The sequence below is a fragment of the Prescottella subtropica genome (assembly GCF_005434945.1).
GTDB lineage: Bacteria > Actinomycetota > Actinomycetes > Mycobacteriales > Mycobacteriaceae > Prescottella > Prescottella subtropica.
Genome location: NZ_SKCH01000004.1, coordinates 57,672 through 115,342, shown reverse-complemented (window position 1 = coordinate 115,342; position 57,671 = coordinate 57,672). Strand labels below are relative to the sequence as shown.

At 69.1% G+C, this 57,671-nt stretch carries 38 protein-coding genes and 1 tRNA gene (2 of these 39 cut by a window edge); 20 read left to right on the top strand and 19 right to left on the bottom strand.

Annotation, left to right across the window (positions count from 1 at the left end; all coding sequences use genetic code 11):
- Nucleotides 1–995: the 5' portion of a dipeptidyl-peptidase 5 gene (locus tag E0497_RS06355; protein ID WP_137723946.1), read on the bottom strand. 949 nt of this gene lie to the left of the window's left edge; only the first 995 of its 1,944 coding nucleotides appear in the window; it begins with the start codon at nucleotides 993–995; the stop codon falls past the left edge of the window.
- A 31-nt stretch (nucleotides 996–1,026) separates the two neighbouring features.
- Here E0497_RS06355 and E0497_RS06350 point away from each other — a divergent pair, with 31 nt between their 5' ends.
- The 4 genes from E0497_RS06350 to E0497_RS06335 all read left to right on the top strand — a co-directional run bounded on the left by E0497_RS06350 (nucleotide 1,027) and on the right by E0497_RS06335 (nucleotide 4,599).
- A complete protein-coding gene (locus E0497_RS06350; protein WP_137723945.1) occupies nucleotides 1,027–1,446 on the top strand; it encodes a TIGR03668 family PPOX class F420-dependent oxidoreductase in 420 nt (139 codons plus the stop codon).
- A gap of 133 nt (nucleotides 1,447–1,579) precedes the next feature.
- Entirely contained in the window at nucleotides 1,580–1,765 is a 186-nt protein-coding gene (locus tag E0497_RS06345) for a hypothetical protein (protein WP_137723944.1), read from the top strand.
- A 79-nt stretch (nucleotides 1,766–1,844) separates the two neighbouring features.
- Nucleotides 1,845–3,107, top strand: coding sequence for a pyridoxal phosphate-dependent aminotransferase (locus tag E0497_RS06340; protein WP_137723943.1), 1,263 nt, complete (start codon nucleotides 1,845–1,847; stop codon nucleotides 3,105–3,107).
- Between the two features lie 205 nt (nucleotides 3,108–3,312).
- Nucleotides 3,313–4,599, top strand: a complete 1,287-nt coding sequence (locus E0497_RS06335; protein ID WP_137723942.1) for a YibE/F family protein — start codon at nucleotides 3,313–3,315, stop codon at nucleotides 4,597–4,599.
- On the opposite strand, the gene E0497_RS06330 is transcribed toward E0497_RS06335, so the two are convergent.
- Entirely contained in the window at nucleotides 4,584–5,372 is a 789-nt protein-coding gene (locus E0497_RS06330) for a DUF7159 family protein (protein ID WP_479681063.1), read from the bottom strand. The genes E0497_RS06335 and E0497_RS06330 overlap by 16 nt on opposite strands.
- Before the next feature lie 81 nt (nucleotides 5,373–5,453).
- Here E0497_RS06330 and E0497_RS06325 point away from each other — a divergent pair, with 81 nt between their 5' ends.
- Nucleotides 5,454–6,002 (top strand): arsenate reductase/protein-tyrosine-phosphatase family protein, encoded by a 549-nt coding sequence (locus E0497_RS06325; RefSeq protein WP_137723940.1) that lies wholly within the window; start codon nucleotides 5,454–5,456, stop codon nucleotides 6,000–6,002.
- 343 nt (nucleotides 6,003–6,345) lie between these two features.
- Here the strand turns inward: E0497_RS06325 and E0497_RS06320 are convergent, their stop codons facing one another.
- Nucleotides 6,346–7,773, bottom strand: coding sequence for a tyrosine-protein kinase domain-containing protein (locus E0497_RS06320; RefSeq protein ID WP_137723939.1), 1,428 nt, complete (start codon nucleotides 7,771–7,773; stop codon nucleotides 6,346–6,348).
- A gap of 75 nt (nucleotides 7,774–7,848) precedes the next feature.
- The gene (locus E0497_RS06315) at nucleotides 7,849–26,349 is read right to left on the bottom strand and encodes an amino acid adenylation domain-containing protein (RefSeq protein WP_479681062.1); all 18,501 of its coding nucleotides are present in this window, start codon (nucleotides 26,347–26,349) and stop codon (nucleotides 7,849–7,851) included.
- Nucleotides 26,350–26,559: 210 nt separating this feature from the next.
- On the opposite strand from E0497_RS06315, the gene E0497_RS06310 reads away from it, so the two are divergent.
- The 3 genes from E0497_RS06310 to E0497_RS06300 all read left to right on the top strand — a co-directional run bounded on the left by E0497_RS06310 (nucleotide 26,560) and on the right by E0497_RS06300 (nucleotide 30,610).
- Nucleotides 26,560–28,347 carry a DUF4012 domain-containing protein gene (locus E0497_RS06310; protein WP_421958315.1) on the top strand — a complete coding sequence of 596 codons (1,788 nt, stop codon included), beginning with the start codon at nucleotides 26,560–26,562 and terminating at the stop codon, nucleotides 28,345–28,347.
- A 110-nt stretch (nucleotides 28,348–28,457) separates the two neighbouring features.
- Entirely contained in the window at nucleotides 28,458–29,735 is a 1,278-nt protein-coding gene (locus E0497_RS06305; protein WP_241665750.1) for an O-antigen ligase family protein, read from the top strand.
- Complete coding sequence (locus tag E0497_RS06300) at nucleotides 29,732–30,610, top strand: glycosyltransferase family 2 protein (RefSeq protein WP_137723936.1); 879 nt, start codon at nucleotides 29,732–29,734, stop codon at nucleotides 30,608–30,610. The genes E0497_RS06305 and E0497_RS06300 overlap by 4 nt, the downstream gene beginning before the upstream one ends.
- A gap of 10 nt (nucleotides 30,611–30,620) precedes the next feature.
- Here E0497_RS06300 and E0497_RS06295 read toward each other — a convergent pair whose 3' ends face one another.
- The 8 genes from E0497_RS06295 to dcd form a co-directional block, all read right to left on the bottom strand.
- Nucleotides 30,621–32,033, bottom strand: coding sequence for a lipopolysaccharide biosynthesis protein (locus tag E0497_RS06295; protein WP_241665749.1), 1,413 nt, complete (start codon nucleotides 32,031–32,033; stop codon nucleotides 30,621–30,623).
- A gap of 95 nt (nucleotides 32,034–32,128) precedes the next feature.
- On the bottom strand, nucleotides 32,129–33,226 hold the full coding sequence (locus E0497_RS06290; RefSeq protein WP_137723934.1) for a hypothetical protein: 1,098 nt from the start codon (nucleotides 33,224–33,226) through the stop codon (nucleotides 32,129–32,131).
- Complete coding sequence (locus E0497_RS06285) at nucleotides 33,220–34,296, bottom strand: polysaccharide pyruvyl transferase family protein (protein WP_137723933.1); 1,077 nt, start codon at nucleotides 34,294–34,296, stop codon at nucleotides 33,220–33,222. Before E0497_RS06285 ends, E0497_RS06290 begins: the two co-directional genes overlap by 7 nt.
- Nucleotides 34,293–35,324, bottom strand: coding sequence for a glycosyltransferase family 4 protein (locus E0497_RS06280; protein ID WP_137723932.1), 1,032 nt, complete (start codon nucleotides 35,322–35,324; stop codon nucleotides 34,293–34,295). Before E0497_RS06280 ends, E0497_RS06285 begins: the two co-directional genes overlap by 4 nt.
- Entirely contained in the window at nucleotides 35,321–36,382 is a 1,062-nt protein-coding gene (locus tag E0497_RS06275) for a glycosyltransferase (protein ID WP_241665747.1), read from the bottom strand. The genes E0497_RS06280 and E0497_RS06275 overlap by 4 nt, the downstream gene beginning before the upstream one ends.
- Nucleotides 36,379–37,704 carry a UDP-glucose dehydrogenase family protein gene (locus E0497_RS06270; protein WP_137723931.1) on the bottom strand — a complete coding sequence of 442 codons (1,326 nt, stop codon included), beginning with the start codon at nucleotides 37,702–37,704 and terminating at the stop codon, nucleotides 36,379–36,381. Before E0497_RS06270 ends, E0497_RS06275 begins: the two co-directional genes overlap by 4 nt.
- Before the next feature lie 97 nt (nucleotides 37,705–37,801).
- Entirely contained in the window at nucleotides 37,802–39,295 is a 1,494-nt protein-coding gene (locus tag E0497_RS06265) for a sugar transferase (RefSeq protein WP_137724078.1), read from the bottom strand.
- Between the two features lie 592 nt (nucleotides 39,296–39,887).
- Nucleotides 39,888–40,475 carry a dCTP deaminase gene (gene dcd / locus E0497_RS06260; RefSeq protein WP_137723930.1) on the bottom strand — a complete coding sequence of 196 codons (588 nt, stop codon included), beginning with the start codon at nucleotides 40,473–40,475 and terminating at the stop codon, nucleotides 39,888–39,890.
- A gap of 124 nt (nucleotides 40,476–40,599) precedes the next feature.
- On the opposite strand from dcd, the gene E0497_RS06255 reads away from it, so the two are divergent.
- From E0497_RS06255 to E0497_RS20600, 5 genes are all read left to right on the top strand, one after another.
- Nucleotides 40,600–40,670 (top strand) — tRNA-Gly (locus E0497_RS06255).
- A gap of 101 nt (nucleotides 40,671–40,771) precedes the next feature.
- Nucleotides 40,772–41,503 (top strand): MBL fold metallo-hydrolase, encoded by a 732-nt coding sequence (locus E0497_RS06250; protein WP_241665757.1) that lies wholly within the window; start codon nucleotides 40,772–40,774, stop codon nucleotides 41,501–41,503.
- A 58-nt stretch (nucleotides 41,504–41,561) separates the two neighbouring features.
- Nucleotides 41,562–41,783, top strand: a complete 222-nt coding sequence (locus E0497_RS06245) for a hypothetical protein (RefSeq protein ID WP_338325460.1) — start codon at nucleotides 41,562–41,564, stop codon at nucleotides 41,781–41,783.
- Between the two features lie 149 nt (nucleotides 41,784–41,932).
- On the top strand, nucleotides 41,933–42,235 hold the full coding sequence (locus E0497_RS06240) for a hypothetical protein (RefSeq protein WP_137723927.1): 303 nt from the start codon (nucleotides 41,933–41,935) through the stop codon (nucleotides 42,233–42,235).
- Nucleotides 42,236–42,283: 48 nt separating this feature from the next.
- Entirely contained in the window at nucleotides 42,284–42,457 is a 174-nt protein-coding gene (locus E0497_RS20600; protein WP_170312888.1) for a hypothetical protein, read from the top strand.
- Here E0497_RS20600 and E0497_RS06235 read toward each other — a convergent pair.
- The 3 genes from E0497_RS06235 to E0497_RS06225 are packed head-to-tail and all read right to left on the bottom strand — an operon-like array spanning nucleotide 42,446 to nucleotide 44,805.
- Nucleotides 42,446–43,735 carry a YhgE/Pip domain-containing protein gene (locus E0497_RS06235; RefSeq protein ID WP_137723926.1) on the bottom strand — a complete coding sequence of 430 codons (1,290 nt, stop codon included), beginning with the start codon at nucleotides 43,733–43,735 and terminating at the stop codon, nucleotides 42,446–42,448. The genes E0497_RS20600 and E0497_RS06235 overlap by 12 nt on opposite strands.
- 30 nt (nucleotides 43,736–43,765) lie before the next feature.
- Nucleotides 43,766–43,990: a hypothetical protein gene (locus E0497_RS06230; protein ID WP_137723925.1), complete on the bottom strand. Its 225-nt coding sequence runs from the start codon at nucleotides 43,988–43,990 to the stop codon at nucleotides 43,766–43,768.
- A 50-nt stretch (nucleotides 43,991–44,040) separates the two neighbouring features.
- On the bottom strand, nucleotides 44,041–44,805 hold the full coding sequence (locus E0497_RS06225) for an HNH endonuclease family protein (RefSeq protein WP_137723924.1): 765 nt from the start codon (nucleotides 44,803–44,805) through the stop codon (nucleotides 44,041–44,043).
- A gap of 146 nt (nucleotides 44,806–44,951) precedes the next feature.
- On the opposite strand from E0497_RS06225, the gene E0497_RS06220 reads away from it, so the two are divergent.
- The gene (locus E0497_RS06220; protein ID WP_137723923.1) at nucleotides 44,952–45,884 is read left to right on the top strand and encodes an aldo/keto reductase; all 933 of its coding nucleotides are present in this window, start codon (nucleotides 44,952–44,954) and stop codon (nucleotides 45,882–45,884) included.
- Between the two features lie 29 nt (nucleotides 45,885–45,913).
- Here E0497_RS06220 and E0497_RS06215 read toward each other — a convergent pair whose 3' ends face one another.
- Nucleotides 45,914–46,924 carry a beta-ketoacyl-ACP synthase III gene (locus E0497_RS06215; protein WP_137723922.1) on the bottom strand — a complete coding sequence of 337 codons (1,011 nt, stop codon included), beginning with the start codon at nucleotides 46,922–46,924 and terminating at the stop codon, nucleotides 45,914–45,916.
- A gap of 309 nt (nucleotides 46,925–47,233) precedes the next feature.
- Between E0497_RS06215 and E0497_RS06210 the strand changes: the two genes are divergently transcribed.
- The 4 genes from E0497_RS06210 to E0497_RS06195 all read left to right on the top strand — a co-directional run bounded on the left by E0497_RS06210 (nucleotide 47,234) and on the right by E0497_RS06195 (nucleotide 51,581).
- The gene (locus tag E0497_RS06210) at nucleotides 47,234–48,358 is read left to right on the top strand and encodes a DUF4185 domain-containing protein (RefSeq protein WP_137723921.1); all 1,125 of its coding nucleotides are present in this window, start codon (nucleotides 47,234–47,236) and stop codon (nucleotides 48,356–48,358) included.
- Nucleotides 48,359–48,413: 55 nt separating this feature from the next.
- The gene (locus tag E0497_RS06205; protein ID WP_241665746.1) at nucleotides 48,414–48,854 is read left to right on the top strand and encodes a nuclear transport factor 2 family protein; all 441 of its coding nucleotides are present in this window, start codon (nucleotides 48,414–48,416) and stop codon (nucleotides 48,852–48,854) included.
- 199 nt (nucleotides 48,855–49,053) lie between these two features.
- Complete coding sequence (locus tag E0497_RS06200) at nucleotides 49,054–49,671, top strand: class I SAM-dependent methyltransferase (RefSeq protein ID WP_137723920.1); 618 nt, start codon at nucleotides 49,054–49,056, stop codon at nucleotides 49,669–49,671.
- A gap of 74 nt (nucleotides 49,672–49,745) precedes the next feature.
- Nucleotides 49,746–51,581 (top strand): acyl-CoA dehydrogenase, encoded by a 1,836-nt coding sequence (locus tag E0497_RS06195; RefSeq protein ID WP_137723919.1) that lies wholly within the window; start codon nucleotides 49,746–49,748, stop codon nucleotides 51,579–51,581.
- Nucleotides 51,582–51,730: 149 nt separating this feature from the next.
- On the opposite strand, the gene E0497_RS06190 is transcribed toward E0497_RS06195, so the two are convergent.
- Both E0497_RS06190 and E0497_RS06185 read right to left on the bottom strand, forming a co-directional pair.
- The gene (locus E0497_RS06190) at nucleotides 51,731–53,686 is read right to left on the bottom strand and encodes a VanW family protein (protein ID WP_137723918.1); all 1,956 of its coding nucleotides are present in this window, start codon (nucleotides 53,684–53,686) and stop codon (nucleotides 51,731–51,733) included.
- Nucleotides 53,687–53,896: 210 nt separating this feature from the next.
- A complete protein-coding gene (locus E0497_RS06185; protein ID WP_137723917.1) occupies nucleotides 53,897–55,234 on the bottom strand; it encodes an acetyl-CoA C-acetyltransferase in 1,338 nt (445 codons plus the stop codon).
- 129 nt (nucleotides 55,235–55,363) lie between these two features.
- Here E0497_RS06185 and E0497_RS06180 point away from each other — a divergent pair, with 129 nt between their 5' ends.
- Nucleotides 55,364–56,710: a 3-oxoacyl-ACP reductase gene (locus tag E0497_RS06180; protein WP_137723916.1), complete on the top strand. Its 1,347-nt coding sequence runs from the start codon at nucleotides 55,364–55,366 to the stop codon at nucleotides 56,708–56,710.
- A complete protein-coding gene (locus tag E0497_RS06175; protein ID WP_137723915.1) occupies nucleotides 56,710–57,582 on the top strand; it encodes a MaoC/PaaZ C-terminal domain-containing protein in 873 nt (290 codons plus the stop codon). The genes E0497_RS06180 and E0497_RS06175 overlap by 1 nt, the downstream gene beginning before the upstream one ends.
- A gap of 61 nt (nucleotides 57,583–57,643) precedes the next feature.
- Here the strand turns inward: E0497_RS06175 and E0497_RS06170 are convergent, their stop codons facing one another.
- Nucleotides 57,644–57,671: the 3' portion of a MerR family transcriptional regulator gene (locus E0497_RS06170; protein WP_170312887.1), read on the bottom strand. Its footprint extends 272 nt past the window's final position; the window shows 28 of its 300 coding nt (coding positions 273–300); its start codon lies beyond the right edge, outside the window; its stop codon occupies nucleotides 57,644–57,646.

Sequence of the window (57,671 nt, the reverse complement as noted above, 5' to 3'; positions counted from 1 at the left end):
CCGTCGACGTCGCACACCTGCACCGACGACACACCGTCCAGTTCGACGTCGTCCAGTGCACCGGTCGCCGGGTCGAGGATCGCGAGGGTGTCGGTGCCGACGGTGCGGACGGTGAGCAGGCGGCCGTCGCCGAGGGGGACGTGCCAGCGGGCGCCGAGCTGCCACAGCGGTCCGCCGAAGTCGGCGTCCACAGCCACCAGGGGCGAAAGACCTCCGTCCAGAGCTACCCGGTACAGGTTCCACCAGCCGCTGCGGTCGCTGATCACGCGCAGGTTCCCGGCGTCGGTCCATTCGGGTTGCAGCACCGACTCGTCGACACCGCCGAGCAGCACCCGAATCTCACCCGATGCCAGATCCATAGCTTTCAGTTCCGTTCCGTCCCACGGCATCTGTGGGTGATCCCACGCGATCCATGCGAGCCGGGTGCCGTCCGGGGACAGTCGCGGGTAGGCGAGGAAGTCGGAGCCGGCGACGATCGACCGGATCGCCGACGGGTCGTCCAGCGCCCTGCCGGAGAGCGGAACGACGCAGATGTCCCGTGCCACACCGGTTTCGGTGTGTCGTTCCCGCACGCACCACACGTCGTCGCCGACGATCGTCAGGTCGCCGTAGCGGTCGGCGGCGCCGCGCGACGGCCACGTGATCGGTGCCGGGGCGATGTCGGCGGCCGGGTCGAACCGGTACAGCCGTTGGTCGCTGAATTCGGCGAACACCAGCACGCCGCCGGCTGCGACCGCCCATGCGCCGCCGCCGTACTCGTGGACGCGGGTGCGGGCGTTCCACGGTGGCGGCAGTACGTCGACCGGCACACCGTCGTCGCCGAGCCTGCGGATCGTGGTGCGCCCGGATTCGGTGGGCCGGGTCTCCGACCACCACGGGCCGCCGTCGACGAAGCAGCCGCCCTCGACGGGGTGACCGCTCGCGGCGAGGTCGGTGGCGGTGATCGGGGACGTCCACGATCCGTACGGGGCAACTGTCGGGGCAGCGGTCGTCATATCGAGACCCTAGCGATCTAGCATCCGGTTCATGCGTGTGTCGCTTCCACCGCGTTTCGTCGACGCCCCCGTGGCTCGGATGGCGACGGTGTCGGCCGACGGTCGGCCGCATCTGGTGCCGGTGGTGTTCGCGGTGCACGGCGGCGTCGTCTACACGGCGGTCGATGCGAAACCGAAGACGACCACGCGTCTGAAGCGGCTGGCGAACATTGCCGCGACCGGGCGGGTGAGCCTGCTGGTCGACCGGTACGACGACGACTGGTCGCGGCTGTGGTGGGTGCGGGTCGACGGCGTCGCACATGTCCTGGCAGCCGGGGCCGAGGAGACGGCGGCACTCGACACCCTGGTCGCGAAGTATCCGCAGTACCGCGCGCTGCGACCGGACGGGCCGGTGATCGCGGTGCATCCCGTGGCCTGCCGGGAGTGGGCGGCGACGCACGAACACCCGTAATCAGCGGATCGTCCCGGGCGTGACCGAACTGTGCAGTCCGGAACCTTGAGACGAACCGGCGACTGTGGCGACGATGGAGGTGGTGCGGATCCGCACCGGTCAGCGATCGCCGTCGAAAGGGATGGTTTCCGCCATGACACGCCGAATCGCAGGAGTGCTCGCCGCGGCCGCGGTCACGGTGTCGCTGGGGCTCGTCACGGCCCCGGCCGCGTCGGCCCAGACGGTGCCGCCCGGTATGGGTAGTACCGAAGGCCCGGGATCGGTGGGCCTGTGCCTCGTCATCCCGGTGGGCTCGCTCGTGCTGCCGCTGTGCATCTGACGCACGCACGCCCGTCCGTCAGGTCGCCACCCCGACAGCGGACGCACCGTCCGATATGCACTTGCGGCCGGGTGGGATCATGGGATGCGTGAGCACACCAGAAGCCCCGCGTCCACGGCAATCGCAGCGCATGCTCGAGCAGTCCGCCAAACTGCAGAACGTGCTGTATGAGATCCGGGGGCCGGTGCATGCGCACGCGGCACGCCTGGAGGCCGAGGGGCATCGGATCCTCAAGCTCAACATCGGCAATCCGGCCCCGTTCGGGTTCGAGGCGCCGGACGTGATCATGCGGGACATGATCGCGGCGCTCCCCTACGCGCAGGGCTATTCGGAGTCGAAGGGTGTCCTGTCGGCGCGCCGGGCGATCGTCACCCGCTACGAGCTGGTGCCCGGTTTCCCGGAGTTGGACGTCGACGACATCTACCTGGGCAACGGCGTCTCCGAACTCATCACGATGACGATGCAGGCGCTGCTGAACGACGGTGACGAGGTGCTCATCCCGGCGCCGGACTACCCGTTGTGGACAGCCATGACGAGCCTGTCCGGCGGCACCCCGGTGCACTACCTGTGCGACGAGCAGAACGACTGGAACCCCGACATAGCGGACATCGAGTCCAAGATCACGGACAAGACCAAGGCGCTGCTCGTCATCAACCCGAACAATCCGACGGGCGCCGTGTATTCGGCCGAGGTGCTCACGCAGCTCGTCGACCTGGCCCGCAAGCACCAGTTGCTGCTGCTGGCCGACGAGATCTACGACAAGATCCTGTACGACGACGCCAAGCACATCTCGCTCGCGAGCCTGGCGCCGGATCTGCTGTGTCTGACGTTCAACGGCCTGTCGAAGTCGTACCGGGTGGCCGGTTACCGGGCCGGCTGGGTCGCGCTCACCGGACCGAAGGACCACGCCGCCGGGTTCCTCGAGGGCCTCGACCTGCTGGCATCCACCCGCCTGTGCCCCAACGTGCCCGGTCAGCACGCCATCCAGGTGGCTCTCGGCGGGCATCAGAGCATCGAGGATCTCGTTCTGCCCGGCGGGCGACTGCTCGAGCAGCGCGACGTGGCGTGGGAGCGGCTCAACATGATCCCCGGCGTGTCGTGCGTCAAGCCGCGCGGTGCCCTGTACGCGTTCCCCCGGCTGGATCCGAACGTCCACGAGATCCACGACGACGAGAAGCTCGTGCAGGACCTGTTGCTGCAGGAGAAGATCCTCATGGTGCAGGGCACCGGCTTCAACTGGCCCGACCACGACCACCTGCGGATCGTGACGCTGCCGTGGGCCCGTGACCTGGCAGTGGCGATCGAACGGTTCGGTAATTTCCTGTCGAGCTACAAGCAGTAGAAGAAATTTCACTCCAGGCCTGCACGATTGCCGCGCTTTGGGTAAATTGACCGTTCGGCACCATCGGGTGCCCGTAAGCGCCTCGTCCTGACCCCACCCCCCTGGGCGACGAGGACATCGGTGGCGGGGACGACCCCCCCTGCTCCCCGCCACCGTCGCTTACCGCGCCCGCCGGATAGCCTGACCGGGTGCGGAGACCACACCGATGACATCCGGCTCACCCCACAGCCACGGACACGGGCACGGGCACTCTGCGGGCCCGGTTCCCCTGGGACCGACCGCTGCCCGCGTCGTCGTGGGCCTGCTGGTCGCGATCGGTGTGGCCGTCGTCGCCGGCGCGGCGATCCTGTGGCCGTCCCACCAGCACGTCGACATTCCGCTGCCGTTCCGGAATGCCGGTGGTGGTGCCGTCGTCACCGAGGCCGGGACCGTCGTCGCGCAGGACATCGCACCGTGCGGAAGCCCTTCCGCGGGAAGGGTGTTCACGGGCGACCCGGCGCCGTCACCGTCGGCGGCGGCCGGAGTCGACTGCCGGCGCAGCGTCGTCACGATCGAATCGGGCCCCCACGACGGCACCCGCACGCTCCTCGAGATCGTGCCCGGTCCGGGACAACCGGACCTGCGTGTCGGCGAACATGTTCGGCTCGTCCGGCAGACGGATGCGAGCGGCTCACCGATCTACTCGTTCAACGACTACGCGCGTGGGGGTTCACTGCTGCTCGTCGTCGCCGCGTTCGCCGTGGCGATCGTCGCGGTCGCCCGATGGCGGGGGTTGCGCGCACTGCTGGGACTCGGGATCGCGTTCGGCGTCCTGATCGTCTTCACCCTGCCGGCCCTGCTCGACGGTCGGGCCGCGATGCCGGTCGCCCTCGTGTCCGGGGCGGTGATCCTCTACGCGGTGCTGTATCTCGCGCACGGGGTGAACCTGCGCACCAGTGCCGCACTGCTGGGCACCCTCGCGTCGACGGTTGTGGCCGCGGTGGCGTCGACGGCCGCGATCCGGCTGACCCACCTGACCGGCCTGTCCGAGGAACAGAACACCGAGGTCCAGGCCTACATCCAGCACGTCAGTATCACCGGACTCCTCCTCGCCGGCTTCATCATCGGTTCGCTCGGCGTCCTCAACGACGTCACCATCACGCAGGCGTCGGCGGCGTTCGAGATCGCGGCGATGGACGAATCCGCCACCCGCCGAAACATCTTCACCGCCGCGATGCGTGTGGGACGCGACCACATCGCGAGCACCGTGTACACGCTCGTCCTCGCCTACGCCGGTGGGGCGCTGCCGCTCCTACTGCTGTTCAGTGTCACCGACAGCCCCCTCGGCGACGTCCTGACCGGTGACGCCGTCGCCGTCGAGATCGTCCGCTCCTCGGTCGGCGGTATCGCCCTGGCCCTGTCGGTTCCGCTGACCACCGCCATCGCGGTCCTGCTCGCGCGCCCGCGTCCGGCTCCGGCCGCGCGTCGACGCGGGCGTCACGCCCGGCCGTAGCCCAGCCCGAACCCGGTCACGGCGAGAAGCAGCAGCGCCGCGCAGGCGATACCCGCCCCGACGAGTTGGACCCGCGACACCCGCGCGGGCGGGCGTGCCTGAATCGGGGACGCAGCGGGCGGAGCGGAGCCGGTGGACTCCGCGAGCAGAGCCGCACCCGACGCCGCAACGTACTCGGGTGTCGCTGCGACCACGACCGGAATCGCCGAACGACCACGGAGAATCCCGGCAGCGTCCTGCGCTCGTGCGCCGGCGCCGAGGACGACGACGGCCTCCGCGGCCACCCCGGCCTGCTCCACGAGATCGCCGACCAGATCGACCGAGTTCTCGACCGACCCCGCCGCCACCCCGCGTCCCACGGACTGTTCGGACGCCACGACCTCGCCGGACTCCCGGTCGACGACCGTCACCGTGAGCCCCGTCTCGTCGAGGTCGTACAGGACCACCGTGCGCAGGCCGTCCAACCGCTCGTCGAGATCCAGCCACGCCGGGACCGCCGACGCCTCCGGAACCAACCGAACGTTCGCGATGCCGTGCCGGCGCATCGCCGCGTCCAACGCCGCCGCCTGCGCTTCCCCGCGGTAGGCGACCGCGACGTCCGCACCCGCGTGTGCGGCCAACAGAATCCCGATCGTTTCCACCGCAACCGTTTCCGGCGACAGTCCGTCCACCGGCACCGACTGCCGATCGACCCGTCCCGATCCCGCGGCGGAGCCGAAGCACACCGCCCGCACGGATTCGGCCCCCACCGAAATACCTACGACCCCACCCATGAACTGCCTTCACTCGACTACGCGCCCACCCGGGGCCGTTGAACCCGTCGAGTCTATACGTCGGCACCTACACTCTCGGGCATGAAGCTGCTGTTCGTCTGCACCGGCAACATCTGCCGCTCCCCCACCGCGGAACGTCTCGCTGCAGCGTGGGCGGCCCGCAACGGAGATGCCGATCTGACGGTGTCGAGCGCCGGAACTCGCGCCGTCGTCGGATCCGGAATGGAACCCACTGCAGCACGTGTTCTTTCGTCACTCGGCGGCGACCCACACGCGTTCTCCGCCCGTCAGCTCACCCCGGTGCTCGCGAACGGTGCCGATCTGATCCTCACCATGACCGAGGCGCACCGTGACGCCGTGCTGCGCCATGCTCCGCGTCAGCTCAAACGAACGTTCACGCTACTCGAGGCGGCGCAGCTGGTGACGGTGGCCGGCCCTACCACCGTCCCCGCACTCGCGACCGCACGCGGCACCGTCCCCCGGCCGGCCCGCATGGATGTTCCCGACCCGATCGGTGCATCCGCCGACGTCTTCACCGATGTCGGCACGATCGTCGACAGGGCAGTTTCGGAGGTACTCACCGGCCTGCGGACCGGCACCTCACACGGCCCGATGTCCGGGATCGGATGACACGGACGGATCCGTCGATTACGGTGTAGCTCATCGCATCCCGACGATGCGATGAAGTCGGGGCCAGTCGGGGCAAGATCTTCCTCAGCGTTCTCGTGTGCAACTGCACCGGGGCGTGACTACGGCACGCGCACCGGCCGAATTCACTTTGGACAGAGGAGTAATCATGGGTTCTTTCGAGGATTTCGTTCTCATCGACACCGTCGTCGGCAGCATCGGCGGATTCGTCGGCGAGCTGGGCACGTTCATCAGCCGGCTCGGTGCGCTGAGCCTCGGCGGTAACTGAGCACGCGCACGCACCGGAAGCCCCCGACCGCGGTCGGGGGCTTCCTCGTGCCCTGCCCTAGATTCGGCTGTGCGCGGCCATCGGGGCCGGATCGACCTGCGGCACAGTCCCGACCGTCTTCTCGACCGGAGCGTCCGCGTCGTAGTAGTACCGGTACTCGTACCCGCCCTGCCCCTTCGACGGGGTCATCGTCAGGATCGTGCCCAGCACGGTCGCACCGACACCGCGCAGGTTGCCGATCGCCCGGGACACCTCGTCCCGCTTGGTCTTTCCGTGCCGGACGACGACGAGCGCACCGTCCACCTTCGCTGCCAGTACCGCCGCATCGGTGACCGGTAGCAGCGGCGACGCGTCGATGACGACGAAGTCGAACCGCGAACGCAGATCGCTCAGCAACGTCTCGGCGTGGGACGACCCCAGCAGCTCACTGGGATTGGGCGGCAACGCGCCGGAGGCCAGTACCGACACGTTCGGGAACGGCGACGACTGCAGTGCGTCGTCGAGGTCGGCCTGCGCCGAGAGGACCGTGCTCATACCGACCGACCCGATCAGATCGAGGTACTTCGCGACACGTGGGCGACGCAGATCCGCGTCCACCAGACACACCGTGTATCCGGACTCCGCGAGCGCCAGCGTCAGGTTGATCGCGGTCGTCGTCTTGCCCTCGCCGGGAAGGGAACTGGTGACCTCGATGACCCGCGGCGGATTGTCGACCTCGAGGAACTGCAGGTTGGTCCGGAGCTCGCGGAACGCCTCGGCGCCGGCCGAGTAGCCGTCCTGGAATGCGATGGCCGCCTTCTGTTCCCGGTCCTTGTCGAACGGCACCGTGCCGACCAGTCCGACGCCGGCGAGTTCGTCGAGAACCTCCCGGGACTTGACGGTGTTGTCGAGGCGGTCGCGGAGCACGGCCAGCGCGATACTGCCGAGCAAACCCACGACGAGTCCGAGCGCGAGGTTGCGCTCGGTCCGCGGGCTGACCGGCGCATCCGGTGTGACCGCCGACTGTTCGACGATCACCCGCGCCATCGGCGGCGTGCCCGGTTCCACCGTCTCGTATTCCGCTGCCATGGAGACGAACTCGTTTGCGAGCCCGTTCGCCAGGTCACGGGCACGTTCGGCCGAGGGGTCGGTGACGGAGAGCTTGATGAGGACCGTGTCGGGTGTCGACGACGCCTTGACCTCGCCCGCCAGCGCCTTCGCCGTCATCGTGTCGTCGCCGAGCGCGTCGAGGGTGCGCTGCGCCAGCGTCGTTCCGCTGAGCAGGCTGGTGTACGACGCCACCCGTTCCTGCGAGAGCCTGTTGCTCTGGAACGCTTCGTTGACCGACGCCCCGGAGGACGTGGAGACGAACAGCCTCGCCGAGGCCTGGTACATGCGGGTGGACAGCAGCGAGACCACCAGCGCCGCGAGCACACCGAGCAACGTCACCGCCGCAATGATCTTCCAGCGCGACTGCACGATGCGCAGGTAGTCCTGTACTTCCATTCCACGAACCCCGACTTTCGTTAGAAACAGTTGCAAACACCTTATGTGCGAGTCGTTCTCACCGCTCGCTACCGCTCATTCCTCGAGACTTCGCCCCACCTCGCGCAGCACCACCTCGGACAGCATGGCGCCGTGTGTCACCGGCAGCGTCGTCTCCGCGACGACACCGTTGACGTGCCGCCGCCAGAGGTCGGCCAGCCGGTGCCGACCGTCCTCCTCGCCCGCGACGAACAGCAGCACGTCGCCGTCGTAGCTGCGCGGCAGGTGTTTCCGCGCAACCACCTCGAGGGCCGCACCGATCTCGTGGATGTGCTGCACCGTCGCCGCATCCGCGCCGATCGTCCGATCATCCGGCGGCACCGGCGATTCCGGAACCGGTCGGTCGGACGGTACGACGTCCGGTGGCAGCGAGTCGAGCAGCGTCAGCGACGCGACCTCGTGCCCGCGCAGGCGCAGCTGCACGGCCATCTCGTGCGCGATGGTGCCGCCGAGCGACCAGCCGAGCAGGTGGTACGGGCCCGCCGGTTGCACGGACACGACGTGGTCGACGTAGTGCCGTGCCAGATCGGTCAGGGTGTCCGGGATCGCCGGCAGTGCAGTGGCCTGCAGTCCGTAGAGCGGACGCACCCCGAGATGCGGGGCGAGGTCGCGGTAGCACCAGGCGAGACCGCCGACCGGATGCACGCAGAACAGCGGGGTGCCGGTGCCGGTGGCGCGCAACGGCACCAGTGTCGCCAGCGGGTCCGCGGCGTCGTCGCCGATGCGGGCTGCGAGGCCGGCGACCGTGTCGTCGTCGGTGAGCCAGGTCAGCGAGATCGTGAGGCCGTACTCGTCGCGCAGGGTGCTCGCGAACCGCACCGCCCCCATCGACGTGCCCCCGAGGTCGAAGAAGCCGACGTCCCGCGACACTGCCGTACATCCCAGGGTGCCCGCCATCGCGGCCGCCACCGAGCATTCGACGGGGCCGCGCGGTGGTTCACCGGCGACCGGTTCCACACGGAGGTCCGGGATCGGAAGTGCGTCGTGGTCGAGTTTCCCACTGGATGTCAACGGCATTCGATCCAGGAGGACGATCGCGGCGGGTACCTGATGCCGGGGCAGTGCGGAGGCGGCGTGGCGGCGCAGCGCCGCCGTGTCGACCGAACGCCCGAGTCGCGGCAGGACGTACGACACGAGTACCGGGTCACCGGACGGCCCGGAGCGCGCCCGTGTCACCGCAGCTGCCACGTCGGGGTGTCCGGTCAGCACGGCATCCACCTCACCCGGCTCGACCCGAATCCCGTTGAGCTGCACCTGACCGTCGGCGCGGCCCACGAATTCGAGGGTGCCGTCCGTGCGGGCCCGCACCAGGTCGCCGGTCCGGTACAGCCGCGTCCCGGGGGCGCCGTGCGGGTCGGCGACGAAACGCACCGCCGACGGGCCCGGCAGGCCGTGGTAGCCGCGGGCCACACCCGGACCACCCACGTACAGTTCGCCGACGACCCCGACCGGGGCCGGGCGGAGGCGTCCGTCGAGCACCCGGACGATCGCGCCCGCGAGTGGCCGGCCGATCGTCACCGGCCCGTTTCCGAGTGCATCGCTGCAGGTGACGCCGACCGTGCATTCGGTGGGACCGTACCCGTTGTGCAGGCGGTGGTGTGCCCAGTCGCGGGCCACGTCCGGTGTCAGGGGTTCCCCGGCGGCCACGATCGTCAACGGCCGCGGCAGCGCGTCGGGGTCCAGGGTGCGCAGCACGCTCGGGGTCAGGTTGGCGTGCGTGATCCCGGTGGTCTCGATGTGCGCCTGCAGATCCGGTCCCGCGTACCGGGCGTCGCCGGCGCACACCAGTTCGCCGCCGTGTGCGTGGGCGGCGAGCAGTTCGAAGACGGCCGCGTCGAACGTCGGTGTCGCGGCCTGCAGGATGACGGCGTCGCAGGTGACCCCCAGGGTGCGGGACTGGAGATCGACGAGTGCCGCGAGACCGCTGTGGGTGACCGCGACACCGCGGGGGCGGCCCGTCGTCCCCGAGGTGAACAGTAGGTATGCGAGGTCACGGTCCCGGTGTCCGGCGCGGGCGTCGGCGAGGATGCGACTGCGTCGTCCGACGGGGTGCCGCGGATCGATCGGCACCCATGCCGCCCCGAGCCGGGTCAGGGCCCACACGTCCAGCACCCAGTCCGCGCCCCGGGACGCGACGACGGCGGCGACATCACCGGCGCCCACTCCGAGTCTGTGGAACTCCGCTGCCCGAGCACGTGTTTCGGTGTCCAGGTCGCGGTACGTCCACCGACGCTCCCCGTCGCGCAGCGCGAATCGGTCCGGGAACCGGCGCACGGTGTCGGCGAGCAGGTCCGGCAGGCGCCGTGGCGGTGCCGCGGGCCGCACGGTGCACTCCGCTGCCGCCAGGTGCAGGTCGCCGACCGGGGTGGCCGCGTCGTCGCACACCTGCGCGAGCAGCCCGATCCACATGTCCAGCAGGCGCCCGACGGTGTCGGTGTCGAACAGGTCCGTCGCGAAGACCACCCGGACGTCGATGCCGGCGGCGTCGGGGTGCTCGGTGATGTCCCACGTGAGGTCGAACTGGGCCGGGGGTGCCCCGGTACTCGCATCGCGGACCGTGATGCCCGGCAGGATCGGCGGCTCCGGCGTCGCATGTCCGTGGGCGAGCAGCACCTGGAAGACGGGGTGGTGGGCCGGGTTCCGGGCCGGGGCGATCCGTGCGACGACGTCCTCGAACGGGACGTCGGCGTGTGCGAAGGCGCCGAGGTCGACGTCGCGGACAGTGCGGAGGAACGCGTCGAACGGCTGGGCCGGATCGATCCGGGTGCGGAGCGCGACGGTTCCGACGAACATGCCCACCAGGTCGCGCAACCGGGTGTCGGTGCGGCCGTCGACGACGGTGCCGACGGTGACGTCACCGGTGCCGGCGCACCGTGCCAGCAGGACCGCGAGCACCGCGTGTTCCACCATGAACGTCGACACACCGTGCGCCCGTGCCAGTTCGAGCAGCGCGGCGTGACGGTCCGGGTCGAGTCGTCCGTGGACGGCATCCCCGCGGTGGGTCGGGCGGGCGGGCCGACGCCGGTCGGCCGGAAGGTCGAGCGGACCGGCCGGGGCGTCGGCGAGCACCCCCGTCCAGTAGTCGAGTTGCCGGGCTGCCGTGCTCGACGGGTCGGACGGATCGCCGAGCAGCGCGGCCTGCCGGGCCGCGTAGTCGCCGTACTGCACGGGCAGCGGCGACCATGCGGGTTCCGCGCCGCCGGCACGGGCGGTGTAGGCGGACACGAGGTCCCGCAGCAGCGGTGCCGCCGAACCGCCGTCGAAGGCGATGTGGTGGACGACCGCCGCGAGCGTCCAGGACACCGGTCCGGTGCGGAAGATCCCGACCCGCAGCGGCGGACGCGTCGTCAGGTCGAACGGCTGCCGGACGAACGCGGTGACGGTATCCGTGCCGGTGGCGTCCGCCACGACCGTGACGTCGACCGATTCCAGCACGATCGGGTGTGCGCCGTCCGGGTGGACGGTCCGCAGCGGGCGGTGCCGCGCCGCGACGTCGGTGACCGCGGCGGTGAACGCGTCGACGTCCAGTTCGCCGTCCACGTCGAACACGAACGGCACGTTGTACAGCGATGATTCGGGTTCGGTGGCCTGGTGCAGCCACAGCCGCCGTTGGGCGCGTGCGATCGGTTCCGGTGCCGACGGGTCCGCCGCCGGGTGTTCCGCGGACGGCGCGTCCAGGTCCCGCGCCAGCACCGCGAGGGTCGGCGCCTGCAGGACCGCGCGGGCGGTCACGTCCCGGTGCAGCAGGGCTGCAAGTCGGCCGGCGACGGTGACCGCAGCCAACGAGTGCCCGCCGCCGCTGAAGAAGTCGGCGTCGATGTCGACGGTGTGTCCGAGCACGTCGGTGACCGCTCGCACCACGGCGTCCTCGGTCGCGGTGAGCGGTCGACGCGACACCGCCCCGGCGTGTGCGTCGGCGAGCACGGTCAGGCGCGCGAGGTCCACCTTGCCGCTGCGGGTCGTCGGCACCGCGTCCACGACGTGTATCCGGGACGGAACGAGCGCCGCCGGGAGGGTGTCCCGAACCTGCTGCCGCACCGCCGGACCCGACAGGTCCTCCCCCACCACGAACGCGATCATCACGGCGTCCCGGACCAGTACCGCGGCCTGACGGACCCGCGCGCACCCCAGCAGCGCCGACTCCACGTACCCCGGTTCGACGCGGATACCACGCAGTTTCACCTGCCGGTCGGTGCGGCCCAGGTGGATCGTGCGACCGTCGGGCAGGACCTGGACCCGGTCACCGGTGCGGTACATCCGGCCGAGGCCGTGCGGTCCGGCGACGAAGTGGGCGGCAGTGACACCGGGGGCACCGAGGTAGCCGCGCGCGAGTCCGTCTCCGGCGACGTACAGTTCGCCGACACCGCCGACCGGGACCGGCCGCAACCGGCTGTCGAGGACGAGCACGGTGGTGCCCGGGATCGGGGAGCCGATACCGCCGCGGCCGTCCACGTCCGCGACCGTGACTGCCACCGTCGTCTCGGTGGGCCCGTACGCGTCCAGCATGATCCGGCCGGATCGCCAGCGGTCGGCGAGTTCGGCGGGCAGTGCCTCGCCGCCGCTCGCGACGACCCGCAGGTCGTCGAGCCCGCCCGGATCCGTCGATGCCAGCACCGCGGGTGTCGACAGGAAATGCGTGATCCGCTGCTCCCGCAGCAGTGCCCGCAGCGGTTCGCCCGCGACCACGTCGTCGGGGGCGATCACCAGGGTCGCCCCCGACGTGTGGGCCAGCAGGATCTCGAGCATCGCCGCGTCGAACACCGGGTCGTAGCCGTGCAGCACCCGGTCTCCCGGCGCCACCCGGTAGCGGTCCCGGGCCGCCGTCGCGAGCGCCGCGAGCCCGCAATGCGGTACCCCGACCGTCTTCGGCACACCGGTCGAGCCGGAGGTCGTGACGACGTAGGCGAGGGCGTCCGGTGTCGACGGGTCCACCGGGCCCACCGGGCCCCGGTCCGGTGCACAGCCGAATGCGCGGCCGGATTTGGCGACCGCCCACAGCATCTCGATGCGGTCGAGGCTGCGGGACGCACCGATGTCGACGATGCCGGCGGCGGTCCCGAGTCGGCCGGACGCGGCATCGGAGCGTGCGTCGAGCTCGCGGTACGTGAGCCGACGGTCACCGTCGACCACCGCGACCCGGTCCGGATGGGTGGCGGCGGTCGCGCGCAGCAGATCGGCGAGCATCGCCGCCGGCGGCGCCACCCCACCCTTCATCGGTGCGGTCGGCTCGAGTGGCAGTTCGCCGACCGTCAGGTCGGCATCGACACCGGTCAGTGCCGCCGCGAACCGGTCGGCGAGCGCCCCGGCGACGGCGGGGTCGACCCGCGCCGTGTCGGCCGTGAGGACCGCGTCGTAGCCACCGGACCCGGTACGCGCGAAGGTGAACCCGAGTTCGAAATCCGCGACTGCGGAACCCGTCTCGAACGCGGTCACCTCGAGATCCCCGATCCGGACCGCCGGCGGGGTGAAGTCCTGCAGTGCGAGCGCCACCTGGGGTGCGGCGATCCCGGCCGTGTCGAGGATGTCGTCGAACGGCACGTCCACCCGGTCCCACGCGGCGGCGTCCGTATCCCGCACCTGCGCGAGCAGCCCACCGAACGTCGTCGACGGCGTGACCTGTGCACGCAGGACGAGTGTTTCGACGAACAGTCCGACGACCGCCGCGACCTGGGCGTGCCGCCGCGTCGACACGACCGCGGCAACGACGACGTCGCGCTGGTCGGTCAGGCGCGCGAGGACCGCGGCGAGGACCGCGTGCAGCACCATGAAATCGGTGGCGCCGAAACGTCGTGCCAGCGCGTCGAGTCGACGGACGACCCGCGGCGGCACCGCGAACCGGATCGTCGAGGCCTCGGACGCCGGCCCGTGCCCGTGCCCGGTCGGCAGGATCGCCGGGTCGGCACCGGCCAGCACCCGGCGCCACTCGTCCCGCTGCGGGTCGAGGTCGCGGCCCCGCTGCCACAGCACATGATCCGTGTACTGCACCGGCAGCGGCGCCCAGTCCGGGCCGGTGCCGCCCAGCCGGGCCCGGTACGCCGTGAGCAGGTCACCGAACAGGACACCGACCGAACCGCCGTCCACCACCAGGTGGTCGAAGGTCACGTCGAGAGCGTGTCCGGTGTCCGTGCGGTGCAACGACATGCGGGCCGCGGAATCGGCGGTGATCTCGTCGGCTTCGTCGATCACGGCGAACGGCCCGTCGGGTCCGTCCACGATGCGGGTGCGCAGCGCCTCGTGCCGGTCCACGACGTCGCGGCACGCCGCGTGCAGGGCGGCGACGTCGAGCGGTCCGCGGAAGTCGAGTCGCACCGACGGCCGGTAGGTATCGGTTCCCGCACTGCTGAGCACCGCCCACAGTCTTCGTTGACTGCGACTCAACGGTATTCGCGACGACCGCGGGCGGGAGACCGGGCCGGGGTCCGTGTCGGCGGTACCGTCGAGGGCCCGTGCCAGCCCCGACACGGTCGGATCGGTGAACAGTGCACGCAGCGGAACGTCGCGGCCGGTCGTCTCCCGCAGTCGCGCGACGACGGTCGTCGCGAGCAACGAGTCGCCGCCGTGGGCGAAGAAGTCGTCGTCGCGTCCCACCGGATGCCCGAGCACGTCGGCGAACACCCGTGCGACGAGTCGTTCCCTCGGATCGACCGCGGCGAGCGCCGACGGCGCAGCCGGGGCCGGGAGCGCCGCGGTGTCGACCTTGCCGTGCGTGGTCAGGGGAATCTCCCGGACGGCGACCACGGCGGACGGAGTCAGGTAGCGCGGCAGCCGCTCGGCCAGTGCGCGGCGGAGCGCGGCGATGTCGGCACCCTCCGGTGCCACGTACGACACCAGGCGGGTGTCGCGGACGATCGTGGCCGACGCCGTGATGCCGGGCAGCGCCTGCAGGTGTGCGTCGATCTCGGCCGGCTCGACCCGCACCCCGCGGACCTTCACCTGGGTGTCGGCGCGGCCGTGGAACGCGAGCACGAATCGGCCGTCGCCGGCACCGCGCCACCGCACCAGGTCACCGGTCCGGTACCAGCGCCGGCCGTCGGCGCGGGCGACGAACCGTTCGGCGGTACGCCCCGGCGCGCCGAGATAGCCGGCGGCGATCCGGTCACCGCCGAGGTACAGCTCGCCGACGACCCCCGTCGGCACCGGTTGCAGCCGGCGGTCGAGGACGACGGCGTCGACACCCGCTGCGGGCGTGCCGATCACAACCGGGGATCCGGGATCGAGCGGGCCGGCGTACGTCGCGAACGCGGTCGCCTCGGCCGGTCCGTACGCGTTGAACAGGCGTCGCCCGTCCACCCATTCGCGTACCAGTTCCGCGGGTAGCGGTTCGCCGCCGAGCATGAGAGTCCGCAGGTGCGGGAGTTGCCGGTGGGCAACGGATGCGAGAACCGACGGGGTGAGGCAGGCGTGCGTGATCCGCTCCCGCTCGAGCAGATCCGTCAGTGCCGCACCGGCGTACGTGTCGGTGTCGGCGACGACCAGCCTCGCCCCCGAGGTGCCCGCAACCAGGATCTCGACGAGGGCCATGTCGAATCCCGGTGCGGCAGCATGCAGCATCCGCGAGTCCGGCCCGGCCTCGAACGTCTCCCGCAGGTCGGCGGTCAGGGCGCCGATCCCGCGTCCGGTGAGGACGACGCCCTTGGGTCGTCCGGTGGTGCCCGACGTGAACACCACGGCCGCCGGGTGATCCGGTGCCGCGGTCGGTTCCGGGACCGGCACCGTTCCGGTTGCGGACGGGTCGAACCACGTGATCGCGCCGGGCAGGCTCGGGATGCGGTCGACGGTGCCGACCCCGACGCGAATCCCGGAACCGGTGAGCATGCGGGCGATCCGCTGCGGTGGGTTGGCGGCGTCGATCACGGCCGGGGCCGCGCCGGTGCGGGCGATCGCCCAGATCGTCACCACCGCTTCGACCGACCGCTCCAGCAGGCAGGCGACGACGACGCCGGGCCGGGCCCCGTGCGCGTGCAGCGCGGAGGCGAGTGCCTCGGCCCGGACGACGAGTTCCCGGTAGGTCAGGGTTCGCGCCCCGGTGACCGCGACCCCGTCGGGTGCGATGCGCATCCCCCGGGACAGTGCCTGCCACAGGGTGTCCGGAGCGCTGTCGGTGCCGGATGCCGGCGTCAGGTGCACGCGTTCGGCACTCGTCAGCAGGTCGACGTCCCCGATGCGGCCGTCGGGATCGGCGACGGCCGCGTCGAGGAACGACACGGTGCGGCGCGCGAATGCGGTGACGGCCGCGTCGTCGTACACGGCACTGTCGTAGGCGAATTCGAAGTCGAACGTGTCGCCGTGTTCGGTGACGGTCAGGTGCAGATCGAACTGCACCGTCTCGGCCGGTCCGGGTGCCACCGACACCGTCAGCCCGGGCAACTCGGTCCGCCCGGTGGTCGGCTGCCGCACCGACAGCGCGACCTGGAACAGCGGGTGATGGTCGAACGTTCGATCGGGTGCCAGGGCATCGACGATCGTCTCGAACGGGGTGTCGGCGTGGGTGAACGCCTCGACGTCGCGGCGGCGGACGTCGTCGAGGAACTGTGCGACGGTCGCGTCCGGGTCGACGGGGGTGCGCAGCGGTACCGTCGACGCGAACATGCCGACGGTGCCGTCGAGGTCGGGGTGTCCGCGTCCGGACGTCGCCGTGCCGATCACGATGTCGTCCTGGTCGGCGTGCCGGGCCAGTGTGGCCGCGAGCGCCGCGTGCACCAGCATGAACGTCGTGATCCGGTGCCGCCGTGCGGTGTCGGCCAGTGCGACGGCGCGGTCGGCGTCGACGACGAGTCGGACGGTCGACGCGGGTCCCCCGCCGGGTACCGTCCGCGGCCGGTCGTAGGGCAGCGTGGACCGGGCGGCGCCACCGGCGAGAGTCGTGCGCCAGTGGGGCAGGCCGTCGTCGGCGGTACCGGCCCGCCACCGTGCGTAGTCGAGGTACTCGATGCCCGGTGCGGGCAGGGCGACCGGTCCGCCCTCGGCGCGGCGGCCGTAGGCGTGCAGCAGATCTCGCAGCAGCACCGACATCGACCACTCGTCGACGGCGATGTGGTGGACGACGAGGACGAGTCGGTACCGCTCGGGTGCGGTGCGGTACAACCGGACCCGGATCGGCACGCCGGTCGCCAGATCGAACGGTGTACGCGTCAGGTTCCGTACGGCGTCGTCGACGGCGTCACCGGGGATGTCCGTCACGGCCGGCGCGAGGTCCGGGACCGGGAGCACCACCTGCTCCGTGCCGTCGACGGAGTACCCGGTGCGCAGGCTCCGGTGCCGATCGACGACGTCCCGCAGTGCCGCGAACAGCGCGTCGACGTCGACACGTCCGCCGAACGTGAGAACCAGCGGGAGATTCGCTGCCGCAGACTGCGGGTCGAGTTGCTGCAGGAACCACAGGCGGCGCTGCGGCGGCGCGAGCGGGCCACGCGTGGCGAGCGGCGCCGACGGTACCGGCGCCGCCAGTTCCGTGGGCGCACCGGCCCGGCGGTCGAGGAGACGGGCGAGGTCGTGCACGGTCGGCTGCTCGAACACGTCCCGGACGTCGACCCGTGCATCGGTGACGGCGTGCAGTCGACCGGCCAGTCGGGTCGCGAGCAGCGAGTTGCCGCCGGCATCGAAGAAGTCGGTGTCGGAGTCGATCCGGTCGGTGCCGAGCAGGTCGCGGTACGCGTCGATCACGAGATCCTCGACCGGGGTCCGTGCGGCCGACCCCGAGAAGCCCGGTGTCCGAGACGGTGCCGGCAGCGCGGCCGTGTCGAGCTTCCCGTTCGACGTCACCGGAAGTTCCGGTACCGCGACGACGGCCGACGGCACCAGGTAGCCGGGCAGTTCGCTGCGCAGTGCCCGCACGATCCGCCGGTCGTCGAGCGGGTCCGTGGTGACGACGTAGGCGATCAGCCGGCCGTCGTCGACGACCACGGCGGCGTCGGACCCGGACGTGATCCGGTGGAGCGCTGCCCGCACCTCCCCGGGTTCGACCCGATGTCCCCGGATCTGCACCTGCCGGTCGGAGCGGCCACGGTATTCGAGGCCGCCGTCGCCGCACACCCGCGCCAGATCCCCGGTGCGGTAGCGGATCACGCCACCCGGTCCCGCGACGAACCGGGCGGCGGTCGGTCCCGGGCGGTTCCGGTAGCCGTGCGCGATCTGCGGCCCGGCGAGGTACAGCTCGCCGATCACCCCCCGCGGCACCGGGCGCAGCGCGGCGTCGAGTAGTTCGATCCGGAATCCGGGGATCGGCGATCCGATCGTGCTGTGCCCGGAGCCGCCCGGACCGATGTCGGACCAGGTGGCGTGCACCGTCGTCTCGGTGATACCGAACATGTTGACCGCATGCACGTTCGGATGTCGGTCCAGCCACGGCCGGATCGACCGCACGTCGAGGGCTTCACCACCGAACACCAGCAGTCGGACCGCCAGATCGTCCGGGTTCCCGTCGACCGCGGCGAGTTGGCCGAACGCGGTCGGGGTCTGGTTGAGCACGGTCACCCGCTCCCCGACCAACAACTCTCGGAACTCGCGCGGACTGCGGGCGACGTCGGGATCGACGAGCACCAGGCGGCCGCCCGTCGCGAGTGCACCCCAGATCTCCCACACCGAGAAGTCGAATGCCGGGGAGTGGAACATCGTCCACACGTCGTCGGCGCCGAAACCGAAACCGGCCCGGGTGTTCGCGAGCAGCGCCAGCACCGCGGAGTGCGGCACCGTCACCCCCTTCGGGGTACCCGTCGATCCGCTCGTGAAGATCACGTACGCGGCCTGTCCGGGTGCGACCGGGCCGGCGAACTCGGCCGTTCCCGGAGCGGTGACGGTGTCGAGGTGCAGTGCCCGGCCGGGGATCTCGACGGTCCCGTCGGTGAGTACGAGTCGAGGGCGTGCCGCGTCGAGGACGGCGGTCAGACGCGGCACGGGGTGTGTGACGTCCAGCGGAAGATATGCGCCGCCGACGCCGATGACCGCGATCATCGCCGCGATCAGGTCCACCGATCGGGGCAGCGCGAGGGCCACCAGATCACCCTGTCGCACACCGGAATCCACCAGTGCCGCCCCGATCGCCCGCGCGCGGGTGTCGAGGTCGCGATAGCTGACCGCCCCCGTACCGGTGCCGACGGCCGTCGCATCGGGCCGCTCGCGCACCTGCTGTGCGAACAGATCACCGAGGGAGGTCGCCGCTGTCGTCACCGCGTCCGCACCGGCGTCCAGGACGCTCGACGGTTCGAGTCCGATGCCGCCGACGACCGTGCCCGGGTCGTCGGCGACGGTCGCGAGGATCCGGACCAGCCATTCGGTCCACCGCGACACGGTCGACCGGTCGAACAGTTGCCGGGCGAACGTCACCGTCCCGTCCAGTCCGGCGGGCTCCCCCAGTTCGGGTTCCCGTTCCCGGATCGTCACCTCGAGGTCGAGACGTGCCCGGCCGCTGTGCAGTTCACGCACCGTCACGTCCAGACCGGGCAGCGTGAGGGTGGTGGGCACGGCGGTCTCGTAGGCCAGCAGCACCTGGAACACGGGATGCCGGTGCCCCGGGCCACCGAGACCGAGGTGCGCGACGACGTCGTCGAACGGTAGTTCGGTGTGCGCGAAGGCCTCGACGTCACGGGCCCGGATCCGGTCGAGCAGATCGCCGAACGTGCTGCCGCCGTCGACGGTGCACCGCAGCGGCACCGTACCGACGAACATGCCTACGACGTCGTCGAGTACCGGTTCGCTGCGTCCCGAGACGGGGGTGCCGATGGTGATGTCGTCCGCACCGCCGAGGCGATACAGCAGCACCACCAGGGCGGCGTGCAGAACCATGAACACGGTGGCGTCGTACTCGCGGGCCACCTTGGTGAGCGCGGTGTGCAGGTCGACGGGGATCGTGAAAGGAACTGTGCCCGCGGGACCGTCGCCGTCGGTGCCGGACCGGTCGGCCGGCAGCGCCGACGGCGCGGGGGGCGGCGTCAGCACGTCCCGCCAGAACCCGAGCTCCCGGTGGGCGAGGCTGCCGTCGACCGTCGGGTCGCCGAGTACGGTCCGATGCCAGTGGGCGTAGTCGGTGAAGGTGACGGGCAGCGGCGCCCACTCCGGTGCGCGCCCGCGCCGCCGAGCCGAGTAGGCCTGCGCGAAATCCCGCACGAGGGGTGTCATGGACAGCCCGTCCAGCACGATGTGGTGGGCGACGACGGCGAGGACGGATCGTTCGGGGCCACAGTGCAGCAACGTCACCCGCACCGGTGGTTCCGCGGCCAGATCGAAGCCGGCTCCGGCCAGTTCGGTGAGGTCGCGGTCCGCGTCGCCGGTCTCGACGATGCGCACGTCCGGCGCGGTGGGGTGCACCACCTGCCGCGGTCCCTCGCCGGTGTCGGCGAACACCGTGCGCAGCACCGCATGCCGGTCGGCGACGTCGGCCAGCGCCGCCGTGCACGCGCCGACGTCCACGACACCGTCGAACTCCACGGCGAAGGCGATGTTGTCGACCGCCGAACGGTCGATGCGATTCGACAGCCACAGTCGTGTCTGCGCCGGTGACAGGGGGGCGTGCCCGCCGGATGTCGTCGCCGTCAGTGCCGGCAGACCGTGGGAATCACGGCCGGCGACGACACGGGCGAGGGTCTCGACGGTCGGGCGCGCGAAGATGTCCCGGACGTCGAGATCCACCCCGAGCGCCCGGCGGAGTCGCGCCGCGAGCCGGACCGCGAGCAGCGAGTTCCCGCCGAGCGCGAAGAAATCCGCGTCGCGGCCGACCGTGTCGACCGCGAGCACCTCGGCGACGAGCCGGCCGACGATGTCCTCGGTCGGTGTGCGCGGCGGCGACGCCGGTCCCGGACGGGTCCGCGGCGGCGGGAGTGCGCGGCGGTCGACCTTGCCGCGCACGGTACGCGGGAGGCGGCCGAGCAGTTCGACGACGTTCGGGACCATGTGCCGCGGAAGCCGGTGCGCCGCACGGGCACGTACCTGCAGCGGGTCGACGTCGGGACCGGTCACGTACCCGACCAGCAGGTCGCCGTGCACCGTGACCGCCGCGGAACGCACCGCGGGATCCGACGCGAGCACGGCCTCGATCTCCCCCGGTTCCACCCGCATGCCACGGATCTGGAGTTGGGTGTCGGTGCGCCCGACGAACTCGTACTGGCCGTCCGGGTGTCTCCGTACGAGGTCACCGGTCCGGTACATGCGGCCCGGCCCGAGGGTCGATGCGACGAACCTCGCCGCGGTCGCACCCGGTCGCCCCAGGTAGCCGCGAGCCAGACCCGGACCGGCCAGGTACAGCTCACCGACCACGCCGATGGGGACGGGGTGCAGGCGCTCGTCCAGCACTGCCGCCGCCGCACCGTCGACGAGCGCCCCGATCGGCACCCGCGCATCGGGACCGACCGGGGAGCTGACGGCCGCGACCACCGAGAACTCGGTGGGGCCGTACAGGTTCAGCAGGGTGCGCCCGACGGCCCACCGGGCCGCGATCCCGTCCGACCACGCCTCCCCGCCGAGTCCGAGCACCCGCAGATCCGGTAGGTCGGCGGAGTCCAGGTCCGCGACCACCGCCGGGGTCGAGAACCAGTGCGTGATGCGCCGCGCCCGGACCACGTCGAGAAGGTCTGCGCCACCGTAGATCTGCGGCGGCAGCAGGACACCTGCCGCCCCGGTCCCGAACACCAGCAGGTACTCGAGGACGGACGCGTCGAACACCGGGGCCGCGGCGATCAGCACCCGGCTGTCGGAACCGACCGCGAAGGCACGCCGCAGCGACACCGCCAGGGACGCCAACCCCCGGTGGGTGACGACGACCCCCTTCGGGGTGCCACTGGATCCCGATGTGTAGAGGACGTACGCGGGAGAGTCCGGGTGCGGTGGCGGCGGCGGTGTCACCGGTCCGTCGTCGGAACCGGCCGCATCCGGGTCGACCCGGACGACACCGTCGGGGAGTTCGGTTCCGGCAGCGGCGATCACGTGCCGGGCGGCGGCGTCGCCGAGAACAGTGGCGACCCGCTGCGGTGGATGGGCCGGGTCTAGTGGCAGGAACGCGGCACCGGCCTTCGCGACGGCCGCGTACGCGACGAGTCCGTCCACCGACCGCGGCAGCAGGACACCGACGATGTCACCCGGCCCGACACCGAGCGCGACGAGCCGGCACGCGAGTGCGGTTGCCGCCGGGGCGATGTCGGTGACGATTCCCGGCACAGCTTCGACGCGCATCGGCCCGGCCACGAGTTCCGGGAACGACGCGGTGGCCGCGGCCGGGCGACCACGATCGACGGTGCCGCGGCCGAGGAGGTCCGCCACGCACGCGGTCGGGTCGGTCGTCGCGGACTCCACGACGGCGCACACGAGGTCGGCCCACACGCGCACGGTGCTCGCGGACAGCACGGACCGGTCGAAACGGAACTCGAGATCCAGACGCCGGTCGTCGCCGTCCCGCGCGACGATCTCGAGCGGGAAGCGGGCCTGCGGACTCGACAGTTCCCGGGGGCGGACGGTCAGCCCGGGCAGATCGGCCTGCGGGTCGATGAAGTTCTCGTACGAGAACATCGCCTGCAGCGGCACCCGCCCGCCGTGCAACTCGGCCACCTCGTCGAACGGTGTCTCCGCGTGCGCGAACGCGGCGATATCGGTGTCGCGGACAGCGGCGAGCAGATCCGCGAACGACAGGTCCGTCTCGACGCGGGTGCGCAGGGCGAGAGTGCCGACGAACATGCCGACGAGCGGATCCAGGTGCGGGTGCCGGCGACCGGCGTCGACCGTGCCGACGACGGTGTCGCGGCTGCCGGTCACCGCCGCGAGGACGGCGGCGATCGCCGCGTGCAGCACCATGAAGACGGTGACGTCGTGGGTGCGGGCGAGGCCGCGCAGGTGCTCGAGGTGTCGCGCATCGAACGAACGACCGACCCGGCCGACCGGTCCGGCAGCGGTGGCCGCACGATCCAGTGGCAGCGGACGGACGGCGGTGTCGGCGAGAGCCGGCCGCCAGTAGTTCAGGTCCCTCTCCCGAGTGCCCGAGGCGAGGAGCGCCGTCTGCCATCGGGTGTAGTCGGCGTATCGGATCGTCAACGGCGCCCAGTCCGGCTCCGACGCTGCCGAGCGGGACGTGTAGGCGGCGGCGAGATCGCGGGCGAGCGGCGTGAACGACAGGCCGTCGAGAGCGATGTGGTGCCCGACCGTGATCAGCACATGCCGGCGCGGAGTCACCCGGTGCAGCCGGAAACGGATGGGCGGTTCGGATTCCAGATCGAACGGCGTCGCCACGAACTCGCCGGCCAGCCGTTCCGACTCGCGGTCGTCCCGACAGTCGACGACCCGGAACGTCTCCGTCACGGCAGCGGAATCCAGTACGTGCCACCGGACGTCGTCGCCGTCGACCCGGACGACACTGCGCAGCGGTTCGTGTCGTTCGACCACGTCGCCGAGTGCCGCCCGCAATGCGTCGACGGCCAGGTCTCCGTCGAGGTCGAGCGCGAACGGGACGTGATAGGCGGTCGTCCCCGGCCGGGCCCGCGCATCGAGCCACAGGCGTCGTTGCGCGGGGGCGAGCGGCACGGGACCGTCCGGGGTCGCGACGAGAGCGGGGCCCGCGTCCCGGTCGGACGCGATCGCGGCGAGCCCGGCCACGGTGCGTTGCTCGAAGACGTCCCGGATCGTGACCCGATGCCCGGTGGTGGCCGTGATCTTCCCGGCCAGGTGCGTTGCGGTGAGCGAGTCGCCGCCGAGGTCGAAGAAGTCCGCGGTGGCCGGCACATCGGTGACGTCCAGCAGGTGATGTACCGCGTCGGCGATCGCTGCTTCGAGTTGTCCCCGCGGCCGACGTCCCGGCTCGCCGGTCTCTCGCGGCGGTTCCGCCGCGGCCAGTGCCGCGCGGTCGATCTTGCCGCCCGCGGTCACCGGGAGCGCGGCGAGCACTCCGATGCGCTCCGGCACCAGGTGCCGCGGGAGACGATCGGACATCCACCGGTGCAATGCTTTCCGGTCGACATCCACGGCCGCGACCCAGGCGACGAGCCGGGTGTCGTCCACGTGCACGGCGGCGGTGACGACCGAGGGATGCTCGGCGAGCACCGATTCGATCTCCCCCGGTTCGATCCGTGTTCCCCGCACCTGGACCTGCCGGTCGGTGCGCCCGACGAAATCGAGTTGTCCGTCGGAACGCCGCCGGACCAGGTCCCCGGTGCGGTACATCCGGCCCGGCCCGAGAACCGAGGCGACGAACCGTTCGGCCGTGCCACCGGGGTTCCTTCCGTAGCCGCGGGCGAGCGCCGGGCCGGCCAGGTACAGCTCACCGACCACACCGTCGGGCACGATCCGCAGACGCCGGTCGAGAACGCCGCACCGGGTACCGTCCACGGCTCGGCCGATCGGAACCGTCGTGGCGCCGTCGAGTTGCTCCGCCGTGATCGGATCGCTCACCGCGGCAACGACGGTCGCTTCCGTCGGACCGTACGCGTCGAGCATGGTGCGGCCGGCCGACCAGCGACGCGCCACCGCGACCGGCAGTGCCTCCCCGCCGGCGTCGACGACCCGCAGGTGCGGAAGATCCGACTCCGGTGTGGCGGCGAGGAGCGCCGGTGCCGACACGACATGTGTGATCCGTTGCGTCCGGAGTAGATCCGCGAGTGCGGTGCCGGAGACTGCATCCTCGGGTGCGAGCACCAGGGTCGCGCCGGCGTCGGCAGCGAGCAGGACCTCCTGGATCGATGCGTCGAACCACGGACCCGACAACTGCAGCACCCGTTCCGCCGACGCCGACGCGTACCGACTGCGCAGCGTCGACACCAGACCCGCGACCCCGCGGTGTGTGACGACGACCGGCTTCGGGCGGCCGCTGGTGCCGGACGTGTGGATCACCCAGGCCGGGTGGTCGGACCGGAGCGGGCTGCGCCGGTCGGCATCGGTGACCGGGGTGGTCGCCCAGCCGTCGACGTCGAGGTCGACGGATTCGGTTCCGGACGGGAGAGCAGTGCCGTCGGTGGCAACGACGGCGAGCGGCACACCGGCGAGGTGATGCGCGAGTCGCCGCATCGGAAGGTTCGGGTCGACCGGTACGTAGGCCGCACCGGACTTCGCCACAGCCCACAGTGCGACAACGGATTTCACGGATCGTGAGGCGACGACCGCGACGCACGTCTCGGGTCCGGCACCGCGGGCGATCAGCTTCCGGGCCAGGGCCGACGAATGCGCGTCCAGGTCGGCGTACGCGATGTCGCGGGCGCCGGCGCGGACCGCGACCCCGGCACGTCCGGCGTGCCGGGTCAGTGCGTCCGGGAGGAGGAGCGTGTCGGTGTCCGGGGCCGGGGCGTGGTCGACCGTGCCGGCAGGACCGAGGGGCACGTCGGCGATCCGACGGTCGGGGTTCGCGGTGACGTCGCGGAGGAGATTAAGGAAACGCCGCTGGTGTCGGCGCAACGAACCCGCCGTGTACCGCGTGGGATTCGCCTCGAAATCCACGCGGGTAGGTCCGCTTCCGCCGCCGGTGTAGACCGTGACGGACAGGTCGTCCACCGGACCGGTCGACAGGATGTGCAGTTCTCCGTCGACATCGCCGAACGAGTAGCGCAGCGGAAACTGCATGATGTTGACGACCGGACCGAACGTCCCGCCGATACCGGCACCGGCCGATCCGAGATCGAACTCACGGACCATCGCGTCGTACCGAAAACGTTGGTGGCGCAGCGCACCCGCGAGTTCCACCCGCACCCGGTCGGCGAGCGCACCGAACGGCTCCTCGTGATCGATCCGGATGCGCAACGGGACGACGTTGGACACCGAACCGGCGGAGCGGCGCAGCGCAGCGGTGGTGCGGGCGGCGACGGGCAGGCTCAGTGCAATGTCGTCGGTGCCCGTCGTCCGAGCGAGGTAGACGGCGAAGGCCGCCACGATCGCGGGCACCTCGGGCCGGGACGCTGCGCCGGTGAGTGCGGCGGACGATCGTCGGGCGGGAACGACGACGGGACCGGTTCGGTCCGCGAGCGACACCGGCAGCGGAAGCCGTGCCGTCTTGTCCCGCCAGTACTCCCGGTCGACGGCGACGCGAGTACCGGCCTCGTAGTCGTCGGCCGCCCGCCCGATGTCCGCGACCGAGGAACTGCGGTCCGCCGGCGCCTCGGCACCCGCGATACGGACCCGGTAGAGCTCCGCGATGCGTGCCATCAGGATCTGCGCCGCGTAGCCGTCCAGCACGACGTGGTGGGCGAAACAGTGCAGGAAGTGCCGTTCGTCGGACAGTCGGATGAGAGTGAAGGCGGCGAGCCGGTCCGAGAACAAGTCGATCGGTCGGGATGTTCGCTGCGTCATCCATTCCAGCGCAGCAGATTCCGGATCATCCGCGGCAGCGAGATCGAGGAAGCGTGGTGCGTCGTCGATGTCGAGCACCGCGCTCTGCCGGATGTCGCCGTCGTGCTCGTGGAGAACCACCACACCGGATTGACTCTCGCGCGCCGCCCGATCACTGACCGCGAGCAGCACGTCACGACGCAACGGCCCACGTAGATCCAGGTATTGGGCGACGGTCAGAGGGGTGTCCGGGTGCAGTTGCTGCGCCGCCACGAGCGACTTCTGGGCAGGCGAAAGCGGGAACGGACGCAATCCGACCCCCTCGCGTGCAGCAGGTCCCGACAACTCCGAGGGAAACGACCCGACGGGTCCACGGAGCCCACCCGCACCCACCTGCATGGCACGGACGGAATTAACTTACTGTGCGAGTGCACCATTCACCACTTGAACGCCCGACCAATCGAGTTTCGGGTTAGCCTGCCCCGGGTACGACGATCGAAAGGGAACTCCGGCGTGGATCAGATCGAATCGGCTTCGGCACCGCCGGCGCGTGGGGCGCGGAAGCGTCGGCGCCGCATCGCGGTCGGGGCAGGAGTCGGGCTCACCGCAGTCGCCGCCTGGGCCGGATACACCGCGTACGAGGCATCCCAGGTCAAGTTGAATCTCGAACGAGCAGCAGAGTTTTCACTGGCATCGAAGGATGCCCTGCTGGCCGGGGACACGGCCGGTGCCGCCGATGCGGCCGGGGAGGCCGATCGGTATGCGGGACAGGCAAGGCAGGGAACCGAGTCGGTCGCCTGGCGGGTGGCCGCCACGATCCCGGGGATCGGCGACCCGTTCCGGACGACACGGGAGATGGCGGACGTCGTCGACGGCCTCACCTCCGAGGTGCTTCCGCCGGCGGTGCGTGCAGGGGCCGCACTCTCCCCGGATCAGCTCCTCCTCGACGGCGCCCGGATCAACGTGCAGGCATTACGGGATGCCGCACCGGACGTCACGGAAGCCGCTACCGCGGCACAGGAATGGGAGGCGCGTGCGGCATCCGTGCCGGGCTCGTTCGTCGGACCGGTCGACGACGCCCGCGCCGAACTGGTGACGCGGACGGAGGAACTGTCGTCGATGCTCGGTGCGGTGTCGACGGCCGCCGAGATCGCCCCCGCGATGCTGGGTGCGGACGGGCCGCGGTCCTACTTCCTCGGATTCCAGACGAACGCCGAGGCCCGCGGCACCGGCGGACTGCTCGGCGGTTTCGGCGAACTGCGTGCCGTCGACGGCGGTATCCGGGTCGACGAGTTGGCCAGCAACCGGGAGCTGTCGGTCGACGGCAAACAACCACTCGATCTGGGGCCGGACTTCGAGCGCATGTACGGGCAGAGCCGCCCCACCACGGACTTCCGGAACAGCAACGTCAGTTCCCACTTCCCGTACGCGGCACAGATCTGGCAGTCGCTGTGGGAGCAGGAATCCGGGGAACGCGTCGACGGTGTCATCGCGACAGACCCGGTCGCTCTCGGCTACGTGCTCGGCGTCGTCGGACCGGTCACGATGCCCGACGGAGAGAAGATCACCGCCGACAACGTCGTCGAACTCACCGAATCGACGGCGTACTCGCGGTTCGCCGACAACAACACCGCCCGCAAACGCTATCTGCAGACCGTTGCCGCGAAGGTCGTCGAAAAGATGACCGGACGGATCTCCGATCCGCAGGCGCTCCTCGAGGCCCTCGGCAAGGCCGCCGGCGAAGGACGGATCGCGGTGTGGAGCTCCCAGCCCAGCGAGCAGTCGGTACTCGCCGAAACAACTCTGGGCCACACGATCCCGGACACCGACGCGCCGTACGCCGGGGTCGTCGTGAACAATCTCGGCGGCAACAAACTCGACTACTACCTGCAACGCGAGATCGAGTACCGCGGCGACACCTGTACCGGAGACACCCGCAGCACCACCGTCACCGTGCGCCTCACCAACACGCTGCCGGACGGCGACTACACGAACTACGTCGCCGGCATGTACGACAACCCGCGAGGCGCACCCGCCGGCACCAACCTCACCAACCTGTCCCTCGTCGCCACCCGCGGCGCGAAACTCGAGAAAGCCACCATCGACGGAAAACCCGGATTCGCCTTCACCGGAAACGAACTCGGCCACCCCGTCTACGACCTACAGTTCCCCATCCCACAAGGCAAAACCGTCGAAATCGTCTACCGGCTCACCGAACCGGCCGTCGACGGGGAAGCGGTCGTGGCAGTGCAGGGGTTGGTGGACGAGCCGGTCGTACGCTCCTCACTCTCCCCGTGCAACCGACCGTGACAGTCGCGGTTCGGGACACGTGAAACACATCGACATCGATATGCCGTCCAGATGCCGCAGCCACGTCCGCGCGGCACGAACCCGTCGGGGGATCAATGGGAACAACAACCGTGGTCAGCGCTGCTGCTCGCGAGAGTCACTACGCATCGGGAACGACGCTGGGCGGCGCAATCTGGATCGGGATCATCGCGATCACCCCGATCCATCGACTCGTCATGACCTACGGCAGCGTCCTCTTGCCCTATTTCGTTCTGGGTGTCATCACGGTCTGCACTCTCCTCGGCAAGCTTCGGCGGCCTCCCGGCGCCCAGGTGTGGTTGTTCGCACTGTGCACGATACCGCTGGCAGCGGTGGTGTCCGGAACGTCGTCGGCTGTCGTGCCGAGCATGTACGTAGGCATCAAGCTGGCCGCATTCGTGGGCCTGACGCCGTTTATCCTTCGCTACTACGCGACCGAGCGTGATTCGTTCACCCGCTATGCCCTGGCCGGATTCCTGGGTGTTCAGTCCGTTTCCGCGCTTGTCGGGATCATGCAGTTGTCGGGTACATCCGTCCTCGGACTTCACGCGAACGCAGGCCGTGCGAACGGTCTGGCGGCACACCCGAATGTTCTCGGTCTGATGGCCACGATCGCCATTCTCGTAGGAATCTTCCTCGCCTACCGAGCGTCGGGAGCTGTTCGGTGGGCCGGTTGGGTGGTGATCATGATCAATACGATCGCCCTGGTCGGATCGGGAAGCCTGAGTTCAATGATCTCGTTGGGCGTCGGATGTTTCGTTCTGCTTCTCGCGATGCGAGTGGCGTTCAAGAGTCTTGCCCGCGTGGCAATCGGGGTAGCGGTGTGCAGCGGTATCGCGCTCACAGTGGGATACGACCCCAGTAACACACTCGAACCAGTCCAGGGACGCGTCGATACCGTACTCGGGATCACCGACGATGGCGTCGCATCACTGTCCATTCGTCAATCCACGTACGAGTTCGCGGAAGCGAGCATTCGATCTGATCCCGTGACGGGAGTCGGAATGGACTCGATGCATCAAGGCACATTCAACGGCGTCACAGTGGTACACAACTATCTCCTCCGGGCGTGGTACCAGGGTGGTCTTCTGCTGTTCCTCACTGTCGCGGCGATTTCCGTGTTGCTGATCGTGATCATCGCCAAGTCGATGATGTCGGCCCGGAACGAAGTGCAGTCCGCCGTGATCGCGACGGTCATCGCATTCGGCATGACCTCCGCCTTCTACGACCAGCAACAGTACTGGCTCCCTGTCCTACTCGCCGTCGCCGCTGTCGATCTGCATCTCACCGGCGTGAGGAGATCACGCCGGGCAGGTCCGGACGAGTCGGCTTCCGAACAATCAATGATTCCGAAAGAAGGCCATCGATGAATTCCGATACGCACCCCTCCGACCTCACGGTCGTGATCCCGGCCTTCCGTGCCGAACAAACGATCCGCCGGGCAGTCAAATCTGCCTTCGCGGCCGGTGCGGCCACGGTGATCGTGGTCGACGACGGATCCGACGACGCCACGGGCGAACACGCCACCGACGTGGGTGCCACGTGTATCCGGCAGGAGAATGCCGGCGCAGCCAAAGCTCGTGCAACCGGCGCCGAACACGCGACCGGCACGTATCTGATCTTCCTCGATGCGGACGACGAACTCATTCCGAGCGCCGTCCGGAACTCCGTTCGGATCCTCGAGGAGAATCCGTCGCTCGCGGTATCGGCAGGGACCGTTATCGGTGTCGCCGAGGGCGGCGTAGAGCGCCCGTTCCCCGTCCGATACAGCCCGGTGACCACGAACTCTCTGTTGACGAACGGATTCGGCCCCTGGCCCCCGTGCGCTGCCGTCGTCCGACGCGCGGCGTACGCGGCCTCGAAGTCGATCGAACCTGCCGCCCTCGCTCCTCGCTACGCGGAAGACTACGAACTTCTCATCCGCCTGTCGATGGTCGGGGACATCGCCGTGCGCGACGAGCCCAGTTGCCGGTACAGCCTCGCCGGCGGAAAGTCGGTGCGGTCGGCGTCATCTGCGATCGAAGCGAAGGAAGACATCCGCCGGCACTACGCGGACCACTTCGGACTCGACATCGAGTACATGTCCGATCGTCGGGTTCGGATGGCCGCGTCAGCACGGCGCGCACGCGCCGAATGGGCGTCGGGCAACCTCCTGTCGGCCGCCCTCCGGCTGGGCGAGTGGGTACTAGCCGATCCCGTTCACGCCGGCCGCAAGCTCCTCACGAAACCGTGGAATCGAAACTGAGAGAGTCGGTTCAGCTCGTCGCGCGCACCTTGCGATCAAGGACTTTCCCAACGGCGTGACGGCCCGTGCGGAACGTCTCGCGCGCGAATCGGGACGTGAACCACAGCGCCGTGAAGTATCCGGCTGTGACGGCTAGTCCGACACCGATCGACGCGAGGTCGTCGGGCACGAACATCGTGGAGATCACCCCGAACAGACCGGGCGGAACCGCGAACATGCCGAGACATTTGGTCCCCGCGACGAACAGCTCATGCATGTCGGTCTCCGTCACCCGGCCGCACCACCAGTACGAGAGGGCCCAGTTGACGCCGTATCCGACCGAATGCCCGACAGCGACTCCGAGAGCGCCCCACGGGAGTCCCGCCAGCATGCACACCACGATCAGCGGCTGGGAGACGAGGTAGAAGCGGAACTGCGCGGCCGTCGCGCCTTTGGCCAAGAATGCCCAGAACGTCACCTGGTTGAGCGCGCGAAAAGCGCCGCCGACCGTCAACGCCTGGAAGATGGGGATCATCGGCGCCCACTGCGTGCCGAACACCAGTGTCACGATCGGGTCGGCGAGTCCGAACAGGATTCCGTACGTGACTCCGAGGACGACACCGCCCATGAGCTGGCCGGTCCGCAGATAGGACTGGAATCTTTCGCGCTGATCGGCGACCCGGGTCAGAATCGGGACCGCGACCCGTGTGAGCGGCGCCGCGATCTGGTTGATCGGCACCATCAGCAGTTGATACGCGCGGTTGTACATGCCGAGTTCGGCAGGCCCCCACACATAACCCAGCGATAGATTGTCGACGTTCCTGGTGAAGTAGGCCACGCCTTGAGTACCGAACAGACCGAACCCGAACGACATCAGATGGCCGACCGGTCCACGGCGGGTGGGCAGCCCCGGTAGCCACCGGCTCGCGAGCACCGCGAATGCCAGTCCGGCAACGGCCGTCACCAACTGCTGGCACACCAATGCCCAGTAGGTCGGCTCGGCTAGAAGAACGAATCCGACCGCCGCAGCGAGACCGAGCACGACCGGAACAGTGTCTACCAGGGCGAGCTTCTTGAAATCGAGTCGCCGATTCAGTTCGGCGCGGAACTGTGTGGCAGCCCCGTTCGCCACGAACACCACCGCAGACCATCGAACGATGTCGGCGAGGGCATCGTCGGAGAACACCGATGCCACGACCGGCGCCAGAAAGTACGTGGCAGCACCCAGGCCGCATCCGAGTGCGGTATTGATCCAGAACAGGTTCGACTGTTGTTCCCTGGACAGTCGGGTTTCACGCGCAGCGGCCGTGGACAGGCCGAAGTCCCGGACCAGTTCACCGAATGCCATCAACGAGGTGACGATCGCGACCAAGCCGAAGTCGGTGGGACTGAGGACCCGTGCCAGGACGATGGTGCCGGCGAACAGTACGACGATCCGAACCAACTGCCCTGCAACGGTGTACGACGCTCCACGTGCCGCGACAGCTGCCAACGATCCGCTCGGATCTGTGGGGCCGGTCGCTACACTCCGATCTGTCGTCATCGCCCGCTACCGGCGAGTGTCCGCCCCACCGTCGTCAAGCGGGCGCGCGCGTCGTCGACGGCACCAGCCATTTCTCGTCCCATCCGCGTGATGTCCGCGGTGCTCACGTCCGAGAGACCGTCGGCGGCACACCCTTCACCGGAGCCCGGCCAGTCGAGTCCGATGGCGTCGAAGTGTCGCCGAATCTTGCCGTTCGACGACTCGACCCATCCGAGTGGCACCGCTCCTTCCGTTGCGCCGACGATGAGCCCGTGCAGTCGGTCTCCCACCACGACGGCACTCCGCGCGTAGATGCGTCGGACCTCACGCTCCCGGGCCGCATGATCGGCACTCCCCCAATGCGAGACGACACCATCGAGTTCGGTGGCCAGCCATGCCGCCGTACCCGAGTCGCGCCGGACCTGGACGACCACGATCGGCTCGAGCCCCAGTGCCTCGGCCGTCGACCGCACCCAGGCGATCCATGCCGGCGACGGTCGTTCGCGGTCGCCGCGGAGCACCACCGCCAACAACGACCGTTCCTCCGAGGAGGGCCACTCGTGTGTCGCGCTGCCCAGCGCGAACGCCCAGTCCGGTGCCACCTCACGCGTGACCGCGAGCGAGGTGTTCGATTCCCGGTCGCGGAAGTGGACGACGTCGCAGAGCCGGGCCACCACTCGGTACGGCAGCGCGAGCACGGTCCACGCACCCGGGCGCGGTACACCGGCACCGGCCCAGACTGCGGCGCCGCCGAACAGTCGGCACCAGATCGTCAAGACCGCGAGGGTCGCCATCCGTGTGGCACCTCGCCGCGAGAGGGGAACCTCACCGGCGTTGACGGCCACCATGGTTCGAGCGTCGAAGGCGGATCGGAGGGCAGCCAGGTACCACTTCCGGTAGCTCGTGAACACCCGGTCCGACGGATCCAATCCGAGACCCGCGACGAAGTCATTACTCGCCTGCGCCGTCCATACGCTGATACCACCGTGCACCCGTAGGTGTTCGAGATACGCCCGGCGCAGCAGGGAGTCCCCGATGTTCTCGTCCTGTCCCGTCGCCCAGACGAAGACACGGGTGGAATCCGCTCCCCGCACGGCACGTCGACGTATCAGCACGCCGACGTCTCCCGACTGCGCCGGGCACCGTCGACCCGACCCCGGAGGTCGGCGACCAGTGCGGACCGTACGGCCTCCGCGGACTCGACCGCGGCCGCGGCGCGACGCCGATAGTCGTCCCGGGTCGCGCTGTCACCGGTCAGCCGTCGAATCTGCTCGAGAATACGTTCCGGCTCGAACATGTTGACGTTGTGGACGTACTCGTCGAGGCCCAGATCCTCGAACGCCCCGAATCCCTTGCGCTCGTAGGCGAGGTGGACGACGTAGTGGCCGGCTCGCAGCGCCATGAGGGCGGCGTGGAGACGGACCGCGACGACCACGCGAACGTGATCGACCGGACGCATCAGTTCGTCACGCGTGAGGATCCGATCGGCACCGATCGACGCCATTACCGCCCGATCATCGTTGCCCGCGGTTTCGCTCTGGATGTATCCGTCGAACGTTCCGAGTTGCCGACACAGATCGGTGACCAGGGGAGAAACGGTGCCACGCACGGATCGCACGCTCACCACCGGAACGTCGGCCACCGGCAGGTTCCCGACGTTCGCGGTCGCCGACAGGATCGCGAGATCGGGTACCCGCTCGACACCGCATCGGCCGAACTCGGCCACGGTCCTGTCGTCGCGGACGTAGAACCTGTCGATCGCACGCATACCCCGACCGATCACGCGACGTACCGGCGATCCGGCCGGACCCACACTCTGGGGGAGATAGACGGTCGGGGTCGAGGTCCGTGCCGCCGCCGCGAGCTGTGGACCGTGGACGAGTCCCATCTTGAGTGCTTCCAGTCCGTACCCTGCCCGCAGGTAGCCACCGCCGACCCCCACAACCAGGTCGAATCGGTCGAGTGTACGCAGCAGTCGCAGGTAGTCGCGGGAGTATCCGCGGGCGCTCGGCGCGGAATCGACGACGCGGACACCGAGGTGCCCGAACGTCTCCGGGTGTGAGGCGGCGAGAGTGAACTCGATCTCGTCCCCGAATGCCTCTCGCACGATGGTGATCGACTCCTCCACGAGAAGTCCGTCTCCCGCGTTGACCGCACTGTATCCGTGAAGCAGAACAACTTTCACTGGTCCATCACCGATCTGTAGACGGAAACGTGGTCGTCGAAGCTCTTGTCCCACGAGAACGTCTCGGCCCAGGCCCGCCCACGCGCAGGGGCGTTCTCGAGCCAGCGTCGGTCGCCGATCGCATCCCGGATCACCCTCGCGATCGAGTGCCGATCGATGTCGTCGGTGATCCGGGCGGGACCTGCCACCTCCCGCAGGGACCCGCGTGTCGAGGCGATGACGGGTGCGCCCGCGGCCATCGCTTCCAAGACCGGGAACCCGAAACCCTCGTATTTGCTCGGGAAGACGAATGCCGTGCAGCGCTGCATCAACGCGATCTTGTCGTTCTCCGACACGAATCCGAGGTAGCGGACGTTCGGCGCCGATCGGATCGCTTCCATCGACTCGTCGGCATCCCACGCCGGCTTACCGACGATCAGCAACGGCAACCCGAGATCCGTGAGTGCGGCGTCCCTCATCGCGTTCACCAACTCCACGAGGTTCTTGCGCGGTTCGATGTTCCCGACGTAGAGGAGGAACTCCTCGGGGACGTCTGCGCTGATCTCGTCGGAGACACCCCGTCGCGCACTGAACGTCGCGCAGTCGATCCCGTGGGGGATCACCGTGATCGCGTCCCTATCGACGTCGAACACCTCGGCGATGTCGTCGGCACTCGATTCGGACACGGTGACGATCCGGTCCGTGCATCGGATCGCGGCACCCACTCGTCCTCGCCATACTCGCTCGGCACGCGGCGTCCGCACGCCGTCGACCCATTTGCTGGCGACACCGTGCACCGTCACCACGGACGGCGATCTGGTGGCGACCAGCGGTCCGGTGTCGGCGACGTAGTGGAGCACCAGGTTCGGCTTCCGCGGCCGCAGCGCCTGCACGGTCTCGAGCGCGAGGGTTCCGACCGGGTTCCCGGTGAACCTCATCGTGTCGACGTCGAGTCCGCGTTCCCGGAGTCCGGCGGCGAGGGTACGCGCGTAGGTCGTGTTGCCCCCGACGTGACGTTCGAGGATTCTCCCCGGCATCAGGATCTTCATGCGGCCACCTCGGTTCGGTCGGAGTACAGGTGCGCCAGGGCGCGACGCTGTGCGGCGGCCGAGTGCACCGTCACAGATTCCGCCGCGCGTCGGCGAACGGATTCGCGGGAGTCGGGGTCGTGGGCGAACCGCGTCACCGCGGCAGCCACGTCGGCAGCCTCGACACCGGCCGAAGCGAAGCCGAGTCCGCGAAGGGTGTCGACCTCACGCACGAGGACCGGTGTCCCCAACGCCGTCGCCTCGAGCAACGTCATCGGGGCTCCCTCCCATCGTGCGGGGTGCAGATACAGATCTGCGCGAGACATCCGTTCCAGTACTTCGGCGTTCGGAATCCAGCCGGTCACCGACACACCCGCCGAGACGAGTTCACGTTTCATCGGTTCGTCGCCGTCTCCGATCCACGTCCACTCGATCGACGGATCGTCGACGAGTCGCACCACGTTCGCGAGGAAGCCCGGGTCCTTCTGCGCCGAGATCCGGCCGACAGTGACCACCTGTGTGCGCCCCGGTGCGGGCACCGATACCGACCGACAGCCATCTCCGACGTCCCCGGCGACATTCGGCAGATAACTCACGCTCGATCGTCCGGTGGTCAATCGTGATGCCGCTGCGGCCTCGTGCGGACTGATCGCGGCGATCACGTGACCGCTGCGGCGACTCAGCAGGTACTCGGCACCCAGATAACCGGCGCGCACGGCGGGGTGGACGTCCTCACGCAGGAAGGCGTACGAGTGCGGCGTGTACACGACCTTCACGTCGGGGAAGTCGAAGGCTCGGAGCGTTCCGGCGAAGCTCGAATGCAGGTGGACCACTCGGGGCCGACGCTCACGGATCACCCGACGGGCAGTGCGGACGAACCGCGGCATCGAACCCTGCATTCGAACGACCTCGACATCCGGCAACTGTCCGACATCATGCGCGTCACGCACTCGCACGAACATCGCATGACTGCAGAACGGGGAGTTCTCGATGTACCGATTGATCGCGGTCTGGACCCCACCCCCGTAAGCCTCGGACACGTGCAGAACGTCGAGACGTGCACCGCCCGTCGTCGTCATCGCCCCATCCCCCGGTACACCCATCCCTCGTCCTGCCATTCGCTCGGCCGCAGGCAGTTGCGTCCGTCGATGATGTTGCGGCCCCGGACGAGTGGGCTGATGCGGGAGGGGCGGAGGTCCCGGAATTCTTTCCATTCGGTGAGGACGAGGACGACGTCGGCGCCTTCGACGGCGTCGGTCACGCTGGTGGCGTAGCCGAGTGTGGGGAACAGTCGGCGCGAGTTGTCCATGGCTTTGGGGTCGTACACGGTGACGGTGGCGCCCTGCAACTGGATCTGGCCGGCGACGTTGAGGGCCGGGGAGTCCCGGACGTCGTCGGATTCGGGTTTGAATGCGGCGCCGAGCACCGCGACGCGGGTGCCGAGCAGTGTGCCGCCGCAGGCGTCGCGTGCCATCTCGACCATGCGGGTGCGGCGACGCATGTTGATCGCGTCGACCTCGCGGAGGAAGGTCAGGGCCTGGTCGGCGCCGAGTTCACCGGCGCGGGCCATGAAGGCCCGAATGTCCTTGGGGAGGCATCCACCACCGAATCCGACTCCGGCGTTGAGGAATCGGCGGCCGATACGGGCGTCGTGTCCGATCGCGTCGGCGAGGACGGTGACGTCGGCGCCGGCCGCCTCGCACACCTCGGACATCGCGTTGATGAACGAGATCTTCGTGGCCAGGAAGGCGTTGGCGGAGGTCTTGACGAGTTCGGCGGTCGCGAGGTCGGTGACGAGGAACGGGATCTTCTCGGCGAGCAGTTGCGCGTAGACCTCGCGTGCCACGTCCTCGGCGCGTCCCGGTCGCTCTCGATCCACACCGAGGACGAGCCGATCCGGGTGCAGGGTGTCCTGCACCGCGAAGCCTTCGCGCAGGAACTCGGGGTTCCATGCGACCTCGACATCGTCGCCGGCCGGGGCGAGTGCACGTGCCCGCGCGCCGAGTCGCTCGGCGGTTCCCACCGGTACCGTCGACTTCCCGAAGATGACGCTCGGGCGGGTCAGCAGGGGTGCGAGACCGTCGATCACCGCGTCGACGTAGGTCAGGTCCGCGGCGAATTCACCTTTCTTCTGCGGGGTTCCGACACCGATGAAGTGGATGTCGGCGAACTCTGCCGCTTCCTCGTAGGACGACGTGAAACGAAGTCGGCCGGCCGCGATGTTGCGCTGCAGGACCTCGTCGAGACCCGGTTCGTAGAACGGGACCTCGCCGGCCTCGAGTTTGGCCAGCTTCGACTCGTCGATGTCGACACCGAGGACCTGGTGACCGAGTTCGGCCATGCAGGCGGCGTGTGTCGCACCCAGATATCCGGTACCGAACACCGCAACGGATGTGCCCATAGTTCTGCCTTACCTTCGAAGTTCGGGGTCGACGAACTCCCGCACCGCTGTGGTGAGGTTCGTCGTACGAATGGGGGGGATGTGGGTGGTCGCGGTGTCAGTACGCGCCGCTACCGGCGGTCACGGCCCGCACGGTCTTGCCGACGATGAGGATGTCCTGCATCATCGACCAGTTCTCGACGTACGAAAGGTCAAGGCGCACAGTCTCGTCCCAGGAAAGATCGCTGCGTCCACTGACCTGCCACAGGCCGGTGAGGCCAGGTTTGACGAGCATGCGTCGTCGGACGGTTCCGTCGTAGGCGTCGACTTCGCGGCGGAGTGGTGGTCTCGGTCCGACGACGCTCATCTCGCCGCGAAGGACATTCACGAACTGTGGGAGTTCGTCGAGGCTGTACTTGCGCAGGAACTTTCCGACCGGGGTGATGCGTGGGTCGTCCTTCATCTTGAACAGGACGCCGGCGCCGTCGTTCTGGTCGAGCAGTGCGGTGACCTGCCTGTCGGCTCCGTCGACCATGGTGCGGAACTTGAGCATCGGGAACGGTGCGCCGTCGAGTCCGATGCGCTCGGACTTGTAGAGGACGGGGCCGCGACTGGTGGTCTTGACGGCGATTGCGGCGACCAGCATCACCGGTGAGATCAGGAGCAGGGCCGCGAGCGCGAAGCACATGTCGAATGCGGTCTTCCCGAAGCTCTTGGCTCCGTGATACTGCGGCTTCTCGACGTGGATGAGCGGGAATCCGGCGACCGGACGCATCACCAGACGCGGTCCGGCGACGTCGACGACGCCGGGCGCGACGACAAGATCGACGTTGGACGGTTCGAGATCCCATACGAGACTGCGGATTCCGTCGTGCCCGAGTTGCTCGGTGGCTGTGACGACGACGGTGTCGGCGCCGCACTGCTGCAGCGCGTCGACCACCGCGTACTCGTTACCGAGGACCGGGATCTCCCGGCCGTCGACCACGATGTGCTCGTCGTCTCGGTAGCCGGAACCCGGTACGCACACACCCACGACGCGGTAGCCGGACGCCGCCTCACGCTCGAAGTTCCGGGTCATCGTCAGCACGGATCGCCGGCCGCCGACGACCAGCACCGAGGTGTAGCAGTCACCGTTGGCCCGCTTGCGGGCCACTATCTTCCGCACGACCCACCGTCCGGCGAGCAGACCGACCAGGCCCAGCGGGAACGCGATGGCGAGGTAACCACGTGCGAGGTCCGCCTGGAACAGCAGGCTGAGGATTCCGATGATGCCGAACAACTGGAACGTGGCGACCGTGATGCGCCGGTACTCCTCGGCCCCGGCACCGATGACGCGGGTGGAACGGGTGCGGTGGATCGCCAGCATCGCGAGCCACAACGCGCCGAGCGCGATCGACATCATCGTGTAGCTGAGCCCGGAAATCGTTCCGGCCGTGACCGCTTCCGGTGTCGTTCCGAAGCGCGCGACCTGTGCCGCAGCGACCGCGGCGGCCACGACGACGGTGTCGACGACCCGGAGTCGGCTCACGTAGCAGTGTTGCCAGCGGCTGCGCGAATTGTGTTGCAGAGAAGATTCGTTCACTAACCGGAGTGGCGAGTTCTCCCCCACCATCCCGGCTTCGGTCCCTGTTTCCAGGTAGCGCGAAGCCGTCACGCCGTCACCTCCATCGACCATCACACATGACATGACCCCCGACGGGCCGATCTTGCTGTGGAGTCCGGTGCCTCCGTTGAATCCGGCACCCTCCGCTGTACGAAATGGTTGTAGCACGCGGTTACGCCCGTCACAGCGTGAAACGAACGACCGGCAGACCCGAACGGTCGACCTGTTCCACCTGCACGGACCTGGACGAATGTCCGTCACGTCCACACGGAACGAACATCACTTTGTTCCGAATTCAACAGGGAGAACGACCTTTTTACGCCCCGCAGGCGGCGGCACTACCGTCCGGTAACCGAATCCACCTGCGCGGACCATGCGCACCGAGTGCAGCATCTGGGGCCGATATCGGGACTGCGGCATCGACTCGACCGTAGCGACCCGGCGGATACTGACACACGTTCATCGCCGACCGGACGACAGGAAGTGTGACCGCCGGCAAGAACACACCCATCCTGATGTGATCCAAAACACACTTCATCGAGTGGCTACTGCATGAACGTTCAATCAGCCCGGAGGTTGCCGAACCCGCTGCGCGACAGGGTCAGCGCGCTGCGCTGCTCGGGTGCGTCGGGAAGTTGAGGTACGCCCGCGACGGCGTCGGTCCCCGCTGCCCCTGGTACTTCGAGCCGACGGACGAACTGCCGTACGGACTCTCGGCGGCACTGCTGAGCCGGAGCAGGCACAGCTGCCCGATCTTCATGCCCGGCCACAACGTGATGGGCAGGTTCGCGACGTTGGAGAGTTCGAGCGTGATGTGCCCGCTGAATCCGGGGTCGATGAAGCCTGCGGTGGAATGTGTGAGCAGTCCGAGTCGGCCGAGGCTGGACTTGCCCTCGAGTCGTCCGGCGAGATCGTCGGGCAGCGTGCACACCTCGCGGGTGGAACCGAGAACGAACTCACCGGGGTGCAGCACGAACGGCTCGCCCGCCGCCGGCTCGACGAGCGACGTCAACTCGTCCTGCCGCAGCGCCGGATCGATGTGCGTGTACTTGGTGTTGTCGAAGACCCGGAACAGGCCGTCGAGTCGGACGTCCACGCTGGACGGCTGCACCATCTCCGTATCGAACGGGTCGATACCCAGGCGTCCGGAAGCGATCTCGGCACGGATGTCACGATCTGAGAGCAGCACACCGCAAGGCTACCGACACGCCGACGGACCACCTCGGGCGCCCACGACGAGGCTTCTGCTAGAGTTGCCGCTTGCAGGCCGGTTGCAGTTGAGAAATCGGAAAACCGCAGCGTACGGCCTGTATGCCGATGTAGTTCAATGGTAGAACATCAGCTTCCCAAGCTGAATACGCGGGTTCGATTCCCGTCATCGGCTCTCTCGGGTATTTCCCACTTCCTGACCGATCGTACCCCGGGCCATCGCCTGATCGATCACACATCCACGCCGCTACCGCATCATGATCAACTGTGACGGTGATGAGCGAGGTGGCGTCCGGCGTCTTCCAGGTGTCCGGGACCGATGTGAACATGGTGATTCTGCGGGACGGTGACGCGTTGACGCTGGTCGACGGCGGTTATCCGCGGGATGTCGCGGTGGCGGAGCGGGCGATCCGGTCGTTGGGTCGGCACCCGGAGGATGTGCAGGCGCTGTTGTTGACGCACGCGCACATCGACCACATGGGGGCGGTCGCGGCATTCCACGAGCGGTACGGGACGCCCGTGTACACCGATGCCGTCGAGGTGGCGCACGCCCGCCGCGACTATCTGGAGCAGGCCGCCGCCCCCGATTTCCTGCCGATGATCCACAAGCACGGCGTGCTGCCGTGGCTGCTGCGGGTCGCCCGCGCCGGCGCCACGAGGAAGGTTGCGATCCCGAACGTGCGGGCGTTTCCCGCCGACGGCAGCATCGACATCCCCGGCGCCCCGGTACCGGTCGCCACGCACGGGCACACGTCCGGGCACACCGCCTTCCATCTGCCGCGGCACGGGGTCGTCATCACCGGCGATGCCCTCGTCACCGCCCACCCGCTGTCGAAGGTTCTTGGCCCGCAACTGCTTCCACCGGTGTTCGATCACGGCACCGGGGACACTCTCGCCGCGTTGGATGCGCTCACCGGGCTCGACGCCGACACGATCGTCCCCGGCCACGGCCCGACACTGTCGGCTCCGATCGCCGACGCCGTCGCGCAGGTCCGGGAACGCGACTGAAAGCCGGCCGATGAGTCAGGATGATCCGATGGTCGACGTCTTCTATCCCGTTCTGACTATGAATCTGCTTCTCGTCGTGGGTGCGTGGTGTCTGGCGCGGCCGAGTCGGCCCGCCGCCGTGTGTCTCGTCGTGCTCGCGGTGGTGTGGGTGCTCGTCAACGGTCCGATCGAGGGGCACATCCTGTGGACGCTCACCCCGGAACACGGCGTCACGGTGTCGGATCTGTTGTCGGTCATCGCAATCGTCGTCGCGGCACGGACCTGGCACGTCCGCACTTGACCGGTGCAGTCCCCGAAGAACCGCGCGGATTCGCGCGCGGCGACTTACGATGCGAGAACCCCGCGATCCGTGGGGTCGCCGCATCCGAGCACGCATCCGATGCTCACCGTCGGCCGTCGCGCTGCCACGAGTCGCAACAAGGAGTCCCGATGGAATTCGCCGTCGTCGATGGAAGTGTTCCCGCGTTCGCAGGTGAGGTGGTGTTCGTCGGCAGTTCGACGGCACTGCAGGAAGCGCATTCCCTGGCGTCCGGGCGCGGATTCCGTTCCGTCGAGGCGGTCGCCGACGGCGTCGCGTACGCGGTGGTCGACGACGACGCCCTCGACGGCATCTGCACGCCCGCCGAGGCCGCCCTGCTCGCGCAGGTCCGCGCCCTCGAGGTGCCGGTGCTGACGGTGCAGCAGGCCCGCACCCTGTTCCGCGCCCCGGTGGACGCCCTCACCCTCGCGTGACATCGCGCGCTTCGCTTTTTCACAGGGTGCGCTGCTAGAAACGATGTCATGTCGTGGTTGTGGATCGCTCTGGGCGGGTGGCTCGTCCTCGCCTGCGTGGCGGCCGTGCTGATCGGTCGTGTCGTCCGGCGCGGCGATGTCGAGGAACTCGGCTCCGATCTCGACTGGGATCCCGCGAGCCTCGACGAGGAGAACCGCCGGTCCCGCGATTCACACGGCTGACGTGCCCTTCCGGGTCCGGTGCAGTCCGCGGGAATCGTAGAAGTGGGTGACCGCGGCCCCGAGTACGAGTCCGATGACCAGCCCGACCCCGGTCATCCACACCGCGTGCAGCAGTCCGGCGCCGGCGCTGCCGTCGAAGTAGAGGATCGCGCGGACCCCGACGAACACCTGATGCATGGGCTCGAACTGGGCGAGGAGTTCGTAGATCCGCGGGGTCGCCTCGATCGGGATCGCGCCGCCGGACGACGGCAGCCCCATGATCACGAACACCACCAGATTGATCAGCATCCCGACGGTACCGAACGCCGCCATCACCGACAGCGCCGTCACCCCGATCGCGGTGATCGCGAATGCACCGAACTCCCACAGTGCCAGCGCATTCGGTATCGGCATGCCGAGCGCACCGGTGATCGCGATGTACAGCGCCGACACCAGTGCGCCGAGTACCGCCATCACTCCCCATTTCACGAGCAATGTCCGGAATCGACTGATTCCCGCCGACTCCCGGTGCACGTACCACGGCCCGTACTCGGTGGGGGCGAATCCGAGTGTGCTGTCGACGATCGAACTGACGATCGTGGCCCCGGTGAAGCCGGCCAACACCAGCAGCAATGCGAAATAGAAGGCGGACAACCCATTTCCGGTCCCCGGCGGCAGCGGATTGTGTTGCACGGTCAGGACGTCGACCGGTTGCGCCAGCGTGAGGGCCGCGGCACCGGACACCGTCGTACCGGGAGCGACCGACGCCAGCCGGTCGTTCACCGTCGCCGTGAGCTTGTCGCCCATCATCGTGTTCACCTGTGCGAGCGCGGTACTCGTGATCGCCTCGGTGATCCCGATCCCGAAACTTCCCGCCCGCGGATTGGTGTAGGCCGTGACGATCGGCTTCTCCACGTCACCCGGAATCACCGACGCCTGCGCGAGAATCGCTGTGCGCTTGGTGAAGTCACTCGGAATGACGATGGCCCCGAACAACTCGCCCTTACCGAGCCGCGATGCCGCCTCCACCCACGGAAGCTGCTGCAGATCGACCTTGTCGGCGGGCACGTTCGCGACGAGACCGGCCGCGATCTCGTCGCCGAAATTCTCCCGCACCGGACCGTCCGGACCGTCGATCACATCGCCGACGTCCTGGTTCACCAGTGCGATCGGGAAGCCCCGCAGATGCTTCGCCGGATCGAGGATGCCGCCCATGTACAGCGCGGCCAACAGGGACATCACGACCGCGACCACCGCGGTCGGAGCCAGCCAGAGCCTCCACGTGTGCAGTGATCGCATCCGTTGTCCCCTCCCGTGTACCGCCGAAGCTCAGGCCTCGAACGGGATCAGATTCCCCGCAGTGTCCCGCACCCCGACACCGGACTCGATCGCATCCACCAGATCGTCGAGCGCCGCCCACGTGATCGGCGGGTCGGCATCGAGGTTCCCGATCGTCAACCAGTCGTCGGTGGCCCGGTAGCGGACCAGTCCCCGTCCCGCGGCGTCGACGGCGACGTCCAGTAGCCCGGACACCGTCCCCTCCTCCTCGGTCATGACGGCGACCGGCATGCGGATTGCGGCGATGTCGATGATCCGAGCCTCCTCTACCGGAACGCGCCCTGACGGACACAGTCGTCGACGGCGGTGCGCAGGGCCGCCTGCTCCGCCGGGTCGACGGTGAGGCCGTACTTTACCTTGACGTGCAGATACCGATCGACGTATGTGCAGCGAAACTTTCCGGGCGGCAGGTAGTTCGCGGCATCCTGGTCGCCCTTGGACCGGTTCGCCGACGGGTCCGCGGCCACCAGATTGACGGCGTCGTTCGCGATCCTGCGACGGGTGTCCTCGTCGAGACCGGCCGCCCCCGACCGCCACGCCTCCGCCAACGCGACGATGTGCTCGGCGTCCACGTCGGACGGCTTCTCCATCTTCTTGTACGGACGCAACTCCCCGGTCTTACGGTCGACGAACCCGTACTCGTCCTGCCAGCCGCCACCCTTGCCGACGATCAACTCGCACGTCTTCGGGTCCAGCCGCACCGAACCGACCGCGTCACGCAGCATCATCACGTCCCGAGTGGTGCACCGGGAATACTCCGCGAACCCGTCACCGAACCCGTGTTCGGGCAGATTCCGGTCCCAGTGCGGAAACTTCTCCCGGCTGTACCCGGTCATCGGCGCTTCCGGCGCAACCGTCAACCGCGCGAGCAACTCCTCGATCTCACCGGACGCGACCGACGGCGGAACCGGACCGGACGGCTCGTCCTTCGACCCGAACCACGTGTCGACGGCGACGTACCCGATCGCCAACACCACCGCGAGCACGACCGTGCCCGCCAACGTGAGCACACGACGCATCGAACCGGACATCGACGATCTCAACCGAACCTCATCTCTCGCACATACGTTCGTACGGACCGAATACTAGCCGGTACGCACACGCCGGTTCCCCGAGAGTGCCCACACACCGGAATTCACCGTCGCCCGCCGTCACGCCACCGGCGTACAGTCCGCCCATGAAGTACACCACCATCCCCGGAACCGACCTCTCCGTCTCGGCAGTATCATTGGGCTGCAACAACTTCGGATCACGCACCGACCCGGAACAGTCCCGCACCGTCGTCGACGCCGCCCTCGAACACGGGATCACGTTCTTCGACACCGCCGACATCTACTCGGCCGGCGAATCCGAACGACACCTCGGCGCCGCACTCGCCGGCCGACGCGAACAGGCCGTCGTCGCAACGAAATTCGGCGGACCCATGAGCGACACCGACCGCGGCTCGGCGCCGGACTACGTGCACCGCGCGTGCGACGCCAGCCTGCGCCGCCTCGGCGTCGACCACATCGACCTCTACTACCAGCACATGCCCGACCCGCAGGTCCCCATCGAGGACACCCTCGGCGCCCTCGACGAACTGGTCCACGCCGGCAAGGTCCGGTACGTCGCATGCTCCAACGTCACCGCCGACCAGATCACCGACAGCGTGCACACCGCCACCGCACGCGCCCTGCCGCGATTCGTCGCCGCCCAGATCGAATGGAACCTGCTCGAACGCGGCGTCGAGGACACCATCGTCCCCGCCTGCGAGGAGAACGATCTCGCAGTGATCCCGTTCTACCCGCTCGCCGCGGGCCTGCTCACCGGCAAATACCGCAAGAACACGCCGTTCCCGACCGGATCCCGATTCGACCGCTCCGACTACTTCGCAGCCACCGCCACCGACACCGCCCTCGACCGCGTCGAAGAACTACTCGTCGTGGCCGGGAAACTGGGACGCCCACTGTCCGAACTCGCGATCGCATGGCTCGACGCCCAACCACAGATCGCGTCGGTGCTCGTCGGCTCCGCCACCCCCGAACAGGTAGCCCGCAACGTCGCGCACCTGCAGCACCCCCTCACCACGGACGAGGAGGAGGCGCTGCGCACCTGTGCGCCTTTTCGGTAGTAGCTACTACCGAAAAGGCGCACAGGGGCCTACGCCAGTGGCGGCAGGGTCACGACCTGGCCCGCGTACGACAGGCCGGCACCGAAGCCGACCAGCAGGGCCAGGTCGCCCGGCTTCGCCTTGCCGGTGCGGAGCACTTCCTCCATCGCGAGCGGAATCGACGCCGCCGACGTGTTGCCGGTGTCGGCGATGTCGTCGGACACCGGCACCGACTCGGGCAGCTTGATCTGGCGGGCGATGACCTCGTTGATGCGGCCGTTCGCCTGGTGCGGGATGAACGCGCCCAGATCCTCCATGGTCACACCGGCACGTTCGACGGCCTGCACGGCGATCTTGCCCATCTCGAAGGCGGCCCAGCGGAAGACCGCGGTGCCCTCCATCTTGATCCACGGGCGGTTCGTCGGATCGGCCGCGAACGACAGCCAGTCCGGCTCCTGCCGGATGGCCTGCGACTGCGAACCGTCCGAACCCCACACGGTGGGGCCGATGCCGGGGGTGTCGCTCGGGCCGACGACGACGGCACCCGCACCGTCACCGAAGATGAACCGCACGCTGCGGTCCGTCGGCTCGGTGCTGTCGCTCATCCGCTCCACACCGATGACGAGGACATAGTCCTCGGTGCCGAGACGCACCATGTCGGATGCGACGGACAGCGCGTAGCAGAAGCCCGCGCAACCGGCCGTGACGTCGAACGCTGCGGAACCGGCGGTGCCGAGCGCGTCGGCGACGACGGCCGCGCACTGCGGCGTCTGCACCGGGTAGGTGGACGTGGCGATGACCACGGCACCGATCTGCTCACCGGTCAGCCCGGCCGCCTCGAGCGCCTTGCGGCCCGAGTCGATCGCCATCGCGAGCACGGTCTCCTCGTCGTTCGCGAAGCGACGGTTCTTGATGCCCGAACGCGACTGGATCCACTCGTCGGTGGAGTCGATGGTCTGGCAGATCTCGTCGTTGCTCACGACCCGCGCCGGGCGGTAAACCCCCAGCCCGAGGATGGCGGACTGCCTGACCTCGGTGGAGTTCGAGATCTGCGCACCCATGTCTGGTCTCCTCTACAGCCTGATCTCACGGCGTGACACGCCGCGCGACAGGGCCGTCGTGACCCCGTCCCACGACACGGTACTTCGCGAACCGTGTCCGCACTGTTACTCGGGTCTCCTGATTCGTCACAGCGCGACCGGCCCGGACGCACCGCTCACCCGCACGGGTGGACCCGACCGCCCGGAAGAATGCGTGAGTTCGCCCCCGGAGAAACCGTTTCCGCTGTTACCGTGTTATCCGCCCGCTACGGCCGTAGGAGCCGTTACAAAGCGGACATACAACCAGGCAGACATCGCTTTTCGACACCGATGGGAACATCCGTGCACCGAAACCGAACGCGCTCAGCAATCGTCGTGGCCGCCACGGTAGCCGTCGCAGCATTCGCGACACCCGCCTCCGCGGACCCGATCATGGTCAATCCGATCCCCGTCATCAACGGCACCACCGGGGTTCCCGTCCTCCACGGGCGCAGCCAGGCCGTGTCGCAGGTCACCGGGATGCTCAGCGCGAACCGGACGCAGGACACCAACGTCCTCGGCACCGACCTCGGCATCGCCTGGGACAACGGCAACGGCGAGGTCCTCACCGCGTTCGGTGACACCGCCGGCCTCGGCCTGCCCAACCTGCTCGCCGGCAGCCTGTGGTCGTGGCGCAGCAACGTCCTGTTCCGCAGCACCGACCGCAACCTCGGCGACGGCATGACGTTCGACAGTTCCCCCCGCGACATCGTCGGGCAGTCGAAGGAAGTGGTGCCCAGCCCCAAACTGCCGTTCGTCGAGATCAGTCGCATCCCCACCGCCGGCATCGCGGTCGACGGCGTCCAGTACATGAGCATGATGTCGGTCAAGGACTGGGGACAGCCCGGCAAATGGGAGACCAACTTCTCCGGACTGGTGTCCTCGTCCGACAACGGCGAGAACTGGACGGAAGCCGTCGACACCCGGCGCCCCGACGAGGCCGGCAACCGCAACTTCCAGATGAGCGCCTTCATGAAGGACGGCGGCTACGTCTACCAGTACGGCACCCCCGCCGGCCGCGGCGGAACCGTCCACCTCGCCCGCGTCCCCGAGAAACAGATCCTCGACCTCGGCGCCTACGAATACTGGGACGGCGGCAAGTGGGAGCCGAAGAACCCCGACGTCGCGGTGCCGATCGTGTTCGGCGGCGTCGGCGAGATCTCCGTGCAGTACAACGACTACCTGAAGCAGTACCTCCTGCTCACCACCGACGACCGCAACTCCGTCGTCATGCGTCGCGCCCCCACCCCCGCCGGACCGTGGAGTGCCCCGGAAACCCTCGTCGACGGCTCCGAACTGGCATCGATGTACGGCGCCTACATCCACCCGTGGTCGACCGGCCCGGACCTCTACTTCCTCACGACGGTGCACTCCAACTACAACGTCCTGCTCATGCACACGACACTGCAGCAGTGAACCCGTCCCACTGCTACCGTCCGAACAAACGATCGGTACGGAGCGAGGAGACGGCGTGACCCAGGGCAGTGACATCCACAGCAGCGTCCGAGACGACATCGCGAACCTGCTCGCGCGCATCGCGCACCTCGCCGACGACGGCACCGTCGAGGACTATCTCGACCAGCTCACCACGGACGCCGTCTGGGAATCGCAGGCCAACCCCGTCACCGGCATGGCCGCCCAGACCCGCACCGGCGTCGACGCCATCGCCGAGGGTGTGCGGCAGCGTCGCACCGACGGCATCCAGGGCCCGGGCACCTTCACCCGCCACGTCATCACCACCGTCGCGGTCACCGTCGACTCCGACACCCAGGCGTCGTCCACCGCGTACTGGCTGTTCTTCCGCGACGGCGCCACCGAACCGCGTCTCGCGGGCGTCGGCCGCTACGACGACACCCACCGCCTCGAGGGCGGGTGCTGGAAACTCGCCCACCGCCGTATCACCGTCGGCTGATCCGACAGTCCAGCCCCGTCGGCTGCTCTTCCCGCGTTTCGCGCACTTATCGCGGAGTTCGACCGCCGTCCGGTCGCGATAAGTGCGGAAAACGCGGCCGGCGCCTCGCGAATCTCGCGACAAGTGCGCAAAACGCGGGCAGGGGCGAGGCGAGCCGCTCGGCGCGCGGCCGCGGCGCGTCCTCGATACCGTCGTGTCCATGAAGGCAGCGGACTGGGACGAGCGGTATTCACAGGCGGACATGGTGTGGGGGACGCCGCCGAATCCGGTGGTGGTGGAGTTCGTGACGTCGCTGCCCGCGGGCCGGGCCCTGGATCTGGCGTGCGGGGAGGGCCGGCATGCCCTGTGGCTCGCGACGCGCGGCTGGCGCACCACCGGCGTCGACTTCTCGGCCGTCGCGATCGACAAGGCCCGGAAGATCGCGGCGCCGTCGCCGCGGGCGGTGCGGGAGCGCCTCGACTACGTCGTCGACGACATCACCACGACCGCCGTCCTGGACGAGCCGTCCGGTTTCGACCTGATTCTGCTGATCTTCGTGCACCCCGCGCCGGCCGAGCGGACGGCACTTGTGAGGCGTGTCATCGACGCCCTGAAACCCGAGGGAATCCTCATGATCCTCGGCCACGACGCGATCAATGCCACCGATGGCGTCGGCGGTCCACCCGATCACGAAATCCTGTACACCCCAGACGATTTGATAAGCGATCTGAACGGACGGCTCGACGTGACGGTCGCCGAGAGACGCTTCCGGGAGACGCCGGACGGCACCGCGATCGACGCGCTTCTCGTCGCCCGCAAGCCCGCCCTTGGCAGCTAACTTAATCGCGAGTAACATCGGCTAAGTTACCGGCGAGTAGCTATTTCGATGCAGCGCCACTTCAGGGAGAGAACATGGGCCACTACAAGAGCAACGTCCGCGACCTCGAGTTCAACCTCTTCGAGGTGCTGGGTCTGGACACGCCACTGAGTGAGGGCGTGTGGGGCGATCTCGACGCCGACACCGTCCGCGACATGCTGTCCGAGGTCGCGCGTCTGGCCGAGGGGCCGCTCGGCGAGGCCTTCGCCGACGCCGACCGCAACCCGCCGGTGTTCGACCCGGAGAAGCACGAGGCGATGCTGCCGGAGTCCTTCAAGGCGTCGTTCAAGGCGATGTGGGACGCCGAGTGGTACCGCATGGGCCTGTCCGAGGAGATCGGCGGCATGCCGGTCCCCCGCGCGCTCGTGTGGGCCATCTCCGAGATGCTGCTCGGCGCGCAGCCCGCCGCGTTCATGTACCAGGCCGGGCCGTCGTTCGCGGACGTGTTCTTCAAGAACGGCACCGACGAGCAGAAGCAGTGGGCCGCAACGTGTGTCGAGCGCGGCTGGGGCGCCACCATGGTCCTCACCGAGCCCGATGCCGGCTCGGACGTCGGCGCCGGACGCACCAAGGCCGTCCAGCAGACCGACGGCACCTGGCACATCGAGGGCGTCAAGCGCTTCATCACGTCGGCCACCTCCGACGACCTGTTCGAGAACATCTTCCACCTCGTCCTGGCCCGCCCCGAGGGCGCCGGCCCGGGCACCAAGGGCCTGTCCCTGTTCTTCGTCCCGAAGTTCCACTTCGATTTCGAGAAGAACGAGCTCGGCGAGCGTAACGGCGTCTTCGTCACCAACGTCGAGCACAAGATGGGCCTCAAGGCGTCCACCACGTGCGAGCTCACGTTCGGCGGCCACGGCACCCCCGCCGTCGGCTGGCTCGTCGGCGACGTCCACAACGGCATCGCGCAGATGTTCGACGTCATCGAGCACGCCCGCATGATGGTCGGCACCAAGGCCATCTCGACGCTGTCGACCGGCTACCTCAACGCCCTCGACTACGCCAAGCAGCGCGTCCAGGGCTCCGACCTGACGCAGATGACCGACAAGACCGCGCCGCGCGTCACCATCACCCACCACCCCGACGTCCGACGCAGCCTCGCACTGCAGAAGGCGTACGCGGAGGGCCTGCGCTCGGTGTACCTGTACACCGCCGCACACCAGGAACCGGCGATGGCGCAGCACGTCTCGGGCGCCGACCCGCAGCTCGCGCACCGCGTCAACGACCTGCTGCTGCCGATCGTCAAGGGTGTCGGTTCCGAGCGCGCCTACCAGTACCTCACCGAGAGCCTGCAGACCCTCGGCGGCTCCGGGTTCCTGCAGGACTACCCGATCGAGCAGTACATCCGCGACTCGAAGATCGACTCGCTGTACGAGGGCACCACCGCCATCCAGGCGCAGGACTTCTTCTTCCGCAAGATCGCCCGCGACCGCGGCGTCGCCCTGGCCCATGTGGCCGGCGAGATCAAGAAGTTCATCGACAGCGAGGCCGGCAACGGACGACTCAAGACCGAACGCGCCCTGCTGTCCACCGCCCTCGAGGACGTCCAGGCCATGGCCGCGACCCTCACCGGACACCTCATGGGCGCGCAGGAACAGCCCACCGAGCTGTACAAGGTGGGTCTCGGCTCGGTCCGCTTCCTGATGTCCGTCGGCGACCTGCTCGTCGGCTGGCAGCTGCTGCGGCACTCCGAGATCGCCCTGGCGGCACTCGACGCGGGCGCCGCCGACAAGGACAAGGCGTTCTACGAGGGCAAGGTCGCGACCGCGTCGTTCTTCGCGAAGAACGTCCTGCCCGAACTGACCGCGACCCGCACCGTCCTGTCGCACCTCGACAACGACATCATGGAACTCGACGAGGCCGCGTTCTGATCGACCCGTTCGACGACGAGAGCCCCCGCACGGTTGTGCGGGGGCTCTCGTGTGTCCGGGGGTTGTTCACCGGTGTCGCAGGGCTTCCGGCACTGTCGCAGGGCTTCTGCATACGGAAAACCCCTGCGACCGTCGGACAACCCCTGCGACTACCGTCCGGGCTCGGTCGCTCCGGGCTCCGCCGGTGCGGCCGGCTCCGACGGCTTCGGCTCGTTCGACACGCACTTGACGACCGGCACCGGGTCGTAGCGGACGGTGCGGGTGTGGCGGGAGATCTCCGCGCCGGTCTTCGCGTCGGTGATGATGCGGGTGTTGCTGGTGGTGAAGCCCTGCGCGCCACCGGACGGCACACAGTGCGGACCGGCGGGCAGTGTGATCGTCGTCGGGGACGTGTAGTTGCTGCGCTCCCCGGTCACCGATTCGACGTTCACCGTCTTGGTGCCCCACAGCCGCACCGTGATGTCCGAACCGGTACCGATCGTCTGGATCACCACACCGGTCTGCGCGGGGTTGCGGAACTGCAGGTCGATCGCGCCCTCGAACACCGTCGCCTCCCGCGCCGCCGGATACCGCGAGATGTAGTAGCTGTGCTCGGTGTGGTCGACGTCGTCCATGCCCGCGAAGTAGGCGGCGTTGTAGAGGGTGGTCGCGAGCTGGCTGATGCCGCCGCCGACGGCGGTGTCCGGGCGGCCGTTGTTGATGATGCCGGACGACACGTAGCCCTCCGCGGTCCCGCGCGGGCCGGTGTAGCCGTTGAGGGAGAACGTCGCCCCCGGCTTCACGATCGCCCCGTTGATCTCACTTGCCGCGAGCCGGATGTTCACACCGGACGCGTACTCGAAGCCGCCGGTGGTGTACTCGGAGATCACCTCACGGATACCGAGGGCCTTCGCGCCGTCCGTGGTCAGCGCCGGTTCCGCCGGCTCGTAGACCGCGGGCGTGGTCCGCGCGTCCGGTGCCGCGAGCAGCGCCGGCAGCGGTTCGAGCGTCTTGGCCCACTGCACCATCTCGCCCGTTACCGACGGCACCACCTGCGGTGCACCGCCCCCGAACGAGAACGACGCGTCCTTCGGTTTCGTCTCGGTGTCCGCGAGTTGCGGCGCCAGGAGCGCGGTGGCCGCCTCCGTGTTGTACTGCGGGGTCAGCCCGCCGTCCCCGTCCGGCACGAAACTCAGGATCGCGCCGACCTGGGCGCGCGGCAGCGTCGCCACCGCCCCGTCCTTACCTGTCACCACGAGATCCGACGCGACCGCCGGCGCCGCGACGTCCCGGACCGCGGTGTCGACGCCCGCCTGGGTGACGGCGACCTCGACCGTGTCCACCGGCAGCACGACGGTGGTGCCGCGCGCCCAGTCCCCGACGAACGTGTCCTTCGCGGCCTCGACGTCGAGGGCCTGTCCGGGCAGCGGATCGACCGGCACCACCTCGGTGCCGTCGAACACGACGTTGCCCTCGCGTGGCGCCCGATCCGCCTGCTGTCCGACGCCGGTGATCGCCGCCGTCAGCGCGGCGTCGTCGACCGTGGACACCACCCCGATCTCCTGCGCGGTGAACAGCGACGACAGCCGGGTGAACGGGTTGATCGGCTGCTCCCCCGCCCGTTCGACGGTCGCGGCCCAGTCGATGCCGATACCGGCCTGTGCCGGGACGATCGTGGTGTCCGTGTCACCGGCCTGCACGGGGACGGCCTGCTCGACCCGCGGGCCGAGCGCGGTGCGCAGCGTCTGCTCGGCGTCCGCGACGGATTCGCCGCCGATCTCCACACCCGCGACCGTGACACCGCGCGGCACCCGGTCCGCGGAGACCACCCAGTCGGCGGCGTACGCGATCACGGCGACCGCCACGACCCCACCCGCGACGGCGGCGTACTTCACCCAGCCGCGCTTGGCGGACGCTTCCGGTTCGGAGGGCTCGGCAGCAACCTCGGGGTCGGTAGCAACCTCGGGGTCCGGGTTCTCCGGTTCCGGTGCGACGGCAGTCTCGGGTTCGGCAGGCTCCGGCTCCGCCGGGACCGCGGGCATGACCTCGGTCGGATTGTCGTCCGGCGCGGGACCGTCCGGACGGTTTTCTCCTGTGTCGGCGCTGCCGCCGTGTTCGTCACTCATTACGTGGGCTCCTGCCGAATCGACACCGTGCGGGGCCGTCGCGTGCGTGCTCGTACCGGCTCAAGGGTAATGAACACAGAGCGGCCCCGTGCCGTTGCCAGGTCGGGGGTCAGGCAACAACACGGGGCCGACTGGGATATCGCGCCTACACGGAAGGTGTTACACCGACATTTCGAGTCGGCCGGATTTTTCTTCCGGGCGGCCCGCCGATCACACCTCGACGATGGCGGTGACGCCCTGGCCGCCGGCCGCGCAGATCGAGATCAGGCCGCGTCCCGATCCCTTCTCGGCCAGCATCTTCGCGAGGGAGGCGACGATCCGTCCGCCGGTGGCCGCGAACGGGTGCCCGGCCGCGAGCGACGAGCCGTTGACGTTGAGCTTGGAGCGGTCGATGCTGCCGAGGGCCCCGTCGAGACCGAGGCGTTCCTTGCAGTACTCGTCGGACTCCCACGCCTGCAGCGTCGCCAGGACGACCGACGCGAACGCCTCGTGGATCTCGTAGAAGTCGAAGTCCTGCAGCGTGAGGCCGTTGCGGGCCAGCAGGCGCGGCACCGCATACGTGGGTGCCATGAGCAGACCGTCGCCGCCGTGCACGTAGTCGACGGCCGCAGTCTCCGAATCCACCAGGTGCGCGAGCACCGGCAGGTTCCGCTCGGCCGCCCACTCGTCGGTGGACAGCAGCACCGCCGACGCGCCGTCGGTGAGGGGGGTGGAGTTACCGGCGGTCATGGTCGCGTCGCCCAGCTTGGTACCGAACACCGGCTTGAGCGTCGACAGCTTCTCGACGCTCGAGTCGGGACGCAGGTTGTCGTCGCGGGTCAGACCCAGGAACGGGGTGACGAGGTCGTCGAAGAAACCGCGGTCGTAGGCGGCGGCCATGTTGTGGTGGCTGGCGGCGGCGAGTTCGTCCTGGTCCTCGCGGCGGATGCCGAATTCCTTGGTGGTGATCGCCGCGTGATCGCCCATCGACAGCCCGGTACGGGGCTCGCCGTTGCGCGGGATCTCGATGCCGAGCATCGACGGGCGCACGTTGCCGAGCAGCTTGATCCGGTCCGTGGTGGTCCGGGCGCGGTTGACCGACAGCAGGAATTCGCGCAGTTCGTCGTTCACGCCGATCGGGGCGTCCGACGTGGTGTCCACGCCGCCGCCGACACCGGCGTCGATGCGTCCGGACGCGATGGCGTCGCCGACGGTGACGATCGCCTGCAGGCCCGTGCCGCACGCCTGCTGCAGGTCGTAGGCCGGGGTGTACGGGCTCAGCGCGCTACCCAGGACGCACTCGCGCATGAGGTTGAAGTCGCGGCTGTGCTTGAGTACCGCGCCACCGGCGACCATGCCCAGTCGTTCGTCCTGCAGACCGAACCGGCTCACCAGCCCGTCGAGGGTGGCGGTGAACATGTCCTGGTTGGATGCCTGCGCGTATCGCCGGTCCGAACGCGCGAACGGGATACGGTTGCCGCCGACGATGGCGACGGGGCGCAGCTGACGACCACCGGACTGCGCTGCGGGTGCCGGCTGGGTGCTGCGGTTACGGGCTCTGCTGCTCACGTCGGTCTCCATCGGAAGTGGCGGGGGATACGGTCACACTCGACATTGAACTTACTCCAGAGTAAGTTCAATGTCGATACCGCACCCGGATGCACGCGGGTGCCCGACAAGCGACAAAGAAGGTGGACCGTGGCAGCCAGCAAGGGCGCTCCCGACCTCTACTCCCAGTTCCTCTCGTCCGCGCCGGGCGCATTCATCGCCAAGCAGGCCGGGCTGCCGCAGCCCGAGAAGCTGCGCCGCTACAAGAAGGGCGAGCCGCCGCTCGCGGGCCCGATCCTCGTCGGCGGCAAGGGCCGCCTCGCCGAACCGGTCCGGGAGCTGCTGTCGGACTACCCGGCCGCGCAGCCGCACGACGACCGCTACGGCGCGCTCGTGTTCGACGCCACCGGCATCGGCCAGGTCACCGAACTGGTGCAGCTGTTCGAATTCTTCCAGCCGGTGATCCGCAACCTGGCCCCGAGCGCCCGCGTCGTCGTGCTCGGCACCACCCCCGAACTGACGTCCGGCGTCGACGAGCAGGTCGCCCAGCGCGCCCTCGAGGGCTTCACCCGCAGCGTCGGCAAGGAGATCAAGCGCGGCTCCACCGCCCAGCTCGTCTACGTCTCCCCCGACGCGTCCACCGGCCTGTCCGGGCTCGAGTCGACGCTGCGGTTCCTGCTGTCGGCCAAGTCGGCGTTCGTCGACGGCCAGGTCATCCGCGTCGGCGCCGAGGACTCGGTCGCCCCCGCCGACTGGGACCGCCCGCTCGACGGCAAGGTCGCCGTCGTGACCGGTGCGGCCCGCGGCATCGGCGCCACCATCGCCGAGGTTCTCTCCCGCGACGGCGCGACCGTCGTGTGCGCCGACATCCCGGCCGCCGGGCAGGCGCTGTCGGAGACCGCGAACAAGGTCGGCGGCACGTCGCTGGCGCTCGACGTCACCGCACCCGACGCCGCCGAGAAGCTCGCCGCGCACCTCACCGAACGCCACGGTGGCGCCGACATCATCGTCCACAACGCCGGCATCACCCGCGACAAGACGCTCGCCAACATGGACGAGTCCCGCTGGAACAGCGTCCTGGGCGTCAACCTCCTTGCCCCACAGAAGATCACCGAGACGCTCGTCGCCCAGGGCGTGCTGCGCGAGGGTGGCCGGGTGGTCGACGTGTCGTCCATCGCGGGCATCGCCGGCAACCGCGGCCAGACCAACTACGGCACCTCCAAAGCCGGCGTCATCGGTCTCGTGCAGGCCAGCGCACCGGTCCTGGCCGAGAAGAAGATCACCATCAACGCCGTCGCGCCGGGCTTCATCGAGACCGCGATGACCGCGGCCATCCCGTTCGCGACCCGCGAGGTCGGCCGCCGCGGCAGCTCGCTGCTGCAGGGCGGTCAGACCGTCGACGTCGCCGAACTGGTGGCGTACTTCGCGAGCCCCGCCTCCAATGCCGTCACCGGCCAGATCGTCCGGGTGTGCGGCCAGTCCCTGCTGGGCGCCTGATGGCGGGCGGCAAGCAGGTGCTCGTGCAGTTGCGCGAGCAGCCCGGCGCCCTCGACAACTACGCTCGCGCCGCGTTCGGGGCGCTGCCGTTCGTCAAGCCGGCGGGCCGACGGACCCTGCCGCAGGAGACGCTGGCCCTGTCGGGGGTGCGCGTCGATCACGACAATCTGGCCGCGTACGCGAAGGTGTGCGGGTTGCGGTTCGGCGACACCCTGCCGGTCACGTACCCGTTCACGCTCGTGTTCCCGACGGTGATGCGTCTGCTCACTTCCCGCGAGTTCCCGTTCCCCGCAATCGGTTCCGTGCACACCGACAACGTGATCGAGCAGCGACGCCCGATCTCGGTGAGCGAACCACTGGACCTGACGGTGCGCGCCGACAACCTGCGGCCGCACCCCAAGGGCACCCAGGTGGACCTCGTCAGCGAGGTGTCGGTGGGACGCGAACTCGTGTGGCGTCAGGTCAGCACGTTCCTCAAGATGCACCCCACCGGGGCGCCGAAGGAACCGAAGACCGAACACACGGACGAGGTCCCGCCGCCACCCACCCGCACCCTGCGGGTCGATCAGAAGATCATCGGACGGTACGCGGCCGTGTCCGGTGACCGTAACCCGATTCACGTCTCGTCGCTCGGCGCCAAGGCATTCGGGTTCCCCGGCACCATCGCGCACGGCATGTGGAGTGCCGCCGCGGTACTCGCCCCACTCGAAGGACGCCTGCCCGACGCATTCACGTACACCGTCCGGTTCGGCAAGCCGATCGTCCTGCCGGCCACGGTCAACCTGTACACCGACCGGACCCCCGACGGCTGGGACCTGTCGCTGAAGAACCCGAAGAAGGGCTACCCGCACCTCACCGCGACGGTGCGCTGACGCCGCCGTGTGCCGTTCCGGTCGTAGCCACGGCCGGAACGGTGCACCGGCCGCCCGGCGCCTACCGTCCGTCGCGCAGCCGCTCGTTC

Bases quoted from the DNA above. Each gene is read 5' to 3' on its own strand.
- E0497_RS06320 (WP_137723939.1), bottom strand. From the start codon at position 7,773: ATGGAAGTACAGGACTACCTGCGCATCGTGCAGTCGCGCTGGAAGATC.
- E0497_RS06275 (WP_241665747.1), bottom strand. From the start codon at position 36,382: ATGACGACGACGGGCGGTGCACGTCTCGACGTTCTGCACGTGTCCGAG.
- E0497_RS06335 (WP_137723942.1), top strand. From the start codon at position 3,313: ATGACATCCGGCTCACCCCACAGCCACGGACACGGGCACGGGCACTCT.
- E0497_RS06175 (WP_137723915.1), top strand. From the start codon at position 56,710: ATGGCGGGCGGCAAGCAGGTGCTCGTGCAGTTGCGCGAGCAGCCCGGC.
- E0497_RS06225 (WP_137723924.1), bottom strand. From the start codon at position 44,805: ATGTCCGGTTCGATGCGTCGTGTGCTCACGTTGGCGGGCACGGTCGTG.
- E0497_RS06330 (WP_479681063.1), bottom strand. From the start codon at position 5,372: ATGGGTGGGGTCGTAGGTATTTCGGTGGGGGCCGAATCCGTGCGGGCG.
- E0497_RS06220 (WP_137723923.1), top strand. From the start codon at position 44,952: ATGAAGTACACCACCATCCCCGGAACCGACCTCTCCGTCTCGGCAGTA.
- E0497_RS06210 (WP_137723921.1), top strand. From the start codon at position 47,234: ATGGGAACATCCGTGCACCGAAACCGAACGCGCTCAGCAATCGTCGTG.
- E0497_RS06245 (WP_338325460.1), top strand. From the start codon at position 41,562: ATGAATCTGCTTCTCGTCGTGGGTGCGTGGTGTCTGGCGCGGCCGAGT.
- E0497_RS06190 (WP_137723918.1), bottom strand. From the start codon at position 53,686: ATGAGTGACGAACACGGCGGCAGCGCCGACACAGGAGAAAACCGTCCG.
- E0497_RS06280 (WP_137723932.1), bottom strand. From the start codon at position 35,324: ATGAAGATCCTGATGCCGGGGAGAATCCTCGAACGTCACGTCGGGGGC.
- E0497_RS06325 (WP_137723940.1), top strand. From the start codon at position 5,454: ATGAAGCTGCTGTTCGTCTGCACCGGCAACATCTGCCGCTCCCCCACC.
- E0497_RS06340 (WP_137723943.1), top strand. From the start codon at position 1,845: ATGGGATGCGTGAGCACACCAGAAGCCCCGCGTCCACGGCAATCGCAG.
- E0497_RS06215 (WP_137723922.1), bottom strand. From the start codon at position 46,924: ATGGGTGCGCAGATCTCGAACTCCACCGAGGTCAGGCAGTCCGCCATC.
- E0497_RS06265 (WP_137724078.1), bottom strand. From the start codon at position 39,295: ATGGTGGGGGAGAACTCGCCACTCCGGTTAGTGAACGAATCTTCTCTG.
- E0497_RS06250 (WP_241665757.1), top strand. From the start codon at position 40,772: ATGAGCGAGGTGGCGTCCGGCGTCTTCCAGGTGTCCGGGACCGATGTG.
- E0497_RS06240 (WP_137723927.1), top strand. From the start codon at position 41,933: ATGGAATTCGCCGTCGTCGATGGAAGTGTTCCCGCGTTCGCAGGTGAG.
- E0497_RS06300 (WP_137723936.1), top strand. From the start codon at position 29,732: ATGAATTCCGATACGCACCCCTCCGACCTCACGGTCGTGATCCCGGCC.
- E0497_RS06350 (WP_137723945.1), top strand. From the start codon at position 1,027: ATGCGTGTGTCGCTTCCACCGCGTTTCGTCGACGCCCCCGTGGCTCGG.
- E0497_RS06195 (WP_137723919.1), top strand. From the start codon at position 49,746: ATGGGCCACTACAAGAGCAACGTCCGCGACCTCGAGTTCAACCTCTTC.
- E0497_RS06345 (WP_137723944.1), top strand. From the start codon at position 1,580: ATGACACGCCGAATCGCAGGAGTGCTCGCCGCGGCCGCGGTCACGGTG.
- E0497_RS06200 (WP_137723920.1), top strand. From the start codon at position 49,054: ATGAAGGCAGCGGACTGGGACGAGCGGTATTCACAGGCGGACATGGTG.
- E0497_RS06270 (WP_137723931.1), bottom strand. From the start codon at position 37,704: ATGGGCACATCCGTTGCGGTGTTCGGTACCGGATATCTGGGTGCGACA.
- E0497_RS06235 (WP_137723926.1), bottom strand. From the start codon at position 43,735: ATGCGATCACTGCACACGTGGAGGCTCTGGCTGGCTCCGACCGCGGTG.
- E0497_RS06230 (WP_137723925.1), bottom strand. From the start codon at position 43,990: ATGACCGAGGAGGAGGGGACGGTGTCCGGGCTACTGGACGTCGCCGTC.
- E0497_RS20600 (WP_170312888.1), top strand. From the start codon at position 42,284: ATGTCGTGGTTGTGGATCGCTCTGGGCGGGTGGCTCGTCCTCGCCTGC.